At 40.7% G+C, this 41,626-nt stretch carries 28 protein-coding genes; 12 read left to right on the top strand and 16 right to left on the bottom strand.

The features are described 5' to 3' along the window. A partial coding sequence (locus BM739_RS18730) for a transposase domain-containing protein (RefSeq protein WP_175609480.1) occupies window positions 1–216 on the bottom strand: 216 nt, incomplete at its 3' end. Window positions 217–385: 169 nt separating this feature from the next. Next, window positions 386–913, bottom strand: a complete 528-nt coding sequence (locus BM739_RS18725; RefSeq protein WP_076543149.1) for an Lrp/AsnC family transcriptional regulator — start codon at window positions 911–913, stop codon at window positions 386–388. A 229-nt stretch (window positions 914–1,142) separates the two neighbouring features. Between BM739_RS18725 and BM739_RS20600 the strand changes: the two genes are divergently transcribed. The 8 genes from BM739_RS20600 (at window position 1,143) to BM739_RS18695 (ending at window position 10,126) form a co-directional block, all read left to right on the top strand. Next, entirely contained in the window at window positions 1,143–1,658 is a 516-nt protein-coding gene (locus BM739_RS20600) for a TonB-dependent receptor plug domain-containing protein (protein WP_254843593.1), read from the top strand. Window positions 1,659–1,715: 57 nt separating this feature from the next. Then, window positions 1,716–1,988 (top strand): hypothetical protein, encoded by a 273-nt coding sequence (locus tag BM739_RS20595; protein WP_254843592.1) that lies wholly within the window; start codon window positions 1,716–1,718, stop codon window positions 1,986–1,988. A 3-nt stretch (window positions 1,989–1,991) separates the two neighbouring features. Then, the gene (locus tag BM739_RS20590; protein WP_303046105.1) at window positions 1,992–3,296 is read left to right on the top strand and encodes a TonB-dependent receptor; all 1,305 of its coding nucleotides are present in this window, start codon (window positions 1,992–1,994) and stop codon (window positions 3,294–3,296) included. Between the two features lie 64 nt (window positions 3,297–3,360). Beyond that, window positions 3,361–4,725, top strand: coding sequence for a cytosine permease (locus tag BM739_RS18715; RefSeq protein WP_076543148.1), 1,365 nt, complete (start codon window positions 3,361–3,363; stop codon window positions 4,723–4,725). Between the two features lie 112 nt (window positions 4,726–4,837). Then, window positions 4,838–5,977, top strand: coding sequence for a DUF917 domain-containing protein (locus BM739_RS18710; RefSeq protein WP_076543147.1), 1,140 nt, complete (start codon window positions 4,838–4,840; stop codon window positions 5,975–5,977). Between the two features lie 554 nt (window positions 5,978–6,531). Continuing rightward, window positions 6,532–7,479 (top strand): diguanylate cyclase, encoded by a 948-nt coding sequence (locus BM739_RS18705; RefSeq protein WP_076543146.1) that lies wholly within the window; start codon window positions 6,532–6,534, stop codon window positions 7,477–7,479. Window positions 7,480–7,710: 231 nt separating this feature from the next. Next, window positions 7,711–8,205 carry a hypothetical protein gene (locus BM739_RS18700; RefSeq protein ID WP_139326920.1) on the top strand — a complete coding sequence of 165 codons (495 nt, stop codon included), beginning with the start codon at window positions 7,711–7,713 and terminating at the stop codon, window positions 8,203–8,205. Between the two features lies 1 nt (window position 8,206). Then, complete coding sequence (locus tag BM739_RS18695; protein WP_076543144.1) at window positions 8,207–10,126, top strand: bifunctional diguanylate cyclase/phosphodiesterase; 1,920 nt, start codon at window positions 8,207–8,209, stop codon at window positions 10,124–10,126. Window positions 10,127–10,354: 228 nt separating this feature from the next. Here the strand turns inward: BM739_RS18695 and BM739_RS18690 are convergent, their stop codons facing one another. The 5 genes from BM739_RS18690 to putP all read right to left on the bottom strand — a co-directional run bounded on the left by BM739_RS18690 (window position 10,355) and on the right by putP (window position 18,633). After that, complete coding sequence (locus BM739_RS18690; protein WP_076543143.1) at window positions 10,355–11,026, bottom strand: oligogalacturonate-specific porin KdgM family protein; 672 nt, start codon at window positions 11,024–11,026, stop codon at window positions 10,355–10,357. Window positions 11,027–11,488: 462 nt separating this feature from the next. Then, window positions 11,489–14,044: an MMPL family transporter gene (locus tag BM739_RS18685; protein ID WP_175609550.1), complete on the bottom strand. Its 2,556-nt coding sequence runs from the start codon at window positions 14,042–14,044 to the stop codon at window positions 11,489–11,491. Window positions 14,045–14,239: 195 nt separating this feature from the next. After that, window positions 14,240–15,676, bottom strand: coding sequence for an MBL fold metallo-hydrolase RNA specificity domain-containing protein (locus tag BM739_RS18680; RefSeq protein WP_076543141.1), 1,437 nt, complete (start codon window positions 15,674–15,676; stop codon window positions 14,240–14,242). Between the two features lie 350 nt (window positions 15,677–16,026). Then, a complete protein-coding gene (gene proB, locus BM739_RS18675; protein ID WP_076543140.1) occupies window positions 16,027–17,127 on the bottom strand; it encodes a glutamate 5-kinase in 1,101 nt (366 codons plus the stop codon). Window positions 17,128–17,136: 9 nt separating this feature from the next. Continuing rightward, window positions 17,137–18,633: a sodium/proline symporter PutP gene (gene putP / locus BM739_RS18670; RefSeq protein ID WP_076543139.1), complete on the bottom strand. Its 1,497-nt coding sequence runs from the start codon at window positions 18,631–18,633 to the stop codon at window positions 17,137–17,139. Between the two features lie 463 nt (window positions 18,634–19,096). On the opposite strand from putP, the gene BM739_RS18665 reads away from it, so the two are divergent. Beyond that, on the top strand, window positions 19,097–19,588 hold the full coding sequence (locus tag BM739_RS18665) for a MarR family winged helix-turn-helix transcriptional regulator (RefSeq protein WP_076543138.1): 492 nt from the start codon (window positions 19,097–19,099) through the stop codon (window positions 19,586–19,588). Window positions 19,589–20,284: 696 nt separating this feature from the next. On the opposite strand, the gene BM739_RS18660 is transcribed toward BM739_RS18665, so the two are convergent. From BM739_RS18660 to BM739_RS18625, 7 genes are all read right to left on the bottom strand, one after another. Next, entirely contained in the window at window positions 20,285–22,894 is a 2,610-nt protein-coding gene (locus BM739_RS18660; RefSeq protein ID WP_076543137.1) for an endonuclease, read from the bottom strand. Between the two features lie 63 nt (window positions 22,895–22,957). After that, complete coding sequence (locus BM739_RS18655) at window positions 22,958–26,095, bottom strand: ExeM/NucH family extracellular endonuclease (protein WP_076543136.1); 3,138 nt, start codon at window positions 26,093–26,095, stop codon at window positions 22,958–22,960. Window positions 26,096–26,129: 34 nt separating this feature from the next. Then, window positions 26,130–27,197: a porin gene (locus tag BM739_RS18650; protein WP_254843591.1), complete on the bottom strand. Its 1,068-nt coding sequence runs from the start codon at window positions 27,195–27,197 to the stop codon at window positions 26,130–26,132. A gap of 1,165 nt (window positions 27,198–28,362) precedes the next feature. Then, window positions 28,363–28,989: a pseudouridine synthase gene (locus BM739_RS18645; protein ID WP_076543151.1), complete on the bottom strand. Its 627-nt coding sequence runs from the start codon at window positions 28,987–28,989 to the stop codon at window positions 28,363–28,365. A gap of 546 nt (window positions 28,990–29,535) precedes the next feature. Further along, a complete protein-coding gene (locus BM739_RS18640) occupies window positions 29,536–33,117 on the bottom strand; it encodes a VCBS domain-containing protein (protein ID WP_076543135.1) in 3,582 nt (1,193 codons plus the stop codon). A 64-nt stretch (window positions 33,118–33,181) separates the two neighbouring features. After that, a complete protein-coding gene (locus tag BM739_RS18635) occupies window positions 33,182–36,208 on the bottom strand; it encodes a TonB-dependent receptor (protein ID WP_076543134.1) in 3,027 nt (1,008 codons plus the stop codon). A gap of 339 nt (window positions 36,209–36,547) precedes the next feature. After that, window positions 36,548–37,594, bottom strand: coding sequence for a polysaccharide lyase family 7 protein (locus BM739_RS18625; protein WP_254843590.1), 1,047 nt, complete (start codon window positions 37,592–37,594; stop codon window positions 36,548–36,550). A 1,031-nt stretch (window positions 37,595–38,625) separates the two neighbouring features. Between BM739_RS18625 and BM739_RS20585 the strand changes: the two genes are divergently transcribed. From BM739_RS20585 to BM739_RS18615, 3 genes are read left to right on the top strand one after another with little or no spacing between them, the layout of a single operon-like run. Then, window positions 38,626–38,814 (top strand): hypothetical protein, encoded by a 189-nt coding sequence (locus tag BM739_RS20585; RefSeq protein WP_254843589.1) that lies wholly within the window; start codon window positions 38,626–38,628, stop codon window positions 38,812–38,814. Between the two features lie 8 nt (window positions 38,815–38,822). Then, window positions 38,823–39,059, top strand: coding sequence for a tyrosine-type recombinase/integrase (locus BM739_RS20580; protein WP_368483162.1), 237 nt, complete (start codon window positions 38,823–38,825; stop codon window positions 39,057–39,059). Then, the gene (locus BM739_RS18615) at window positions 39,056–40,168 is read left to right on the top strand and encodes an IS91 family transposase (RefSeq protein ID WP_076543132.1); all 1,113 of its coding nucleotides are present in this window, start codon (window positions 39,056–39,058) and stop codon (window positions 40,166–40,168) included. The genes BM739_RS20580 and BM739_RS18615 overlap by 4 nt, the downstream gene beginning before the upstream one ends. A 284-nt stretch (window positions 40,169–40,452) precedes the next feature. On the opposite strand, the gene BM739_RS18610 is transcribed toward BM739_RS18615, so the two are convergent. Then, on the bottom strand, window positions 40,453–40,773 hold the full coding sequence (locus BM739_RS18610) for a hypothetical protein (RefSeq protein ID WP_076543131.1): 321 nt from the start codon (window positions 40,771–40,773) through the stop codon (window positions 40,453–40,455). A gap of 121 nt (window positions 40,774–40,894) precedes the next feature. Then, window positions 40,895–41,230, bottom strand: coding sequence for a hypothetical protein (locus BM739_RS18605; RefSeq protein WP_076543130.1), 336 nt, complete (start codon window positions 41,228–41,230; stop codon window positions 40,895–40,897). Between the last annotated feature and the right edge of the window lie 396 nt (window positions 41,231–41,626).

The raw sequence follows: 41,626 nt of genomic DNA, 5'->3' as shown, positions 1-41,626 counted from the left end.
GCAGACTTCTTTTATGGATTGATTACGGATTAATCCCATCCACAGCACGAGCCAGACGGCTTGCTGCGCAGGCAAACGACGATTACGGATACTTGCCTTGTTGGCTGAAAGTAATGATTGTTCTATCCACTGTGAATCGATAGCCTCCATTACAGAAGCATAATCTCCACTTTCTTCTACTGACTCATGAACTAACTCAAGCTCTTGCGCAAACATAAAAAAATCCCTACCAGAATACTGGTAGGGATTATCATTCATCTGCAGGATCGTTCAAGTGTTCTTAACCGATCGGCATTATGTCGATACAGGCCTTTTCTTTATAAAAACGATGATACTTTTATCACTGTTTTATATAGCAAACAAAAACACTGCATAGCTATTAAGCTTACTCAGCGCCACGGTCTAAATCTTGACCATTATCATCTAACCACTTCAAACTTGATAACGGATAGCCTAAAAACCACTTGCTGCGTTCAAGTACGATACGGGTCTTAATATTTTTGATACTTAGCTCTGATCTGTCTGAAAGCTCGGTACAGATCTCATTCAGTTTTTTGATATTGGGAAAACAACTCAACGACATATAATCCACATCACCAGCAAGCTGCATGCAATCCATAAATTCTGGAATATCTTGAATAGCACTAACAAAGCGTCGTCGCGACGGTGCAGTGTTATCGGTTAAAGTAAACTCCACATAAGCCATCACATGTTCACAAATCTGCTCTAAATTCACATCCGCATGAAAGGTTCTGAAATAGCCGGCTTCTTTTAACGATTTAACTCGCTGAAAACAGGCACTAGGTGAAAGGTTTACTTTTTCAGCTAATTCAATATTGGTCAAATCTCCTTCAAGATGCAGGGTCGCCAATATTTTTTTATTGTAACTATCAATTTTTACTTTCTTTTTCATTTTCAGAAACCTAGTGTTATTTTATCTATGGTTTTCGCTACCTATAGTGGATTATCCATGATTAATTTGCAAAATGTCCCGTGTTTCCTCTCAAAGCGACAAATTTTTACTGCATTTTTGCTGCATTACAAAATATTATTTTCTGCCAAAGTCCCACAATGGTTATAACGGATCACACAAATGCATAATAACTACATATTTATGCAAGGCAGCCTATGAGGGCCAAAATATGAGTCATACTAATCGTCGTTTTTTCGCAAAATCAATATTAGCCACTGCGGTGGGTTTATCGCTTGTTAGTTCAGCCCACGCTGAGGACAATGAGCCACAAACTGTTGAAGCCACTAGCGGAATTGAGCGCATCGAGATTAGTGCTCGTGGCCGTGTAGAAACCTTACAGAATGTACCCGACTCGGTAACCGCTTTTAGTGCTGATATGCTCCAAAACCAGCGTATTGAAAATTTCAGAGATGTTGCCGACCTCACCCCTAACTTAAGCCAGTTGGACAACTTCAGACCAGGCCTTGCCCGTATCACTATCCGCGGCTTAATCACCCCGCAAGTGGGCGATGCGCCGCTGGCTTTTGTGGTTGATGGGGTCACCGCACCGGATTTAGAATTTATTAACCAAGATTTAGTCGACATTGAGCGTATTGAAGTCATGCGCGGTGCACAGGGGGCACTTTACGGTAAAGGCGCCATTGGCGGCGCAGTGATTGTCACCACCAAAAAACCAACCGAATAGTTAGAAGGCACCATTAAAGGCTCATACGGTAACGGCAATACCTATAATTTAAATGGCGTGGTATCGGGCGCGCTTAATGATGACAGCAGCGCATTTTTCCGTGTTGGCGGTTATACCAAAAACTCTGATGGCTTAATTGATAACGTGTTTTTAGATGAGCCAGCAGATTACTTTTCAGAAGACTCAGTGTTTGCCCAGCTTGAATTTGATCTCACAGACGACACCAGTTTAAACCTGCGCGGCCGTTACACCACCAGCGATGCCGGCTTCGCTTATTATCAAGGCGTCACTGAAGACAGTGCGGAAGACTTTGATATTGGCACCTCGTAAAATATCCGTAATAACGACCAACGTGATGTATATGAAGTCAGCGCCAAACTTACCCAGCATTATGACTTAGGTACCTTTGACTTTATCACTACTTACAGTAGCTCTGAAAACAAACACTTTTACGATGGCGATTACTCCGCCGACCCGACCTTTATTGATGAAGATGATTTTTTCCGTGCCCCTTTTGGTACTGAAGGCTTATTTGATGTGAAATCACTGACGGTTGAATCACGCTTTACTTCTCAAAGTGATCAGGATTTAAGATGGGCAGTGTCAGCTTTCTATCAAGACAAGAAACGTGACAACACTATTAACTTCTTTGACGACTTCTTAGGCGATGTGCCGCTAGACAGAGACGATTTTACTGATGAGATGATGTATCTAACCATCGCCGATAAAAACAGCAGCAAAGCCTGGGCATTATCAGGTCAAATTAACTACGATATTACTGACAAGTTAGAATTAACGGCGGCGCTGCGTTTTGACAGCGATAAACGTGAGTCTTACGATCCTAACTTCCCAGTTGATACGTTTGCAGAGGATACCTTTAGCCAATGGCAACCTAAGGTGACTTTAGCTTATCAAATGAATGAGGAGTTGCTGCTTTATACTGGTTACTCAAAAGGTTTTAGAAGTGGCGGCTTTAACGAGCCAGCAGAAGGCATAAACCGTGTTTACAATCAGGAAGTGTCTGACAGCTACGAAGCGGGTTTTAAAACCACCCTACTCTCAAATAAAGTAACCTTAAACGGCGCGTTATTTGTCATCTCCCAATCTGATGCACAAATTACCCAATTTAATGTCGACAGCTATACCCTTGAAAACCTCGCCATTGATGACGTGCTCACTAAAGGTGCTGAAATCGAATTAGGCTGGGCTGCGACAGAAAATCTCAATGTACGCTTTAATGCAGGCTATATTGACTCAGAAATTAAAGAGTTTACTGATAGACCTGAACTTGAAGGTGAGTCGCAAGCATGGGTGCCTGAGTATACTTATAGCTTATCAGCGGATCATTACTTTCCAATTAGCTCCAATTGGTCGCTGGTATCGCGAGCTGATATTCAGGTGCAAGGGCCACAATATTTTGATATTGAAATCCCGCATATCACCTCGTCAACCTTCACCTCAATTAATGCTGGGGTCGGGTTACAATCTGACGATTGGACGGTGCAGTTATATGTTAATAACTTAACTGACGAACGCACCATCGAAGATATCTTCTTTTATGGTGATGGTGTAACCGATTTAGCCCGTATGCCAAATAAACCGAGAACATACGGTATCGAAGCGATATATAATTTCTAAAGCAAAACATCGTCACTCCCATACAGGCCTCTTAATTAGAGGCCTATTTTTACAAGTAGAACTTATGCCTAACCGTCGGACACCTAGCACTGAACTTATCTCTGAAAACAGCCCTGAGCCAAGCTCTGAATATAGCTCTGAAAATAGTGCAAACAATGATCTATTTGATGATTATGCCACCCGCCCCGTCCCCCAAGATAAAACCGTCGGTGGCATACGCATTGGCATGATAAACGGTGGATTGGCATTTGCAGTGCCCGGTCTAATCACCGGGCTTGAGCTTGGCGGCGCGTTAGGCCTTAGCCAAAGTATTTACGCCTTTATTATTGGCGGCATCATTTTGTCAGTACTTGGCACTGTCACTGGCTTAGTGGGCATGCACAATCGCCTCACCTCATGCATGACCATGAAATTTGTTTTTGGCCTTAAAGGAGCAAACCTGTTAAGCCTTGCGTTTGTATTATCTTTACTGGGTTGGTATGGGGTTAACATCAATCTGTTTAGCGAAGTCTCTCAAGCCCTGTTTCAACAGTTATTTACTGTGACAGTGCCATTGTGGTTATTAGACATTTCAGCGGGAATGTTAATTACCCTTACCACCATTTGGGGCTTTAAGCTGATTGAAAAACTGTCAAGTTTATTCGTGCCGATTCTGTTTATGTTAGTGGCTTATATGCTCTATAAAAGTGTCGGTTATGTCATCGCCCCTGATGCAGTCACCCAATTTGACAGCATTGAGCTCACCTTTGGTGAGGCGGTATCAGCCGTTGTCGGCAGTTTTATTGTCAGCGTGGTATTAATGCCTGACTTTAGCCGTTTTGCAAAAACCACCAATGACACCATCATCGCTTCATTTTTGCCCTTTTTAGTGCTTAACAGCTTCGTTTATATCGCTGCCGCCATGGCAGGTATTGCGGTGCAGCAAAGTGATATTCTGGCGGTCATGCTCACTTTAGGCATTGGTACTTTGGCGTTTATATTGCTCATCATGTCGAGCTGGGTCACCAATGTGGTTAATTTATACAGCGCAGCGCTGGGTTTTAACGCCATAAATATTAGCTGGAAAGAATGGAAAATCATTGTGGTTTCAGGCGTATTAGGCACGATTATCGCTTCATTTAATTTGCTGGCCAATTTTACTGACTTCTTATTTAGCCTCTCGATTATCTTCACTCCTGTCGCGGCGATTTATGTGGTGGATTTTTTCATCGTGCGTAATAAACAGCCTTACCTGTTAAGTGAATTAAACCAGGTTGCTGCAGTTAATTACCTTGCCGTTATCGCCTGGGCGGTGGGTATTGCCACCTCAATGCTGGCTAACCAAGGCTTAATCACCATTACTGGTATCGAAGTATGTGACGCCATTTTAGTCACCGCGCCGACCTACTATTTATTGATGCAAGTTTACGCAAAAAAATCCTTTGCTTAAGCCAGTAAATACATAGATAAGTTTTTGCATCGCCGCTCAAATGGAACACAAATTTTGCAGCATTGGCATAAGATCAACACCATAAAAAGTTTAACTTTAAGAGATATCATTTATGAAAACACTAACAAGAATTGACCTATCAGATATCTTGCACGGCTGCGCCATTTTAGGCACTGGCGGTGGCGGCGAGCTAGATGAAGGCTTTTACTATATTGATAAAGCGCTGGCTGAAGGTAAGACATTTAAGCTTGTTAGTGTTGACGATGTGCCCCAAGGCAAAAAGATTTGCACCCCTTATATGCTTGGCGCTTTATCACCAATGACGCCTGAAGAAGAGCTGCAATATACCCGCTTACCTAAAAGTAACAGTTCATCCATAATGACCGCATTTAGACGGCTTGAAAAATACACTGGCGATGAGTTTTACGGCACCATTTGCTGTGAATTAGGCGGTTCAAATACCGCTATTTCGTTTTACGTGGCCGCCATGGCTAATGGGCATATTATTGATGCCGATGTGGCAGGTCGTGCGGTACCTGAAATAACCCATTCAACCTACTATTTTAATAACATCCCTGCAGCGCCCATTGTCACCGCCAACGAGTTTGGTGAATGCTTTATTTGTGAAAATGTTATTGATGATTTGCGCGCCGAAAACGTAGTAAGAGCCTTATCGATGATAAGCCGTAACGACATTGCCGCAATCGATCATGCGATGCCCATTGAACAGGTTAAAGATGCGGTGATTAAAGGCACGATTTCTAAGGCGCTCGAAATTGGTAAAGCCTATCGATTAGCCAAAGAAACTAACCAAGACATCGCCGATGCCATTGCGAGTCATGGTGGTGGCTATGTGGCCTTTAGAGGCTCGATTGCCAAATATCAATTTAAAACCCAAGAGGGTTTCACCCTTGGGGACATATTTATTGATGGCACAGGTCAACACCTCAATGACCGTTATCATATTGAAGTAAAAAACGAGAATTTAGTGAGCCGCTTAAATGGCGTTGTCGATGTCACCATTCCTGATTTGATTTGCTGCCTAGACATGGATAGCAATAGCCCTATCACTAACCCCAATGTCAGTTATGGCACCAATGTCGCAGTAGTGGTTCTGCCAGCGCCAAAAGAATTTGTCACCGAAAAAGGCCTACAGGCTTTTGGCCCCGCCTATGCGGGCATCGATGCATCCTACCAAGCTGCAGTAGAACGTCACTTCTTACAAGCGGCTAACTCAGAAATAAATGACTAATTTATCGAAGGGGAGAATTAACACCTTTAATAAATTGAATTGCTAAATCCCCTAAATTTAATTGAATAGCCCGTAAAATAGACTTAAATAACCTTATCATTTAACCATAAATAGCTTCATTAAATTGGGTAATAACTGCCATTGTTGCCCAAGGTTAATACCTCCAACAAACTGATTTTTAATTATAGCGCCAGCGAATTTAGGCCGATTTAAAAGTTACGTTATTGCTATTACCCTTAATGTTTACTGCCCCTAAATTGAAGCAAGCAATAAAGAGCTAACAATAATCTCATCACTAAGAAAAACTAAGTTATCACGACTGCTAAGGGATTCGCTAAAACACCTATTTCGCTGAAACATGTCTAACACAGATGTTTTTTAGAGGATGTTTTTTAGAGGATGTTTGCTAATATTAATTTGAGTAGAACAAGGATTGAGCTTATAAAACCAAACCAATAGAACATCTGTATTTACCTGACTAGTAGTCACTGTGAGTGAATAACATGCATTCGTTTCAGTTAGTGAGCGTGAATGAGATTACAGAAGGGTTATAAATGGAAATTTCAGACCTCATAGTGTCCCAACATGACGTTAAAGGCAAAATTTTGGTGGTCGATGACCAAATTGTAAATGTCAAAATAATTAAAAAATTATTGCAAGAAGACTATGATATTTTCATGGCGACCGATGGCGATCAAGTCATCGACGTATGCATGGATTTACAACCAGATATGGTATTACTTGATATCGAAATGCCAACAGTAAATGGTTTTGAGGTATGTAAACAGCTCAAAGCGAATCCACTCACAGCCAATATCGCTGTTATATTTATTACAGCTCATTTTGAAGAAGCCACTGAGGTTAAAGGGCTTCAACTTGGCGCAGTAGATTTTATTCACAAACCCATTAACCCCATCATCACCAAAACCCGGGTTAAAAATCAATTGATGCTCAAACAGCAATCGGATTTACTGCGCTCTTTTGCCATGTACGATGCGTTAACAGGTGTCGCTAACAGACGTCAGTTTGACCAGCGTTTTGCCGCAAATTGGCGCCATTGTATTCGAGATAAAGAGCCTATTTCCATCATCATGTTAGACATTGATGTCTTTAAGCAATACAACGATAACTATGGTCACCAGCAAGGAGATAATTGCCTAGCCCTGGTTGCCAAAACAATTCAACAGACGCTGAAACGTCCTTGTGATTTAGTGGCTCGTTACGGTGGTGAAGAATTTGTGTGTATTTTGCCACAAACTGATTTTTGTGGCGCTGAACATAAAGCCAAATCAATAATCGATAACATCAACGCGCTAAAAATCGAACACGGCTTTTCAAATGTATCAGACTACATCACCGTCAGTGCAGGCGTAGCGACCGTTGTACCTCATAAGGAAATGCAGCAAGATATGTTATTGGAACTTGCTGATAAGCAACTTTATCTTGCTAAATCTAATGGAAGAAACCAAGTCGCCAGCATAGAAATAAGCAATATTTCCTAGTGGTTATTATTTGTGATTGAACAAAATATTTGGATATAAAAAAGTATAACTTAATGACATAAAGCTCATTTAGATTACGTTTTTCAACACGCATTTAGGAAAATATAAACGATTTTGAAATACATATGAGCGCTAGCTAGTGTTTTTTAAATATTGTTGCTGAATTATCTGCATAATGAGCTAGTTAGGTCTATAGTTTATTATAAGCTTATGAATGGATTCGGGATGCTTATGTCGTTAGGACAATTTTTAAGGCCTTATGCCAAACTTTTATTGATTACATTGTCAGGATATACCTTTGTTTTTGCCGGTTTGCTGTTACTCGCATTTCAATTAAACAATGAGATACATGACTTTACCTCTCAAACCAATAAACTCTACCAACACCCTTTTCAAGTGAACGCCGCTGCGCGTATTTCACGACAATCAATTACAACCCTTGGAAACCAGCTACTCTATGGCCTCATTGACCAAAGTAATGTTAGGCGTGACAGCTTTGTTGCTGAGACCGACAAAATACAAACTGCATTGGCTGATAATTTAGAAATCATCCAAACAAATTTTTTAGGTGATATGACCAAAGTCACCGAGGCAATTTCATTTACTTTACAGCTTCAGCGCACTCGACAAGACATTATTGAATTGCTTATAAACAATGACATTACCAATGCTGAAAAACTGATAAAAAAATCAGGCGCCCCCCTTGTATCAAGCTTTAATGAATAGAATGGACTATATCGTTGACTACTCTTCAAACAAAGCGGCTAATTTAGTAATACAGGCTCAACAAAGAGGTGAAAAGTCACACACAAAATTGTGGATTCTATTTACTGCATTTGCACTATTTACGGTTTTCTCAGGCTGCATTACAGCCACAATGGTACTAAGAAACTTATTTAACCGTGATAGTAGCCTAAAAAAAGCGCATGAAAATTTGCGGGTCGCTGCAACCGCTTTTGAAACCCAAGAAGGCATGCTGGTCACTAATGCCGATAACAAAATATTACGCGTCAATCGCGCCTTTTCTAGGATCACCGGCTATGATGCCGATGAGGTCATAGGTCAAAATCCGAGTGTTTTATCTTCCGGCAAGCACAAAAAGCCGTTTTACCTACAGATGTGGAAAATAATCAAAGAGCACGGTTATTGGGAGGGTGAAGTTTGGGATAAAAGAAAAAATGGCGATGTATACCCTCAAAAGCTGACCGTCACTGCGGTAACTGATAATCATTCTGTTATCACCAACTATGTCGGCACTATCAGCGATATTACTCTCAATAAGGAAGCTGAGAAAAAAATTGCCGATTTGGCATATTTTGACCCATTAACTCGGCTACCAAACCGTCGACTTCTCATGGATCGTCTCAACCATGCTTTGGTTACAAGTACGCGCAATGACCACAAAGGAGCATTACTGTTTTTAGACCTAGATAATTTCAAAACTCTAAACGACACCTTAGGCCACGATATGGGAGACATACTCCTAAAAAAAGTAGCCAAACGGCTGGTACAGTGCATTAGAGCAAGCGACACTGTGTCTCGTTTTGGCGGCGACGAATTCGTAATTTTAATTGAATCATTGAGTAGGAAATCAACGATAGCTGCAACACAAACTAAAGATATTGCCAAAAAAATACTCACTTCGATTAATTTACCTTATCAGCTTGATGGCCATGATTTTTCTATTAGCACCAGTATTGGTATTACTTTATTTAACAGCCAAAAGACCTCTGTTGATGAATTGCTGAAACAGGCCGATATCGCCTTATATCAAGCTAAAGACGACGGCCGTAATTCAATGCGATTTTTTGACCCGCAGATGCAAGAAAATATCTCTAATCGTGTCGCCCTTGAAGAAGAATTAAATAATGCTATTGAAAATGAACAATTTGAACTTTATTACCAAGTTCAAGTAGACAAGCATAACAATCCATTAGGTGCTGAAGCGCTACTGCGCTGGAACCACCCGATAAGAGGGCTAGTACCGCCATTAGAGTTTATTTCGGTAGCGGAGCAAAATGGTTCAATTATTTCAATTGGTCAATGGGTATTAGACGCGGCCTGTGCACAACTGCAATTATGGCAGCAAAATAGCTCAACTGAATCACTCACCTTAGCGATCAATGTCAGTGCTAGACAATTTCATCAAGACAATTTTGTTGCAACAATAAAATCTACCTTAACACGCCATAAGGTTCGCCCTGAATTGCTGAAGCTAGAATTAACCGAATCAATTCTATTAAATGATATTGATAAAACCATAGTAAAAATGAACCAAATAGCGGCATTAGGCATCAAGTTTTCACTGGATGACTTTGGAACCGGCTATTCATCTTTACAATATTTGAAAAAACTCCCTCTTTTTCAACTTAAAATAGATAAATCTTTTGTCGATGGTTTGGCTGAAGGTAAGTGCGATCAAGAAATTGTCCGCACCATCATATCAATGGCACATAATTTGGGTTTAAGCGTGATAGCAGAGGGAGTAGAAGATGAATCACAGCGACAGATTTTATCAAATGAAGGCTGCAGCCACTATCAAGGTCATTTGTGTGGCAAACCTGAAACTATCGGTAAATTTGAAGTTCGATTTTCACAAGCTGATACCTTATCAACACCAGTAGCATTAACCGCCATTTTAAACTGATTCAGTGTTAAAGGTTAATCAGAATAATTATCTGTTGCGATAGCTGTTAACTTTTTCAATAGCTACCTAAAGCAATAACAGTTTTCAGAAGGCTTACCTTTGCAGATAAACCTTCAGAAATAAGGTTAGCACTAAGCTTAGGGCTATGTTTAAGGCTAAGTTAAAGACTCTGTTTAAGACAAAGTTTCAAACTAAGTGACCGCTAACGCTGGATGAAATTAATGTATCTTAATAACTATAAGTTAACCCTATTCGAGTACGTAATTCACGATCAGGGCTGTCATTGCTGACATTGGTATCACCAAATTCTACATATGGTGTCCACTGACCCATCTTACGCGCCACGGTCAGGTTCAACTCATAGTTGGTGTCACCATTATCATAAATATTGTAATCCACCGCCTTATACAAATCCGCCTCAAAACCAAATTTCCAATCACGTGTCGTATAACCAAAACCTGTGGTTAATCTATGGCGCTGTTTATCAACATCTGAATTGTTTCTATAAAAATCATGACGATAACGAGCGGTTAACGTTAAACCTGGAATACTATCAACAGCATAGTTTACGCGTATTTGCGGTTTGTAAGTCATCCCCTTTTCACGAGCCTCAATTGGCATACCAGGCACAACAGTCCAGTTATCATTAATTTTAAAGCGATAATCTAAACCTAATTCCCAGCCATTATTTTGGCTGGATTTTTTATCTGAGCCATCAACAGGCTTGAATTTAAGCTCGCCACTATAATTAAAATTACCAATACTGCTACCTATTTTGACACGAGTCGACTCACCAGACTCTGAGCAAAACTCTTGGCGAACATTAAAAGATGCCGCCGAAACACTAGAGCAAGCAAAAAGAGCGGCGCAGCCACATAACAGTACTTTTTTAGCCATCATTACAATAAATCCTCACATCATATCTGTGATACATCGAATCAAAAGCCACAGATGAACCAATTAGATATTCAAATGACACCTTTAACAAATCATACAATATTGCAATTTAGTAGCACCTTATAAGATGAGAGCTAGATCAAAATGATACAAACCACAGCAAAAACTCGCTAATTAACCGTCTATTCGCTTGCAAATGTTACGTAATCGTTCAACAAAGGAGCGTAAACACCCTAAAATGTAAATAATAGGCACCACGAATTGTTATAATTTTGCTGTCAGCATTGTTAGGAATGGCCATTATTGTATTACAAATATGTAGTTTTAGGCTGAGAGGTTATTTATAAAAGGCAAAAGTGCCATGTAAAAAACACCGTGGTGATATGTAGAAATTCAGAGAGTAAAAGCCAATGTCCCTATCGGCATTTTAAAATAACGACAATTTAAGCAAAGACCATAATTAGCTTATTTTAGCGAATGGCTGGGGTGCATCTTTTTCACACTAAACAATAAAGCGGGTAATACCGTTAAACTGTAAAAAAGTAAAAAGCCGATGGCGATGGTGAGTAAAAAACCAATGCTATACATGCCTCGGTGATCAGCCAGTAACAAGGAGCCAAACGTCGCCATTGTGGTTAGTGAACTCAACACAGCCGCTCTTGGGGTTGATGATTGATAAAAGGCTCTCGCAGAGCCCACTGCCCGAAAACGTTCAACGATGTGAATACCATTATCGACCCCCAAGCCAAATATCAATGGAATCACAATAATGTTGGCCATATTTAACGCTTGGCCACTCCAATGGGCCACCGCCATGGTCGATAAGGTGGTTAATAACAGCGGTATAAAAGTCAAAATAACATCGCGTTTATGTTTTAGCGCTAGCAACAAAATGACGGCTATCAGTAATAATGAATAAGTGATTGCCTGTAAAAATGCGTTAATAATAATATTACCCACTTGCTGCTCGGCCACAGGTCTTCCAGTTGCATTAGGCGCGACCTCTTGTACCAACTTAATAAATCTATCCAGCTGTTTAACATCACGCATATCGCCTGCTGGATAAGCCACGACTAATAAATATTGCTCGTTTTTATAGCGCTGAGACAACGCCGCAGGAATATCATCATAGCTTGGTGCCGGCGCTTGCATTAACTGAGCTAAACTTTGCTGCATAAGTTGTAATGGCGCCAATGCATGTTGATTAATTTGCTTCGCAAGAGTGAGTTCATCATTATTTTTGAGCCAATCTAAGGTAGCTTGTGTAATCACGCCTTGGGCATAATCAGCTCTGGCTAAGTTTTGCTGCAAGCTTGCAAGGCTATCTAATGACTCTATTGGCGCATTGGCGGCTGATAATGTTTGCTGCAATGCTGCTTGTTTTAGCGCTCTATCTGTGGCTAAAAATGAATTAATTGAAATAACATTGCTCACTTCAGCTAAACCAGACAATTGTGATTGCCACTTAGCCGCTTGTTGTGGTGATGTCGCTAGCATCATCATTTGATAGCTTGAGGTTAAGCCTTGTTGTTGGATTTCTTCAAGGGTTTTAACTGATTCAGATTTCACTGATTTTAATACCAACGTCGAGAAATCAAATTCCATTTTACTGGCACCATAGCCAGAAATGCCGAGAGCTATCGCGGCGAAAAGCACCACAATTTTGTGATGTTTTGGCAGCCAAAAATCATCGTCGCTGGCATATTGAAGCTGAGTATCACTGTTTTCAGTCCCAATGTTAGCCTTAAAACCATGGGGGCGCGGGTAGCCAAAAATAAAGAAAAAAGTCGGAATAACGATAAAGGTTGCCAGCAGCCCCATTGCCATCCCCGCCGCTGAAATAACCCCTAATTCAGCAAGCCCGGTATACGCGGTAGGATAAAAGCCAAGAAACCCAATGGCAGAGGTTAATGCGCACAAACTAAGTGGCGTAAAAGTGCCGCGAATTGCCGCCATTAAGCTGGCGAAATTGGTAGGCTGCAGCGCTTGCTCTTCTCGTAGTCGCAGACAAAAATGAATCGCAAAATCGACACCTAAACCAATAAACATCACCAGAAATACAATGGAAATGGTGTTGTATGAACCCACCAGAAATAATCCAAGTGCGAGCGTCCACACTAAACCAATAATCACCGCCACATAGCTGGCAATGATGATGCGTAATGAGCGAATACCAAATCCCAATACTACAATCAGCCCTATCAGCGACATGGTACCCGCTAAGGTTACACTGTTGTTGGCGTCACTGATTTCGTCATAGTCCAACGCTGTCTGACCAGTAATGCGAATTTGCACTGCATCATTATCACTGTATTGATGGATAATATTTTGTGCGGTTTCGATGATATATTTATTCGGCTGTTTTTGATCGTTCTGAGGTTGTGCATTTAAGCTAATAATTTGATAAATAGTACCACGACTTGGTGGCATCAATACCTCAAACCAGTCAACACTGCCCTGCTTTTCCGCCAGTTGGTTTAATACGTTAATTAACAGCTTAGCGGCTTTAATGTCATCAGTTTCAATAGCATGATTTAATTGTGCTAATAATTGTATCCCTGCATCATTTTGCTCATTTGTGCCATTAGTCTCAACCGACATGACCGCCTGAAGTTTTGGCATTATGCTGGCAATATTGGCATTAAAATCAGTAAAGTCTTGCTCGGGTAACAACCACAAGGCTTGCTGTTTAAGCCAAGGCAAGGTTGCTGGCGCAAATACGTCGTTAAATAAGGGCTGTGCAGAAAAGTCCGCTTGTAGCGCTTCAGTCATAGTTTGTACTTGCTGACGATTATCGCCAGAAATCACAATGACTAGACCATTTTCAGAGTCGCCAAATTCATTAACCGTCTTAGTTAAGTTGTCCTTCCATGGGGCATTTTGCTGAACCAGGCGATCTAGGTTGGAGTCAACCACGAAATTATTTTTACTGTAGATAATAGAAATAGTGGTCATTAGCCCAATAAAGAGCAATGACAATAAAAACGGCCATGTTTGTTTTGAAAAAAACCAATGTTTCACAAGTGAGCTTCGCAGATTAAGTAGATAGCGACATTATAGTCTTGATAATCACCCATGTGGCAATGACATAAGCAACAACAATGATAATTTGTCATAGGAAAAGGCTGTAATGAACATATGTATTAAGGTGCATTAGCAGTCAACGTCAGCAAAAAAACACTATTGCTCAATGACAGCACCGCTGAATAACATCATTCAACACCAAACCAGCTGCGGTAGGCCATTTAAATCCAGTTTATCGCCATGGGCTGCTATCGCAAGCGCTTGGGGCGCAGATGATTTATCTTGCTGTAATGCATCCACCAACCCTTGCTGCGCCAAGGTTTCACCGTGGACTAATATCAATGGTGGTCGATGATTAAAATGACGATACCAGCGCAGTAATTCAGCTTGATCTGCATGGGCAGACAAGCCGCCTATGGTATGTAGCTTAGCTGCCACTTTTACCGATTTTCCGCGAATAGTCAGTTCAGGCTGACCATCTACCAGCGCTCTGCCCGGTGTACCTTCTGCTTGATAACCACAAATAATGACATCACATTCAGGACGCCACAAATTATGCTCGAAATGACAACGAATTCGCCCACCGTTACACATACCACTACCAGCGATAATGATTAGTCCCTTATGTACCTCGTTTAATAGCATCGACTCATCGGTGCTTTGAGTAAACTCCACATTAGATAATAGTGGGTGCTCACCTGGATGCATGCGGGTAAAGCGTTTAAAGTCTTCATCCATTAGCGGGTAATTATTGATATACACCCGAGTCGCCTCGATAGCCATCGGACTATCTAAGCAAATTTTCCAACGGGACAAATCCCACTCTTTGGCATACAAATGGAACAAATACAGTAACTCTTGTGCCCGCCCCACCGAAAATGCCGGTAACAATATATTGCCGCGACTTTCGGTTATCGCTTTAGCGAAAATTTGTTTTAACTCAGCAATGGTTTCATCCCAACTGCGGTGTAAACGGTTACCATAGGTACTTTCCATTAACACTAAATCAGCATTATCAATTAAGGTCGGGTCTCGTAAAATTGGCATGCCTGCGCGGCCAAGATCGCCACTAAATACGATGTTTTTTTGCTGACTACCCTCGCCAAGTTGTAACGCAACAATAGCCGAGCCTAAAATATGCCCAGCGTCAAACAGTGTTACGCTGAGATGGGGCGCAAGCTGAGTGTCTATCTGATAATCAAGCGGCACGAACTGCGATAGCGCCTTATCAACATCTTGTTCATCAAATAAAGCGGCAATTGGTTCGAGCTGTTGTTTCTTACGTTTTTTATTCAGCCGTTCATTATCTCGCTGCTGCAACATAGCGGCATCTTTTAGCATTACCTTGCACAGTTCAGCGGTGGCTTTATTGGTATAAATAGGGCCATCAAAACCTAACTTTGCTAATAAAGGCAAACGGCCGGAATGATCAATATGGGCATGACTTAAGACCACTGCATCGATAGTGTTTGCCTCAAAAGCAAACGGCTCATGGTTTCGCAGTTCAACCGCCCTGCCACCTTGAATTAAACCGCAATCTAGCAACACTTGTTTACCGTCGATAGTTAATAAGTGACAGGAACCTGTTACCTCTTGGGTTGCCCCTAAAAAACGCAGTGTCATTTCCATGGTAACTTCCTCGGTTTTCCCCTTATGCTGTTCCTTAATCATAGACTATGACAATAAGTTAGATGCTAATAAGCCATTGGTAAGTGCTTATTATTAAGAGATAGAGAAGTGCAAAAAAAGTGAGTGTGGAGAAAAAGTCAATAAGTTAAAAATACACAGGCAATAACTCACTGAAAGTCAGTGATTAATAGCCCTTTAATCCGATAGGCTCTATAACAAGAATCAAACGAGAAAGGGTATTTTTTGTGACTTAAGTTTGTTGCTCAGTTGTATCGGTCACGTCAGTTGCATCATTTGAAATAGCGCCCTAGCGGCGCGATTAGCATTGGCTGATAATATTCAGATTAGACTCATGTTCTTTGCAAAACGGCGAGATTTATCGGTGAAATAATTGAGTTATTCTGTGGCTGACTGGCTACAATTTCACCAACACCGGCTTCTTGGGTGAGATAGTTAAGTAAACAACTGCTGTAATTTGATGTGGCCTTTGCCACTTGTGAGCCATCATCAGTGCGGATTAATATGGTATCACCCACTGCAAACTCGCCTTTTACCGAAACAATGCTAGCACTGGTGATCACATCATCATGCTGACTAATCGCTGCATGTTGATCTTCTATCACTACCTCACCTCGCTCGCGCACTGTATGAGTCATCCAATGCTGCTCAGGTGACATCGGGGTTTTACAGGACACAAAATGAGAGCCAGGGTTTTCATCTTGCAGTAAGGCGCTAAAGGTTTGATGATTAAAGCCATTAACAACATAAGTATCAATGCCATGAGCCACGGCTTTTTCAGCTGCCTCTATTTTGGTTTGCATGCCGCCAGTGCCCATTGAGCTGGTTGCGCCGCCCGCCATTTTATAAATAGCCTCGTCAATCACATCAATGGTTTTAATCAATTTTGCATCAACATGTTGCTGGGGATTTTTATCAAACAAGCCATCAACGTCGGTACAAAGGATTAAGCCATCAGCCCCCGTCGATGCCGCAACCATAGCGGCTAGATTATCGTTATCACCCACTTTTAACTCTTCAGAGGTCACCGTATCGTTTTCATTCACGATAGGTAAGACCCCATGCTCCAATAAGGATTCTATGGTTTCTTTAATGCTGGCATAGCGTTCTTTATTACATAAATCAGCATGAGTCAGAAGAATTTGCGCGGTGGGAAAGTCAAATAACTTATCCCACACCGCCATCATATTGGTTTGTCCTGCGGCCGCCATGGCCTTTTTTAGGGCAATTGACGGTGATTTAACATCAATCCATTGACGACCAGCAGCAACTGAGCCAGAAGAAACCAAAATAACTTGTTTGCCCTGCTTTCGACAACGAAGTATAAATTGCGCAATACTCAGCAGGTGATGCGAACTACAACCATTGTTTTCAGGGGCAATTAACGCACTACCCACCTTTATCACCAATCGTTGATTGGATTTAATAGACATGAGTAGACCTTATGATAATTGTTGAATTAATTGATGATTAACATCTTTAAATGTTTTTTGAATCTCATCAGATGGTGCCTTGGTCACTAAACTCACTAACCAAATCGATAAGCCACTGATGAAAAAGCCTGGCAGCATTTCATATACCAAACTGCTGAGGGTTTCACCATTAGTTAATACCGGTGCAAAAATCCAAAATAAAACCGTCACAGTACCCGTAATAATCCCGGCTAATGCGCCTTCGTAGGTGACTTTTTGCCATAATAAACTAAATAAAATCAGCGGCCCAAATGCTGCGCCAAAACCTGCCCAAGCATTACTGACAATAGATAAAATACTGCTTGATGGATTCATTGCGATAAAAGAGGCCACAACAGCAACACCAAATACACAAAGTCTGCCAATATTTACCGCGGTTTTATCCGAGACGGCTTTTTTGCTGTAGGCGCGATAGATATCTTCTGTTAGTGAACTTGAAGACACCAGCAATTGTGATGAAATGGTACTCATCACCGCCGCTAAAATGGCTGCTAATAAAAAGCCGCCGATTAAAGGATGAAATAACACTTCAGAAAAGAAAATAAAGATAGTTTCAGGATCGGCAAGTGTGACTTCAAATTTACGCGTATAAGCCACCCCAGTTAGCCCCGTGGCTAAAGCGCCAATAATGGTCACTGTCATCCAGCTCATACCGATCCGGCGAGCTGTTTTGATATTTTTGACTGAATCGATGGCCATAAACCTAACAATTATATGCGGCTGACCAAAGTACCCCAGCCCCCATGCCAAGCTAGATAGCAGTGAAATCATGGTTAACTCAGATAAGCTTTCGCTAAAAGGAGGAATGGTTTCAAGTGAATAACTCATCATACTTGCGGGACTATCAAAATGGGTGAACGCCACAACAGGCACTAAAATAAGGGCGATAAACATAATCACACCTTGTACAAAGTCAGTCATGCTTACGGCTAAAAAACCGCCCATCAAGGTATAAGCCACCACCACTAGCATGGTAATAATAACGCCGGTTTGATAGTTCATTGCAAAAGCGGTTTCAAATAACTTACCACCACCGACAAGACCTGCTGAAGTGTATAAGGTAAAAAAGATAATGATCACAACCGCTGAAATAAGACGGATTATGCCATTTTCTTTATCAAATCGTTTTCCAAAAAAGTCAGGTAGGGTTAATGAGTCATTGGTTTTTTCAGTGTACAAACGCAGCTTAGGTGCAACCAGTTTATAGTTTGCCCATGCGCCAATCACTAAGCCTAGTGCAACCCAAATAGTATCAAACCCTGAAACAAAAATGGCACCGGGTAACCCCATAAGCATCCAACCACTCATATCAGATGCACCAGCAGATAATGCGGTCACTTGAGGGCTAACTTGGCGGCCGCCCAGCATATATTCGGAAAGATTAGCAGTGGATGTTTTTGCGGCGTAGATACCGATACCTAACATGAGTACAAAATAAATCCCTAATGAAATAAAGGTATATTCCATTATTTAACAGCCTTATTGATTTTTGTTAGCGGATAAAAAATATAAGTACTAAGAATTAACCATAAACATATTAATCCCACTGTATGTTTCGCTATTTCAACTGAACGTGTTGTTAATTGTTGCAGATAACTGGGACTGTCACATGAACTGGTTTCGCCTTGCATTTAATTCTACCTCTAATAATTAGTACTCTAACTATTATGTTATAGACTTATTACACTAAGATCAACCGAGCAACCGCCAAGCTGATGTTTTACAGTAGCTTAATGACAGTAAAACCATACAGCATGAAAATAAATCATTTGAGTTAATCCCATTTTTAAAAAATGGTTATTATTTAAAAGCAAAAATGATTAGTATTCGACTCGAAAACAGCTAAGACTTATTGCTAATAGACAATATGGACTGATAAAAAATAAGGTTAGTGTTATCCTACACTCATGGCTAATCACTAGAAGAAGTAATGGAAAAATACGAAGAACTATTAATATCGATACGTAAAGTGATTCGAGCAATTGATTTGCACTCAAAACAGTTGAATAAAAAGTCTGGCATAACCGGACCTCAATTAATGATCATGCAAGAAATCGCCGGTATTAATGGTGTTACAGCAAGTCAAGTGGCTAAAAATATCAACTTGAGCGCTGCAACTGTGACTAACATTTTAGACCGCTTAGAAAGCAGAAATTTGATTCAAAGAGTCCGAAGTGAGCAAGATAAAAGACGGGTCAGTTTATATTTATCTGATGAGGGCAAGGCTTGTTTACTTGAAGCGCCGAAGCCATTGCAGGAGCATTTTATTCAAAATTTCTGTGCATTAGAAGAATGGGAACAGTCTCAGCTTTTATCATCAATGCAACGTATTGGTTCTATGATGGATGCCAACGAACTCGATGCCGCGCCAGTTCTTGAGGTCGATCCCATTTATAAAAGCACTGAATTACCTGCTGAATAACCATCACAATGGCTAGAGAATAGAGCCAATTAATAAACTAGAGGGGTAAAATGGAACTTATAATATCCCTCTATTTACGTAAATCAGCCTCTACAGCCAAAGGTTAGAATTCACAGTTCCGTGCCCAGAGTTCAGATAATCACTGCAACGCTATAACGAAAATTGCCACTCATCTTAAAGTTCACTCACCATAATGACTGACAGTCATAACTCTTAAAACCTCAACTTAATTGAAATGTCTGCTTTTCGTTATTTTCGTTAACCCCTTCCCATATAGACTGTTAAGGCCAATGTTATGGTCTAATCTCAGACGAAGCATGTAGCCCAGGCTCTTTGCCTATGGATAAGAATGTACTGGCCTTGGTCAAAGTGATGAATGAGGCAAACAAACTAATTACAGCAATCTGTCATGGATCCATATATGCTTTTGATGGCTAGATTGTAAAAGGTCGCAAAATCTGTGGTGCATGAAATATTTAAACAGTTCTAAAACATGCAGGCGCGTTTATTAAAAACACTCTGAAAACGGTAGGATTTATACAATTCAACTGAAAATAAAAAATCCACCAGCACAAAGCAAGCTTCGTATTGGTGGACTTTTATTAAGCCCTTGTAACTGGGCTATTTTCTTAAGTACTGTTTATTTCTAAGCTATATATTTCTCAAATTTGAACTCAAAAATACAGCTTCAAAAGCTTAAGATTGACGACGGCGCCATAACAGCGGTAATAGCATTAGCAAGCCAGCGCCTAAGCTACCCGCGCCATCTGGCTTAGTCCAACCATTATCATCTTGGATGTTTTTCACATTGATGCTAACAGTTGTACTGTATTGCTCTTCGCCGTCAGTCACGACAAGTTCAAACACTAATGTTTGATCTACCGACACTGCAGGAGCTGTTACATTAAGCATTAAGCCGTCTGTAGTATACTCAGCTGAACTACCAGATACTTGATTCCAGCTGTATTGTAACCCGGCTGGCTCATCGGCAATGACAGCTGTGATCACTGTGCTGTCACCTTCATTTAGCTCAGTGTTACCACTAAAGCTAATATCAAAGGCTAACGGTACATTCACCACTGTCACACTGACGACTTGTGTAGTTTCAAGCGTGCCATCACTTACCGTTAGGGTAAATTGTAGTGGCGTATCGCTAGTTACTTCAGGTGCTGTTAGCGCAAGAATTGAACTTAAAGCATCAAACTCTAGTTCTGGACCTGCAGTTTGCTCCCAGCTAAAGCTAAGTTCAGCTTCGTCTTTAGCAACGGTTTCTGAAGCATCGATAATAAACGCTTCACCTTCGTTAACAGATTCTGGCGCAGCTATGATCACATCAACATCTAGCTCTGGCTCAAGTGGATCATCACATTGCTCACCATAAACCGCTTGTACCCACTCTGGGTAATCAATATACGGGTTACGGTTGCCTTGATAGGTATAAATTGCATCATTACGCTGAAGATCGGCATCGTCGACGGGATCTTGATGATGCCAAGCGTAAAGCGTACATAACTTGCCGTGAAGCGGTTCATTATTAGAAACTTCATCACTCGTTGTCATACGATCAACAGCAATCAAATCAGGCATATTAGAATCGTTACCTTGATAACGTGTATCCATATACATGATCATCCGTGCTACATCACCTTTAACTTCATCTCTTGGCTCAAAACAGCGACCGCTAGAATCAACAAAGTTTCCTGGTGCATCAGCTACTTCTGTAGCGTTATCACCACATTCAGCAAAATCATAATTACTACGAGTAGAGTTAACCTTCACATTCGTCGGACGTAAGTGATGAGCATCGGTGTAACCAAGTTGAGACTCACTTGGGAAACCATGACTTTTAGCCCAAACGTGTTCACGGTTCCAATCACTGGTATTGCCGCCATTATTTTGCTTAGAAACAGATAGACCTGTATAAAGCTCAATAACGTTGCTACTGTTGGCCGGATCTTCATCTGAGTAAGTAAGCGCTGTCCACACTTCTTTATAGCTCAATTGCTGATGACCATTAGTAATGCTAATTGAAATCGCATCTTTCATTGCTTCAGCATCGTCAAAGCTACCACTAAGTACGTCGGTATAATAAACGTTAGGCTCAAAAACATCAGGGTCAGCGACAGGAGTTAGCTCGACACAATTATTACAAGGTGTTGGATCGGGTTCTGGATCTACTGGTGTATCACCACAAGCAACTTCGCCCATACAACCTAGGCCATCAGCAGTGTCTATATCAAAGGTAACCCACTGATTATTTGTTCCAGGGAAGTCACCGTACGCATCGCTGTTACCTGCTGTGATGCTAGCTTTACGTCTTAAGGTTTTATCTTTGGTTGAGAAGTCTGGATCATTTGGATCTGTCCATGCACCATCAGGTCTTTCACCAAGTTTACCAATACGGTCAATAACCACATCGTCCTTGGTCAACATTAATGCGTCATCACCATTAAAGTAAGTCACTGTTGATTCAGTGCCTACTTTAAACTCATCCGCTGCGCCACTGTTATGAAACACAATGCTTTCACCCGCAGCCAACATACCTGTCAGTGTTTCACTATTACCAGGCTCTGTAGCGCCGTTAGTATATAGTGTCAGTTTGTACTGAGCGGCATCTAAGTCAATTGCACTGCCACCGACATTGGAAAGCTCAATGGCTTTGTTATTACTACTGCCTTCAATATATTCAGTAATTATGAGTACACCAGGCTCAGCAACACAAGCACCTTCACCAGGACAACCTAGTCCATCAGCAGTGTCTTTTTCAAACACAACCCATTGATTATTAGCACCAGGGAAGTCTGCTGAGGCGTCTGTATCACCTGTGGTAATACTGGCCTTGCGTCTTAGGGTTTTATCTTTAGTCGAAAAGTCTGGGTCGTTTGGATCTGTCCAAGCGCCATCAGGTCGCTCACCCAACTTACCCACACGATCAATAGTTGCGCCATCTTTGGTCAGTACTAATGCATCATCGCCATTAAAGTAAGTGACTGTAGATTCAATACCGACTTTAAACTGCTCATCAGCACCTGCATTGTGATAAACAATGCTGCTACCCGCAGCTAAATTACCCGTTAAAACAGCTGTATTACCTGGGTCAGTTGCGCCGTTAGAGTATAGGGTTAACACATATTGATAGGCATCTAGGTCAATATTACTATCGCCAAGGTTCGAGATTTCAATCGCTTTATTATTACTACTACCTTCAACATATTCGGTAATAACCAAATCAGCATGAGCAGCTGTTGAAGCAGTGGCTAAAAGCAGAGTGATTGCCTTCGCCACTGAAGTGATTTTATTATTCATAGTGTTATCTTATTATTAGGTGGTGAGGTGTCACCGAAATGAACACCTCACCTGGGGTTGAACCTATTTGCGATTACGGCGACGAAGAGCTGATAAACCCAGAAGGCTTAACAAGCTAAGTAAACCAGTACTACCGCCACTACCATCATGTCTTTCTTCTTTTATTTCAGCGACTAATGAGTCTCTATTTTGCACTTCAATATCAAAAGAAAGCGAAGAACCCGCAACCACTTTACCGTCGCGTTCAAGAGCAACTTTAGCGCTGTAGCGTGCAGATGGAGCACCGAAGACTTCAAAGTTCACTAGGGCCTGACCGTCTTTAGTTAGCACCACATTTGGCTCAACTAATTGGCTCAAATCCAATTGCTCTTTATCATCTTTTGGCGTCAGTTTGATGGTGGCAACATCGCCAACCAAAGCGCCAGCAACTTCAGGCACTTGATATGGCACCTTCATTAACTTGTTGAGTTTGGTCAGATACATTGAACGACCCGAATCAGCCTCACCAGGCAAGTAACTTAAAGTCACTAATGCTGGGTCATGATCTGATGAGCGGAAGTGGTCTTCAGCATAGAACTTATTAAATTCATTGCTGTAGTCACCCTTGTACTCATTGTTGTAATCAAAAAGGTTCGACTCTGCCGCATTGATATGCCAGTCAGCAGCATCGATTACACGTTCTTCTAACGAAGGTGAAATTAGAATGTGATCAAGTGAACCTACCTCATCGTTATAAGAATAACTCCAAGGCGTTTTACCTTTTTGCTCAAATACTTTCGAGATAATATTAATGTAACCGTAGCTATTAGTAATCTGCACTGGCGAACCATCAGAGTTAAACTGCGGTTTGCTACCGACAAAAGTATGACTTGCTGTCATTAAGGTTTTATTGCGAGGGTTTTCAGTCAGAACCAACATTGGGTCTTCTTGGCCATAGGCGTTAAGGTCGCCTAAGATGATTTTATCACCTTCAACGTCTTTAAGTTCTTCTGCTAATTGTACCGCACCAGAAATACGGAACTCTGAACATGAGCCTTGGAAGTCAAGATCAGGAGCATCTTGAGTCCACTTAGTAGCATCACCAAACTCAACACCTTGCCAATCTTCCCAACAAGTTGATCCTTTAGACTTAAAGTGGTTAACCGCGAGAGTTAAGCGTTTGCCTGTTTGGTTAACGAGGAAAGTCACAACCAACGCATCACGATGATAGTTTTGACCACTTTCTAAGATCTCATCACGGCCATCTTTAATCACCTCGTTATTGTCATTAACAATCGTCGGCGCTTTTTGCTGCGGCATCGTGACAACACGGGTACGCTCGATGCTTAATTTGCTCGGACGGTAAATAATACCTGTCGCAATAGCATCTGAACCAAGGGCATCTAGTTCATCAAGTACACCATTACCGTTATGGTCAAAGCCAACAAATACGTAACGATTTTCGGTAGAGTATGGCTTGTCATAGTTGTTTGGGTATTCGTCGTTGTAGTAGACGTTTACTTCATTAACTAAATCGGCAACCGCACTATTGAGGCCAAAACCGTTATTTTCCATTTCCATCAAACCAACCACATCAGCATCTAGCGCACGGATGGCTTCTACTAACTTGGTTTTTTGTTGGGTAAACTCAGTGAAGGTATCAGCACCACGACTTTGACCGAATTGGTTTTGATCACCACCAAATGGTGAGTTGAAATAGTTAAATAAATTCTGACTCGCGATGCGAATAGCAAACTCATCTTCGCCGACAGTTTCATCAATATCCGGGCTATCTGTTCTAGGAAGATTCTGGATAAAGTTGGTGTTGTTTAGCTCATTAGTCACTGTTAAAGCATAATCACCGTAACTGTAACTTATCACCCCTTGCATACCTACAACACTGTCATCGATGCGGATGTAATTGTCCTGTGGTGCAATACCAAAATTAGGATAATAAGGGATATCACCGTTCGCCGCTGAAGTTGAGCTTTCGATAATTAAACGATAATCATCATTTTGCGCAGCAGCTGCATAAGACTCAGGCGAGCCCGCAACATTGAGTTGATTTGGTTGCAGGTTTGGACGTTTATAGGCCAAAGTAATGTTATTACGGTAGCTGTCGTAGTTAAAACTGAAACTACGAGAAACTCGCATGTCTTGATTACCTTCCTCAAGCGGATTTAAATCCTCTGGTAGATTAACCAGCATGCCTTCATAACGGTTTAGCGTAGTCTCGAAAGAACCACCGTCAGACGGTAAAATTTCAATATCAGTAGCAATCGTTGGAGTATAGTTACTATTAGTTACAACCCATTCGTCAGCCGCTAACTGAGTTTGGCCATAGCTTTCTGCTACCTCACTGCCTAAGCAAACCGTACGACCAATTAACTGGTTGTCTGCACTGCCGCTTTCAACAAAAATTCCATCAGAAGTTAAAGGATTACCGTCAGCAACAATATCGCGTAAGTAGAAACCTTTTTTCGGCAAACCAACAACGGCTGTCACAACACCTTCAACCGCTACAATTTCACCTTTTAATGGCGATGGCCCGCCTGTACCTTGGACTTCTGCAATGGTGGTTAAATCAGCACACACAAATGGATCATAAGCATTAGCGAGATTTGGCGTACCCACTGTTGAAATATCAAGTGGACTAATCACTTCCCACTGTGACGCATTAAAGGTCGCTGAAGGAACGGGGGCATTCCCCTCACTATCCATGCGGCGACGTAGCGTAGTGTCTGGTGCCCAAACGCTGGTGTTATCTGCAGCACCGACACGGTCAATAATCACATCGCCATTTTTAATGTAAAAACCATCATTACCACTTAGGTAAAAATCGGTGTAACTGGTATTTGGATCACCTTCGCCAATGACATAAGCACCGCCATTATCAGTAATAATTTGCTTGTATTCGTCGCTGGCATCTTTGTTCAACACCACTAAAGATGTACCAGGGGCAATGGTAAGGCCTGATAGTAATGGCTGACCATTCGCATTGAGCATGATATTTTCATACTTACCGTTAGCCCACATATACACGGCAGTGTCATCGGTAAAGGTAAATTCATCGGTAGCGTGGGTATTGGTGATTTCTACAGAGCCCAATTCTGCCCCGTAATCTTTTTGCACCATTTCGGTGATCAGTAGGTCGTTAACCCCAGCGTTCGCGCCGACACTGATAATACTGGCGATAGCCAGCGAAAGAAAACTTTTCTTCATAGTAAACTCGATAATTGTTTATCTTGGAATGAAATTAGAAATACATGCGCACATAGGCATATGCAGCTTCTGGTGCTTCGCCAACTCGGCCTTCAACTGACACAACGATGTCTCTTGCTGGACGGTAGTTGAAACCTAGACTTGCCCATTGGCGGTCTTTACCAAATTCGGCAGGAAGTTCGTTATAGTCGAAGTTAGGGCCTTCTACATCCCAGCCTTCATATTGCTCATGATTTGCTGAAGCGATAATTTCCCAAGACTCATTCAGATCGTATTTACCACTTAACGTCATGCCATAGTTGCGGAACGTTTCGTAAGCAAGGTACGTATCGCCACTTTTACGAGTCGCTAAGTCTTCATCTTCTAAAAAGGTATTGAATCCTAGAGCAAAATCTGAGGTAATTTGAGCACGAATACCTAGGCCAACGAGCATTTGCTCACCATACTTAGAGATCCCTTCTGAGCCACCACGGCCTTCAACACCCACGACTACAGAAACAAAATCTGACATCCAGCCAACATAGCCATTTGCAATGTCACCCTGTAAAGAGCCATTTTTGTGTTTACCTTCATAGGAATAAGAAACGCCATAAACCAAGTTTTCAAACTTAGCTTCATATTTAATGGTATTTTCTTGATCACCGGCCTCACCGGTTTCTACCGCTTTATTGAAAGTAAAGTCACCAAAATGATCATATTCATCAAAAGCAGTATCTGTTAAGCCAACTTCAATCCAGTGATTGTCGTCAAACATATAACCAACAAACATTTTGTCGATTGCCAGTTCAAACTCGCCATCACCACCAAGCCAGTTTCTACGCTGATAATCCAGTTCTAATCGGTAGATAAAGTTTTTATTCTGCCCTGCTACACCCAAGGTGGCAAAACTATCATCGACATAGCCTTTTGTATCGTAAAATTCATCATGGTTATAATCTGAATTAGTAGCAAAATGACCCCCTACACCCACTTCACCAAATAGGCGAATATAATCTCCATTGTCTCCTTCTTTTAATGTGACTGCACTTGCAGCATTCACACAAAATAAAGAGGCTAAGGCGATTGCAACGGTTGTTCTTCTAAGCATCGCATTTATTTCCATTAGTAAATTCCAACCCCTTCGCAATAGGTTGAATTCTGGTTTAATAATTATTTATGTGAGGTTGATTTATCGGCAGGAAGAACATCTAACGCTGCCACACTAAATACGCAACAACGAATTAACATCCAAAAGTCTTTGAAATGAATGAAGCTTGAAACATTCAGTTAGCTGCTCACAACTTATTAACACAAGCAATTAAGGTTGCTCATTAAAGCCGCAATGCTATACGAAATAACCATTATTAAAATGCCATATGATTACAAAATGTATTTACACTTAAACTTAGCAACATTTACTTCGACTATTTTTTATAAAAACCCTTCAATATCAACACACCGATGTTAAGCAAGTCACATACCCATAGCAAGTAAAAACTTACGATTAATATCACAAAAACACCCCTTACTTCGATCTTCATTTATTTAACATCAATCACATCTAGACGTAATTGTTAATTAAACTAACCTTTTCTTGAGTCTATATATTTAATTAAACAAAAAACAAAACTTTGATACTTACAAAAAAACAAGCCCCCAACCATACACTTAAACAAAAACAATCAAGTAAGCCCCCATTTATGTACATTTATAAAACAAATGATATTTGTACATAACTTATACAAGTTATAATATTTCTACATTGATAGAAACCTGTTCGTTTATAATTATCAATTCATGAAAGAAAAACCAACAAAGGTTAATTAATACACAGCACTATCAAATCAAATAATGTATTTATCATTAACATTGAAAAAACACGCCTAATATTGAGCAATTTTTATTGGCATTAAAATAATGAGACTGTTGCATTGTTGCACTGTTGGATTGTTGCACTGTTGGATTGTTGCACTGTTGGATTGTTGGATTGTTGGATTGTTGGATTGTTGGATTGTTGGATTGTTGGATTGTTGGATTGTTGGATTGTTGGATTGTTAATATCATCAAATGACTCGAAGGGTTACACCATCACATTGCTGTATTCAATCATGCTAAAGCCAGTAAATTTATGCAGGGATTGCAAGTCATTAATGCTACACAACAGCTAACTTACTGGATTACTTAGGTGTGTTTACCAAGCCATTGGCTTTTTAGTCTTTCAGTGATTCTCCTGTAACTTAAAAAGACAGCGCTGCGGCAACAAGAGAGCTCTAAGCACCTGTATTCTATTAACTAAGAGCAGCATCAAAACTAATTAGCGAAATAACATCACCAGCAGCCATATTATCAATATGAATATCGCCAATTCTCACTCTAACTAGCCTTAAGGTGGCAAAGCCTACGGCTGCAGTCATTTTTCTGATCTGACGATTTTTACCTTCACAAAGGGTAATAGAAATCCAACTTGTTGGCCCATGTCTGGGATCACGAATTTTGCGGCCACGTGATGGCAATAGCGGTTCTTGCGCTAACTTGAACGCCTTACAAGGTAAGGTTAAGTACTTAGCGCCATTGATACCAATCTCAACTCCATTTTGCAGTAATGACATCGCCTCAGGCGTAATATCACCATCCACCTGTACATAGTATTCTTTCTCTATTCCTTTACTTCTGATCTGATGACTCATCATGCCATCAGTGGTGAGTAATAATAGCCCTTCTGAGTCATGATCTAACCGACCTATGGCCATGGTTTTATCAGGAAAGTTAAATAACTCACCAAGTAGATGTTTCTTCTTACGGGTTTCAGGTACAAACTGGCTTAAAAAACCATACGGTTTAAATATTTTGAAATGCTGATGAATTTCACTCGTATCAGCAGGTGCTAGTAAACCCGTTGGGTTAATAGTTGGCATAAAATGGCTTTTAATCGTCAAAACTGTATAGGTTGGCATTATACGGTGAGTATTAGCATGATGCATCATAATCTCAAACGCCCCCAATACACACACTTCAAAAGTAAATGTTATTATCACCGCATTGATTGCTAGAATAAACTGGGACAAAAATATTAAGTACACATTACAACTAAGTCATTATCTAATACTGATCAGGTAACAATTTTGGCCGATCTTTCAGGTACGGCATAAAGGTCTCTTTATTGTATGGTTGCCTTTCATTGAATTACCTCAAGCACTCTAAAAGCTTGATCTAAAATCTGTTATTTTCATTCACCTATTTGTTAAAATGCTTATAGCTGGATATTTAAAAAACTCGCTAAAGACGAAAAAGTTAAAGAGGAAAAAATAGATACTTTGTTTGCTATTTATCACTTTTAAAAGAGCGAAAGTCGCATTCAAATAGCACAGTTTGGTCTACAAAATAAGTACAAAAAATGCCGCTATCAATAAGCGGCATTTTTAACACATTGTTTAAAACATTAATTTACAACTGCAAGTTGATTAGTCTTCTTGCACTGTTGCTTCGGCAGAACTAGAGTAAGTCGTACTTAGATCGTCACCCACAGCATAACTTTCGAAGTCCTCAGATAGAACCGCCGTATCTGTTGCATCAGCAATCACGATATCATCAGCTAATAACTCTTTTGCTGACTCTTTCGAAGAGCTACCAATACGTATTTGATACGTTTGTGTCGCTGTACCTGTATTGATTGCTTCATAAGGACCGTAGAAGGTTGTGCCACCATCAATTGAAAGCGAATAACCTGTTGCAGTCCATTCAAGCACTACATCAATATCGGTATCATTTGCATGCGTTAAGCCATCAATGACTTGCTGCGATTTAGATGAATCACGATATTTAACACTACCATCATTACTAAAGACAATTTCGCCCGTTAGGTTACTTGAAGAGGCAGAGCCACCATAAATACTAATATAAGCAGTATTATCTTCGCTAACATCTGGTGTAGCAGTGAAGTCAGCAATGGCTTGTAGCTTAATGGTTGCAGAAATTGAGCCTTCAGTAATTCCGTCCGTAGTTAAACGTAACTCAGCGTCAGCGTCTAGTGATGTATCAGCCATTCGGGCAACTTTATTTACACTACTTCCCACTATGGTCTTAACGGTTGCTTCAGCAGAACTAGAATACATTGTGCTTAAATCTTCACCGTCAGCATAAATCTCGAAGTCTTCAGATAGCACTGCCATATCGGTTTCATCAGCAATGACGACATCATCAGCTAGTAATTCTTTTGCTGACTCTTTCGAAGAGCTACCAATACGAATTTGATACGTCTCTGTCGCTGTACCTGTATTGATTGCTTCATAAGGACCGTAGAACGTTGTGCCACCATCAATTGAAAGTGAATAACCTGTTGCTGTCCAACCGATAACAACATCAATATCGGTATCATCAAAATAAGTTAAGCCGTCAATGGTTTGTTGAGATTTTTCTGCATCACGATATTTAACAGCGCCATTACTAAAGACAATTTCACCGGTTAGGTTACTTGAAGAAGCAGAGCCGCCGTAAATACTGATGTAAGCGGTATTATCTTCAGAAACATCTGGCGTAGCAGTGAAGCCAGCAATTGCTTGTATCTTAATGGTTGTAGAAATAGAACCTTCAGCAAGAGGATCCGTTGTTAAACGTAATTCAGCATCAGCTGTTGTGGTTGAATCAGCCATTCTGGCAACATTGTTATCGCCTGTAGCAACAACAACTGTGCCTGTAATTGTGATTGCTAATTCAGCGGTAGTACCATCATAAGATTCAATAGTAAATGTATCGAGTTCACTTTCACCCACAACAAGTGCTGCAATGGTGGCATCTGCAGTATCAAGTGTATAGGTCCATGAGCCATCGTCTAATATTGCTAAAGTACCGTAAGTACCCATTAAGGTTGTCTGAACAATAAAAGCTTCGCCATCATCTGGGTCAAGTACACTTACAGCACCTGTTGCCGTTGCCTCATCACTTGCAATTCTTCCAGTTAAATCAAAGAATACTGCTGGTGTAGGTTCTTCAGAGCCGTCACCTGCATCAAATACAGACACTTCAGCGTAAATGGCTAAGCCATACTTGCTGTCTGTACCATCTAACGTTTCACCTGCATCATAACCTTCAAAGTCATCTGAAAAGACGCTTGCAGTGCCAGCGGTATCAGAAAATACTTCAATGTTATCAGCATAGAAAGAACCGAAAGGAATCGTTCTATCATTATCACCGAATCTAAATTGGATAGCTTTAACACCATCAGCGAACCACTGGTCTAAGCCTGTATAATCAAAGTCAACAACTGCCGCAGTAGAGAATGAACCTCCACCAATCACTTCACCATCAATAGTCACGGTGATTTGATCTGCTTGATCTAAGTCCCATGTGATTTCTACATCATAAAACTGCTCTTCAACAAATGGTGCAGTGATTATATTGCCAGGGTAAGCGTCACTGTCAGTATTTCGAACAAAGAAACGAGGTTCAATTACAGTGCCGTCGTCTTGAATTTGAGTTCCTTGAATACGCAAATCTATAAGCGACTCACTAGAACTACCAGATGAGCCATAAAGCGTAATGTAAGCATCTTTAATATTTCCATCACTACCAAGCGCAACCTCTTTAGATATAGATGCACTCAGCTTACCTTGACGAAGGTTATCAACGGTAAATCTAATCTCACCCGTATCGCCGCCTGTATCGCTTATTTTTACAACTTGAGTAAGCGAAGCAACACGAATATTAATTTCAGCAGTGGTACCATCAATAGAAGCGATAGTGATTGAATCACTTACAGAGTCACCTAGTTCAAGGCTCGCTAAAGTATCATTTGCAGTGTTAACCGTGTAAGACCAGCTACCGTTGGCACTGATACTAAATGTACCATAATCAAGTGCCACATCAGTTTGAGCAACAAAAGCATCTTCTTCAAAGTTTGGATCAATAATGGTTAGTGAACCAGTTAATGGATTAATAGCAGTATGTTGAACAGTACCGCCAAATTCACCTTCGATGATTGCTGCAACAGGGTCATTGTTATAACCAACAGCGGCTCCAATTACATCAAGTAACGCCTCATCAACAGAACTAGCAACTTGTGAAGTAGTTTGCAAATTAATTTGTGCTGTCTCAAGTGTAACTAAAGACTCTTCAGAAAAAGAACCATCTGCGACGTCACTAGCAAGATCTTCCATAACGGTAGATAAATCTGCGTCTGCGTTGTCTGCATCAACTTGTGATAGTAGCGCTAGCACAGAACCATATCTATCAGCATCTTCAGCACCAAGTTCAACAGTACCAACTAAAGTAGGAAGCACTTCTGTTGTATCAAAACGAATACCAAAACGAGCATTAATTATTTCAGCTGCGTCATCAAACTGGTTTAAATCACTACCCGCGTTTTGAACAGCCATTTCGGTTAAAGGAGAAACAACATAGGTAGGTGGTGGTAGTATGGTTTCCATACCCTCATCATCAGTCTCAATAATATTTTCAACTACATTCACTACAGATCTTAGTTGAGGAGCATCTAAAGTTAAACCTGTTGATTCGTCCGTATAAGTACCGCCAGTACATGCAATTAAACCCGCACCTTCGAAGTGTACGTCGATAAAAGTAACGCCACCTGAAGTGTCAGAGGTTGCAGTGCCTTGCTCAGGAAGAACCGCAGCACCACTATCATCAACTTTAAATATGTCACAAGTTGCACCATCAATAGGGCCCTTAATAATGCTAGCTGAAACATTTAAGGTTGGGTTGATAACAGGTGTAGATGCACCAACACCTTCGGTAAAGCCTGCATTATCGGTATAATTAGCAGAAACAGAAATAACTGTGCCTTCGTCAGCTTCAGTAATTGTGTAAGATGTGCCAATAGTACCTGTTGACCAAACATAGGTAATGGTGTCTGCTTGAATTCCGTCAGCATCAGTAGCTGCTGCAGAGATTGTTTCGCCAGCGATAAAATTGCTTCCGGTTATTGCTATACTACCGCGAGTATTTCCATCTAGTTCAGCACCGTCATCGCCGCCACAACCTAATAGGCCTGTCGCAATAATGAGCGGTATAAGAGATTTATTATTCATTTTTATGACTCCAAAAAGATTCTTTTTCCAAATTTAGCTTGTTTTATTTAAGTACTAGACTTGGCTAGTACTTAAAGCTGACACCTGCGAACAGGCGAGGACCGTAATCACTTACTTGACCCAAGTTACCTTGGGTATAGAAGTCATCACTGCGAGGCTCACTGAACAAGTTAATTGCTGAAACTTTAATACGAATGTGTTGATTGATTTTGTAAGCAGCACGAGCTTCCCAAATACCTGCCTCATCAACATAACGCAGTCTTGTGCCATTAGAAGTATATGGTTGGAAGTATTCACTACGATACTTGTAGATAAGCGCAGTATCAAAACCGCCTATTTGGTAGTAAATCTGTCCATTGAATACATGCTCAGAAAATCCAGGTACTGAAGCAGGAGGAACAATACCTACGGTTTCCTGAGTAACAACACCATCTAAACCAGTAGTAAAGGTATTACCGTAGTTACTGTCTTCAAACTCATAGCTTGTATCTGCATAGTTATAACCAAGCTTCACACCAACGCCCAAATCCCAACGATACGAGAATGTCGCTTCAAAACCATAAAGGTCACTTTTGTCGTCAGTAGTGACTGAATTAGTAATAGGTAAAGAAACTTCCACACCGTCAACGATAAAATTCTCTAACTGTGTTTGCTGTTGGTAACCGCCATTGAATTGCTTATAGTAAACACCTAGCGCTACCATAGAGTCATCGCTTGGATACCATTCAACAGCAGCGTCATAGTTCCATGACATTAATGGTTGAAGATCAGGGTTACCTGAACCATTAACACCAACCAACAAGTCTTCAACTGATTCAGGGTCATCCGAGTCATCGGTTACGAATGTGCGGCTATAACTTAGATCTGATGGATCTGCACGTGACATACCTCGGTAAATACCGGCCCTTAGGAGAATATTGTCATCATAATCAACGACTAAGTTAAAGCTTGGTAGTACTTCAGTGTAATCACCACCACCAACAATCTTTTCAATACTTCCGTTTGGTACCAATTCGACAATACCTGTCGCCGGATCAGTGACAACGTCGAAGCCTTCTCTAAAGCCAATAGAGGTAACGTCAGTATCCACTACACGAACACCAAAGTTACCACGAATATATTTACCAAACATTTCAGTGTCGTAATTAAGCATGGCGTAAGCAGAGGTAGTTTGTTCTGTTACGTCAATAGTACCCGCATTCTCGTATGTAACCTCTGGGTATGCGAATTCGCCGCCTTGTGATGCTGCTACTGCTTGAGAGAAACACTCGTTATTGTAAGTTGCCCACGAAGCGCCTGTACCGCTTTCTACAACATTACCTGAACTGTCAACATGGGTGATAATATCACCGTCAGAAACACTGGATAAAAAATCAGTCTCAGGGAAGGCTATTTGGCAACCTTCAAGTACATCGATGGCCGATGTTGCAGATTCATCTAAATTATATGTAGTTCTTGAGCCATTACCGTTCGTGCCACCAAATTGAACAAATGTTAGCTCAGAAACGCGAACGCCAGCTTGAACGCTACTAAAAAAATCACCGTCTAGAATATAATCAATATCAAGGCGTGCACCCATAATTTCGTTGTCGCGGACATTTTCTCTGTCGATACGAGTACGAAGGCTATCTGTAAAATTGGAAATATCAGTCACATCAAAATCAGTCACTGTGAAATGAGGAATATATTCACCTAAATCCCAAGATAAGAAAGGACGAGAGCTCGTTCTTCCTCGGTTTGTTATTTGTAGTTCTTCACGGCTGGTTTTAGAATAGCCAAGGTCAACACTAATCTTTAGATCATCAGAGAAAAAATGTTCAACGTTCAAGCCATATCCACGATAGTTTTCTTCACGCGAAAATTGCTCGCCCGCAGACTCGATGCGTTCTTCACCTTCCCAATGTAGAATACCGCCAACATCGTTGGTGATCAGATTTTGTCCCGTTACACCCGGTGTAACGCGCTTTTGTAAGAAAATTAAATCATGACGCGCTTCTGCTTGGGTACGATCTGAAATTTGCGCGTCAAAATTGATATCCCATTTATTTGAGGGTTGGTATTGTAGAGCAAAGAATAAAGCGTCTCTTTCATCGGATGTTTCATTTTGACGGAAGCTTCGGCTTGAGCCAGTCCATGCGTATTCTCTGCCATCATCTACTGCAAGACCTGTTTCTGGATCAATAGCATTATTATAACCTTGGTTACCTGGATCTTCACAATCTCCAGCTGTATCACGGAAAAAACCGGTAGAAGTATCGGTTGGATCATTCAAACATGCCCACAAAGATGAACCCGTTGGGCTTGAGCTTCTATATTCAGCTTCTGGCTGACTAATATCTTGACGTTGAAAACCGACACTCAAACCAAATGCTTGACCGTTATCAAACTCAAATTGATCAACATAACTTAGTGTTCCACGGTAGCCCAAATCATCTTGAAGTGAATTGTCAACGTTTGCTTGGTCTGGGTTGTAGTTACCTTTTACTTCAGCCTGAAAACGTTGCTTGCCAAAATCTAAAGGCTTAAGTGTCTCCAGGGTAATAACACCGGCAACCCCACCTTCAATCATGGAAGCGTCTTGTGTTTTATAAATAGCTACTTTCTGCATCAACTCTGATGGGAACTGAGAAAAGTTAACTGAACGGTCACCACTACCATTGGTCGCTTCACGGCCATTGATGTTAGTGGCACTTAAGAATGGGCCTAAACCACGAATACTGATCTCAGTAGCACCACCATTTTCACGGTGAGATGATGCACCCGTTAATGTTTCTAGCGCCTCACCAATTGAAAGTGCAGGTAAATCGCCAATATCTGAAGCAGATAAACCGTCAACAACAGTGGTAGATTCTCGCTTTATTGCAATTTGATCTTGAATTGTTCTACGTGTACCAATAACTTCAACAACTTCTATATCATTATCAACTTTCTCTAGATTTTCAGTTTCGGCTTCTTGTGCTATTGCTGAAAATGCAAAAGAACTGGTTACAGAAGTGAATGCAGCAAGCTTCATCCATTTTGCTATAGGTGAAAGCTTGAACTTCCCTATTTTATGGATGGGTTTTGTTTTTTTACTTAGTTTCGTCGACATACCGTACTTCCCCTTAGTATTTTAATAAGCATGTTAATGCCATTTATTGGTATATTTATTATTGCAAGCAGGTTACTGCCATTAGATTCTTATATTTATTATTGCAAGCAAGTGACTGCCATTAAATTCTTATATTTACTATTGCAGTTACCGCCATTAAATTCTTATACTTATTATTGCAAGCAGGTTACTGCCATTAAATTCTTATATTTAAAATAGAGTTATATTAATTTCAATAGACAAAACCCAAACAAAACTTTTAACCTATTAATTTAAATAAAAATATAACCAATAATTATAGTTACGAGTTACGAATTTTAAATTGATGTGTTGACCGCGCTAAAATTTATACCCTTTATGCATGTTTTGGATATGATAGAAAGTGGCTTGCACATAATCACCATCAGCGCCCTCATTGTTTTGATTATAAACACCCGCTTTAAAGTACATATACTGGTTACTAGCACTATAACCACTATCTTTCATATCGTAGTACTTAGTAATATTAGGCTTACCTTCCCTGATTATAGTGACGAACAACACTTCATCTTCGACGGAAATTTTATAAGAGAATTTTTCGTTTAAGGCGATTCCGTCATCAGGGTCTGACAAAGTATGCGAACGTGAGCCAATCATATTTATCCAAATGTCATCACCATCATTTATTTCATGGGCAAAATAAATAGCCCCTTTCGAGTTGGCTGGTAATTTTCGGTAATATAAACGAATAGGTTCGTCATCAGTGGCGTGAATTTGCCCGATGACCACGCGTCCAACCTTTTTTTTATCACCTGTGGTAGATACTCGGTTTATTGCCAAAGTCCCTTCCAAACTACCTTCAACCCCCCCAGACTTAGCTTTCGCCGAACCATGCGAATTGCTGAAAACCCAGTTATTTTTAGTCAGGCCACGAGTTTTAATTCGAACATTACCTCTACGAAGCATTTCACGTAGTTCGGTTCTCGCATATTTTGTATTTTTTGAGGTCTTGGCACCTACGTTTGGGCAAGCGAATACCAAGCCACCATCATCTGCTGTATAAAAAAATGGCCTTAAGTTAAAGCCTTTATCTAATGATTTCTCATAGACGGTATCAGCTTTTTTATCTTCGTTGAGATCGGTTGGCAACGTTAACGACCAATCGAGTAAGTCAAAATTTTCACCTGGCTTTTTAAGCGGATCGAGTTTTGACAAATCCCCCAGTAAAACACCTTCAGCAAGGCTAGTGTGTGACTTAGGAATAAGCGTATTTGCCTCAATTTCCTGAGCATTGAGTGATGCGCTAAAAACTGCTAAAGCAAAAAATAGCACAGCGTAAACGTCACACATTTTCTTTTGAAAATGTCGGTAAAATTCATATGTGTTGATATTGAAATCCTTTATCATTCACGATCTCTTTGTTGAATATGTTCGTGTAATGTTCGGCTTAACTATTTTCAAAGCTTATTTAGAATACCTATATACGCAACATACAGTGGCGCACCTTCATATGAACTTAGCCAACCCTGAAAAACGTAATAAAAATAGGTAAGACTTTGCTTCTTATTAACACCAAAAATTATCTAATTTCGTTGTAAAAAGAAGCAGAACTCTTTGTTGTATATGATCAAAGAGCTATGATTAATTGCTACGCATAGAATCATACATAACTTACCCAACACAGCCGCGCACTTAACAATTCATTTACAGCTGTAACTTTGTGTTAAACAAAATATAACCACCACAATATATCATTGTCAACCAAAATAGCGCCGCAAGCATTACCAAAAACTAAAATTGGTAGTAACTAGGGCGTAAAAAAAGCTATCGTATTGGCTTGACACATTTTTTAAATAATAAAAAGAAACAAAATAAACAATAGCTTACAGAAAAACCGAGCTATTATTGTTGAATAGTTTTTATATTCACTACCAATGGATATGACAACATTACTAAATAACAGAACAAAGTTAGTCAGCGACCTTGATGCATTACCAACTTACAAGAATTGTTATTACCAATTGTCATGCAGATATTACCAATAGATGATGTGATGAGATTACAGATCAGAACTAATATGCAGATTATAAGCTGTACGATAATTCGTATTGATTGTGATTTATCATTAATGCTCTTGTTGAACGAAGCCGCGCTGTCAGGCGCATTAGTGCTTATTTCGATGCATGTCCTGATAACCTTTCTACCGATGACTAAAAGCGCTACTTTGCCAGCTTGATTAAGTCACATTCATGGAGCACCGTGAAACTCGACCGTAATGGGTTACACATTCACTTGTAAATAAGTCTATCGTCACGTCCTTAACCAGCAATGGAAGTAGCTTAATATTGTTAAGCCACCGCAAGTCCATAGACTGCCCGACATTCTCACGCCTGCTGAGTCTCTATCGTCATTAGCCTTACCCATAGCTGCGATATCAAGTGTGTTTTCTCACCTTATACAGTATGGGATTACGTCTTGGTGAAGCCATTTCATTACAGGTTGGCGATATCGATTCACAGATGATGCAAGTGCACATTCGTAACGCTAAAGGCGGTAAAGGTAGCCAGCCAGACTCATTGATAGATAAAGGTGGAACTTACTTTAAAATCAAAAGGAAAAAGCGCTAAAACGGGTTATCCGTGAGTGCAATATTCACAAGTCCATTAGCCCACATAACCTGCGCCACAGCTACGCCACTCATCTGTTAGAGCAAGGGTTAGATTTGCGCTCAGTGCAAAGTCTGCTCGGCCACAACAGCCTAAACACCACCGCCCGTTATACCCGCCTCACCACTATCACGCGAAAAAATACGGCTCTATCCGTTAACCAGCTTACTGATAATTTGGTACTCAAGTGGGAGTGTGACCTATGACGTTCATCGAGCTTTTGCGCGACCACCTTGATACCTTTAATCAAGCTTATGATGGTCACATTACATCTTCCATGCGCCAAGCTATTTTCGCCATGTTAAATTGTCGCAGCAACACTGAGCGAACCAGCCAATGGGCATGTCAGGGTTGCGCTCATACTGCTGATTTCCCGCTGTCATGTGGTCATCGCAGTTGCCCACAATGCCAGCACAACACCACTGAAGATTGGCTCAACAAACAGCAAGCTAAACTCCTGCCTGTAAAGTATTACATGGTGACGTTCACCTTGCCTTATGAACTACGAGGCATCACTAAACATCAACCAGAGTTGATGTATCAAGCCATGTTCTCGGTGGCAGCAAGCGTGCTAAAAGACTTTGCTAAAAACGCCAAACAACTGGGCGGTGAAATGGGGTTTACGGGCGTACTGCATACCCACAACCGAAGGCGTGACTTTCACCCGCACATTCACTTCATCATTCCGGCAGGCAGTTTCGATAAACATAAAAAACAGTGGCAAAAGAACAAGGGTAAATACCTGTTCAACGCCTTTAACCTGGCCAAAGTCTGGCGAGCACGATTGCTAGCGCAACTGACAGATAAACTCAACATCAAGCTACCAACCGCTATCCCAAAAAAGTGGGTTGTAGACTGCCAGCATGTGGGCAAAGGGCTGCCTGCGCTCAAGTACTTATCTCGCTATCTTTATCGTGGCGTACTGCCTGATAAAAATATCATTAGTGATATCAATGGACAAGTCAGCTTTGAGTATCAAAATAGCCAGACCAACACCACTGAGATCCGCACCTTACCAGTTACAAAATTTCTCTGGCTAGTCCTGCAGCACGTACTACCTAAAGGATTAAGACGAGTCAGAGATTATGGTTTGTTGAGAGGAAGTGCAGCCAAGCTACGGCAACGAATACGCTTGATGCTAGCCGTTGCAGGGACGGTGTTAACGCCGCTCGAAAACACCACAAAAACTCAAGCGATACGACCTTGCCCATGCTGTCGACAACCGATGATATTTATGGGAGTACACAGAAATAAGCATGCGCGACTGACAAACTTTATTAGGCAAAAACCAACGGCACCTAACGCCACTGTTTAAGCGCAAGGATTAAAAAGTTAACACTTAAGATGCGGAACAAGAAAAGTATAAGGAGGTGCTAAGGTATTGATATTTATAGGTAACGAAATCAGCTGGCGATGCTAGGGGATAGATGCGGCTAGTGAAAAATGTTACTGCTCAGCACACACCTAAAAAGCGTAAGCTCTTACGCCGATATTTACACTATAAAGGTATCACTCGGGCTTATGATCCAAAATAGGGAGTACACTTGGGATAAGGACGCGGCTACGCGCGGCCTATCCTTATCTGTTAGCAGTTCAACCCTAGCTGAGCATACGACTCACAAATTCTTGCGTTTCTTCACTGAACAGGTGAAGCTGTTCATCACTCAAAACACCATGATTTTTTAAAGCAACAATTTTCAACAACACATTGTTTCGAGTTGGGTTGTTAAACATTTCAGCTATTTTGGAATCTTCAACTTCGATCAAACGATACAAATCTAAATATGATTGATGCTCTTTGCCAACTCGATGATTGGCTATATTATCAACTTGCTTAAATACCAACTCGCAAGCATTGGCTGTTAATTCGACTTGTAGCTTACGAAACAATTTCCAATCTTTCTCAGGAACAGATGACATATTAAATTCTCACTGGCTGCTAACGCCCTAATAATGGGCAAAAAATTGTTGGCTAAAATGTTGAGGAACGAAAACAGCCAACTGTTTTTTGTCCTTATTTATTAGCTTGTTAGGTAACACTTTACCGCTTAAGCCAATGCATTGGTAGGTTCTTATAGTGAAAAAAGTAATCTATTGCTTGTTGTTTAGACCACTTTTTAAATTTACAAATAATATACGTTAAAACAATGCTAACAATAACCAAGTTAACTACAAATAAAATGAAGCTACCAGCCAAAAAGACCAAGTGATTATCTTGCTTTCTTACAGGCGCATCTATATCAAAATTTATAAAAGAGGCGACTTCAGAAATAATATACCAAGTCGGATAAAGCGAAAGAGCAAATGCTGAAAGCGTAATAATAGCAAAGTACAATTTGTATTTTAGTTTCAACCTGTCGTAATTCTGCAAATCCATTTGTGTTACCTAACGCTTTGCTAAGCGGCAATAAAATAGCTGGCTAAAATTAGCGAGGAACGAGCAAAAGCCAGCTGTTTTTTGTCCGTTTAAGCAACTTGTGTACGCCCAGCATGGGCATGAACTAATGAGGTGAAAGTCCTCTGTAGGAAGGTCACCGTTACTCTTTCTTAAAGAGAATAACATACTGTTATTAAACGTTAACTACTAGCGAATGGCAAGGGCTTATCCGCGAGGTTTTGTCCAGAGGAAGCCGCTAGCAAATTTGCGAGCTGATGAACAAGAACATCATATGAGGCGTAGGCTAGAGGTGAGTTGGCACAAGACGACGAAACCACGTGATCTAATGGCCACCGTAAATGATGCAGCAGTGCAAAGAAAGTTCATGTTCTTATC

This window comes from Shewanella sp. UCD-KL21 (genome assembly GCF_001957135.1).
Classification (GTDB): domain Bacteria; phylum Pseudomonadota; class Gammaproteobacteria; order Enterobacterales; family Shewanellaceae; genus Shewanella.
This window is presented reverse-complemented; position numbering and strand designations above follow the sequence as displayed.

What these genes read in the sequence shown, in the direction of transcription:
- BM739_RS18725 (WP_076543149.1), bottom strand. Translation starts at nt 913, where the DNA reads ATGAAAAAGAAAGTAAAAATTGATAGTTACAATAAAAAAATATTGGCG.
- BM739_RS18695 (WP_076543144.1), top strand. Translation starts at nt 8,207, where the DNA reads ATGGACTATATCGTTGACTACTCTTCAAACAAAGCGGCTAATTTAGTA.
- putP (WP_076543139.1), bottom strand. Translation starts at nt 18,633, where the DNA reads ATGGAATATACCTTTATTTCATTAGGGATTTATTTTGTACTCATGTTA.
- BM739_RS18605 (WP_076543130.1), bottom strand. Translation starts at nt 41,230, where the DNA reads ATGGATTTGCAGAATTACGACAGGTTGAAACTAAAATACAAATTGTAC.
- BM739_RS18690 (WP_076543143.1), bottom strand. Translation starts at nt 11,026, where the DNA reads ATGATGGCTAAAAAAGTACTGTTATGTGGCTGCGCCGCTCTTTTTGCT.
- BM739_RS18625 (WP_254843590.1), bottom strand. Translation starts at nt 37,594, where the DNA reads ATGATAAAGGATTTCAATATCAACACATATGAATTTTACCGACATTTT.
- BM739_RS18650 (WP_254843591.1), bottom strand. Translation starts at nt 27,197, where the DNA reads ATGGAAATAAATGCGATGCTTAGAAGAACAACCGTTGCAATCGCCTTA.
- BM739_RS18705 (WP_076543146.1), top strand. Translation starts at nt 6,532, where the DNA reads ATGGAAATTTCAGACCTCATAGTGTCCCAACATGACGTTAAAGGCAAA.
- BM739_RS20600 (WP_254843593.1), top strand. Translation starts at nt 1,143, where the DNA reads ATGAGTCATACTAATCGTCGTTTTTTCGCAAAATCAATATTAGCCACT.
- BM739_RS18635 (WP_076543134.1), bottom strand. Translation starts at nt 36,208, where the DNA reads ATGTCGACGAAACTAAGTAAAAAAACAAAACCCATCCATAAAATAGGG.
- BM739_RS18660 (WP_076543137.1), bottom strand. Translation starts at nt 22,894, where the DNA reads ATGAATAATAAAATCACTTCAGTGGCGAAGGCAATCACTCTGCTTTTA.
- BM739_RS18715 (WP_076543148.1), top strand. Translation starts at nt 3,361, where the DNA reads ATGCCTAACCGTCGGACACCTAGCACTGAACTTATCTCTGAAAACAGC.
- BM739_RS18700 (WP_139326920.1), top strand. Translation starts at nt 7,711, where the DNA reads ATGTCGTTAGGACAATTTTTAAGGCCTTATGCCAAACTTTTATTGATT.
- BM739_RS18610 (WP_076543131.1), bottom strand. Translation starts at nt 40,773, where the DNA reads ATGTCATCTGTTCCTGAGAAAGATTGGAAATTGTTTCGTAAGCTACAA.
- proB (WP_076543140.1), bottom strand. Translation starts at nt 17,127, where the DNA reads ATGTCTATTAAATCCAATCAACGATTGGTGATAAAGGTGGGTAGTGCG.
- BM739_RS18680 (WP_076543141.1), bottom strand. Translation starts at nt 15,676, where the DNA reads ATGGAAATGACACTGCGTTTTTTAGGGGCAACCCAAGAGGTAACAGGT.
- BM739_RS18615 (WP_076543132.1), top strand. Translation starts at nt 39,056, where the DNA reads ATGACGTTCATCGAGCTTTTGCGCGACCACCTTGATACCTTTAATCAA.
- BM739_RS18640 (WP_076543135.1), bottom strand. Translation starts at nt 33,117, where the DNA reads ATGAATAATAAATCTCTTATACCGCTCATTATTGCGACAGGCCTATTA.
- BM739_RS18655 (WP_076543136.1), bottom strand. Translation starts at nt 26,095, where the DNA reads ATGAAGAAAAGTTTTCTTTCGCTGGCTATCGCCAGTATTATCAGTGTC.
- BM739_RS18710 (WP_076543147.1), top strand. Translation starts at nt 4,838, where the DNA reads ATGAAAACACTAACAAGAATTGACCTATCAGATATCTTGCACGGCTGC.
- BM739_RS18645 (WP_076543151.1), bottom strand. Translation starts at nt 28,989, where the DNA reads ATGCCAACTATTAACCCAACGGGTTTACTAGCACCTGCTGATACGAGT.
- BM739_RS18665 (WP_076543138.1), top strand. Translation starts at nt 19,097, where the DNA reads ATGGAAAAATACGAAGAACTATTAATATCGATACGTAAAGTGATTCGA.